This window comes from Bradyrhizobium sp. TM233, assembly GCF_036247965.1.
Lineage (GTDB): Bacteria > Pseudomonadota > Alphaproteobacteria > Rhizobiales > Xanthobacteraceae > Bradyrhizobium > Bradyrhizobium ottawaense.
Genome location: NZ_BTIG01000007.1, coordinates 399192 through 454271 on the forward strand (window position 1 = coordinate 399192; position 55080 = coordinate 454271).

57 protein-coding genes (2 of these 57 running past the window's edge) are annotated in these 55080 nt (G+C 64.9%); 24 read left to right on the forward strand and 33 right to left on the reverse strand.

Annotated features, from left to right (window positions below):
- The 5 genes from AABA86_RS16485 to AABA86_RS16505 form a co-directional block, all read left to right on the forward strand.
- On the forward strand, positions 1-867 hold the final stretch of the coding sequence (locus AABA86_RS16485) for a transglycosylase domain-containing protein (RefSeq protein WP_338307542.1). The gene continues 1422 nt to the left of window position 1, outside the view; 867 of the gene's 2289 nt are visible here — the last part of the coding sequence; the start codon falls outside the window, past its left edge; it ends in the stop codon at positions 865-867.
- Between the two features lie 9 nt (positions 868-876).
- Positions 877-1455, forward strand: coding sequence for a DUF1214 domain-containing protein (locus AABA86_RS16490; protein ID WP_212251506.1), 579 nt, complete (start codon positions 877-879; stop codon positions 1453-1455).
- Positions 1452-2036, forward strand: a complete 585-nt coding sequence (locus AABA86_RS16495; protein ID WP_338307543.1) for a DUF1254 domain-containing protein — start codon at positions 1452-1454, stop codon at positions 2034-2036. Before AABA86_RS16490 ends, AABA86_RS16495 begins: the two co-directional genes overlap by 4 nt.
- A gap of 823 nt (positions 2037-2859) precedes the next feature.
- The gene (locus tag AABA86_RS16500) at positions 2860-3936 is read left to right on the forward strand and encodes a hypothetical protein (protein WP_338307544.1); all 1077 of its coding nucleotides are present in this window, start codon (positions 2860-2862) and stop codon (positions 3934-3936) included.
- Between the two features lie 53 nt (positions 3937-3989).
- Positions 3990-4571, forward strand: coding sequence for a hypothetical protein (locus AABA86_RS16505; RefSeq protein ID WP_338307545.1), 582 nt, complete (start codon positions 3990-3992; stop codon positions 4569-4571).
- Between the two features lie 558 nt (positions 4572-5129).
- On the opposite strand, the gene AABA86_RS16510 is transcribed toward AABA86_RS16505, so the two are convergent.
- The 8 genes from AABA86_RS16510 to AABA86_RS16545 all read right to left on the reverse strand — a co-directional run bounded on the left by AABA86_RS16510 (position 5130) and on the right by AABA86_RS16545 (position 12162).
- Positions 5130-5369, reverse strand: a complete 240-nt coding sequence (locus AABA86_RS16510) for a hypothetical protein (protein WP_212251497.1) — start codon at positions 5367-5369, stop codon at positions 5130-5132.
- Positions 5370-6036: 667 nt separating this feature from the next.
- Positions 6037-6246: a cold-shock protein gene (locus AABA86_RS16515; RefSeq protein ID WP_092226167.1), complete on the reverse strand. Its 210-nt coding sequence runs from the start codon at positions 6244-6246 to the stop codon at positions 6037-6039.
- 226 nt (positions 6247-6472) lie between these two features.
- Positions 6473-7024, reverse strand: coding sequence for a hypothetical protein (locus tag AABA86_RS16520; protein ID WP_338307546.1), 552 nt, complete (start codon positions 7022-7024; stop codon positions 6473-6475).
- 349 nt (positions 7025-7373) lie between these two features.
- Entirely contained in the window at positions 7374-7799 is a 426-nt protein-coding gene (locus AABA86_RS16525; protein WP_338307547.1) for a hypothetical protein, read from the reverse strand.
- Positions 7800-8015: 216 nt separating this feature from the next.
- The gene (locus AABA86_RS16530) at positions 8016-9194 is read right to left on the reverse strand and encodes an MFS transporter (RefSeq protein ID WP_212251530.1); all 1179 of its coding nucleotides are present in this window, start codon (positions 9192-9194) and stop codon (positions 8016-8018) included.
- A gap of 55 nt (positions 9195-9249) precedes the next feature.
- Positions 9250-10437 carry an MFS transporter gene (locus tag AABA86_RS16535; protein ID WP_338307548.1) on the reverse strand — a complete coding sequence of 396 codons (1188 nt, stop codon included), beginning with the start codon at positions 10435-10437 and terminating at the stop codon, positions 9250-9252.
- Positions 10434-11795: an NAD(P)-binding domain-containing protein gene (locus AABA86_RS16540; RefSeq protein ID WP_338307549.1), complete on the reverse strand. Its 1362-nt coding sequence runs from the start codon at positions 11793-11795 to the stop codon at positions 10434-10436. The genes AABA86_RS16535 and AABA86_RS16540 overlap by 4 nt, the downstream gene beginning before the upstream one ends.
- Positions 11796-11844: 49 nt before the next feature.
- Positions 11845-12162, reverse strand: coding sequence for an ArsR/SmtB family transcription factor (locus tag AABA86_RS16545; RefSeq protein ID WP_212251489.1), 318 nt, complete (start codon positions 12160-12162; stop codon positions 11845-11847).
- Positions 12163-12286: 124 nt separating this feature from the next.
- Between AABA86_RS16545 and AABA86_RS16550 the strand changes: the two genes are divergently transcribed.
- The 6 genes from AABA86_RS16550 to AABA86_RS16575 all read left to right on the forward strand — a co-directional run bounded on the left by AABA86_RS16550 (position 12287) and on the right by AABA86_RS16575 (position 16292).
- A complete protein-coding gene (locus tag AABA86_RS16550) occupies positions 12287-12649 on the forward strand; it encodes an ArsR/SmtB family transcription factor (RefSeq protein ID WP_338307550.1) in 363 nt (120 codons plus the stop codon).
- Positions 12642-13169, forward strand: coding sequence for an arsenate reductase ArsC (locus AABA86_RS16555; RefSeq protein ID WP_212251485.1), 528 nt, complete (start codon positions 12642-12644; stop codon positions 13167-13169). The genes AABA86_RS16550 and AABA86_RS16555 overlap by 8 nt, the downstream gene beginning before the upstream one ends.
- 2 nt (positions 13170-13171) lie before the next feature.
- A complete protein-coding gene (arsB, locus tag AABA86_RS16560) occupies positions 13172-14227 on the forward strand; it encodes an ACR3 family arsenite efflux transporter (protein ID WP_338307551.1) in 1056 nt (351 codons plus the stop codon).
- 16 nt (positions 14228-14243) lie between these two features.
- Positions 14244-14645: an arsenate reductase (glutaredoxin) gene (arsC, locus tag AABA86_RS16565; protein ID WP_338307552.1), complete on the forward strand. Its 402-nt coding sequence runs from the start codon at positions 14244-14246 to the stop codon at positions 14643-14645.
- Between the two features lie 124 nt (positions 14646-14769).
- Entirely contained in the window at positions 14770-15705 is a 936-nt protein-coding gene (locus AABA86_RS16570; RefSeq protein WP_338307553.1) for an ABC transporter substrate-binding protein, read from the forward strand.
- A gap of 179 nt (positions 15706-15884) precedes the next feature.
- Positions 15885-16292 (forward strand): GFA family protein, encoded by a 408-nt coding sequence (locus AABA86_RS16575; RefSeq protein ID WP_338307554.1) that lies wholly within the window; start codon positions 15885-15887, stop codon positions 16290-16292.
- Between the two features lie 31 nt (positions 16293-16323).
- Here AABA86_RS16575 and AABA86_RS16580 read toward each other — a convergent pair whose 3' ends face one another.
- Positions 16324-17211, reverse strand: a complete 888-nt coding sequence (locus tag AABA86_RS16580; RefSeq protein WP_338307555.1) for a DUF1259 domain-containing protein — start codon at positions 17209-17211, stop codon at positions 16324-16326.
- A gap of 38 nt (positions 17212-17249) precedes the next feature.
- Positions 17250-17483: a hypothetical protein gene (locus AABA86_RS16585; RefSeq protein ID WP_038971518.1), complete on the reverse strand. Its 234-nt coding sequence runs from the start codon at positions 17481-17483 to the stop codon at positions 17250-17252.
- Between the two features lie 426 nt (positions 17484-17909).
- Here AABA86_RS16585 and AABA86_RS16590 point away from each other — a divergent pair, with 426 nt between their 5' ends.
- Entirely contained in the window at positions 17910-18980 is a 1071-nt protein-coding gene (locus AABA86_RS16590) for a Cj0069 family protein (protein ID WP_338307556.1), read from the forward strand.
- A gap of 45 nt (positions 18981-19025) precedes the next feature.
- Here AABA86_RS16590 and AABA86_RS16595 read toward each other — a convergent pair whose 3' ends face one another.
- The 7 genes from AABA86_RS16595 to AABA86_RS16625 all read right to left on the reverse strand — a co-directional run bounded on the left by AABA86_RS16595 (position 19026) and on the right by AABA86_RS16625 (position 27646).
- Positions 19026-22214: an efflux RND transporter permease subunit gene (locus AABA86_RS16595; RefSeq protein ID WP_338307557.1), complete on the reverse strand. Its 3189-nt coding sequence runs from the start codon at positions 22212-22214 to the stop codon at positions 19026-19028.
- The gene (locus tag AABA86_RS16600; RefSeq protein WP_338307558.1) at positions 22211-23632 is read right to left on the reverse strand and encodes an efflux RND transporter periplasmic adaptor subunit; all 1422 of its coding nucleotides are present in this window, start codon (positions 23630-23632) and stop codon (positions 22211-22213) included. The genes AABA86_RS16595 and AABA86_RS16600 overlap by 4 nt, the downstream gene beginning before the upstream one ends.
- Positions 23633-23711: 79 nt before the next feature.
- Positions 23712-24104: a FixH family protein gene (locus tag AABA86_RS16605; protein ID WP_338307559.1), complete on the reverse strand. Its 393-nt coding sequence runs from the start codon at positions 24102-24104 to the stop codon at positions 23712-23714.
- 99 nt (positions 24105-24203) lie between these two features.
- Positions 24204-24569, reverse strand: coding sequence for a hypothetical protein (locus tag AABA86_RS16610; protein ID WP_338307731.1), 366 nt, complete (start codon positions 24567-24569; stop codon positions 24204-24206).
- Positions 24570-24685: 116 nt separating this feature from the next.
- The gene (locus AABA86_RS16615) at positions 24686-25663 is read right to left on the reverse strand and encodes a tripartite tricarboxylate transporter substrate binding protein (RefSeq protein ID WP_338307560.1); all 978 of its coding nucleotides are present in this window, start codon (positions 25661-25663) and stop codon (positions 24686-24688) included.
- A gap of 68 nt (positions 25664-25731) precedes the next feature.
- The gene (locus AABA86_RS16620) at positions 25732-26637 is read right to left on the reverse strand and encodes a VOC family protein (RefSeq protein ID WP_338307561.1); all 906 of its coding nucleotides are present in this window, start codon (positions 26635-26637) and stop codon (positions 25732-25734) included.
- Between the two features lie 16 nt (positions 26638-26653).
- Positions 26654-27646, reverse strand: coding sequence for a zinc-dependent alcohol dehydrogenase family protein (locus tag AABA86_RS16625; protein ID WP_338307562.1), 993 nt, complete (start codon positions 27644-27646; stop codon positions 26654-26656).
- 111 nt (positions 27647-27757) lie between these two features.
- Here AABA86_RS16625 and AABA86_RS16630 point away from each other — a divergent pair, with 111 nt between their 5' ends.
- From AABA86_RS16630 to AABA86_RS16640, 3 genes are all read left to right on the forward strand, one after another.
- The gene (locus tag AABA86_RS16630) at positions 27758-28459 is read left to right on the forward strand and encodes a GntR family transcriptional regulator (protein ID WP_338307563.1); all 702 of its coding nucleotides are present in this window, start codon (positions 27758-27760) and stop codon (positions 28457-28459) included.
- 93 nt (positions 28460-28552) lie between these two features.
- The gene (locus tag AABA86_RS16635) at positions 28553-29416 is read left to right on the forward strand and encodes a fumarylacetoacetate hydrolase family protein (protein ID WP_338307564.1); all 864 of its coding nucleotides are present in this window, start codon (positions 28553-28555) and stop codon (positions 29414-29416) included.
- A gap of 7 nt (positions 29417-29423) precedes the next feature.
- A complete protein-coding gene (locus AABA86_RS16640) occupies positions 29424-30005 on the forward strand; it encodes an amino acid synthesis family protein (RefSeq protein ID WP_028142963.1) in 582 nt (193 codons plus the stop codon).
- 18 nt (positions 30006-30023) lie between these two features.
- Here AABA86_RS16640 and AABA86_RS16645 read toward each other — a convergent pair whose 3' ends face one another.
- From AABA86_RS16645 to AABA86_RS16665, 5 genes are all read right to left on the reverse strand, one after another.
- On the reverse strand, positions 30024-31916 hold the full coding sequence (locus AABA86_RS16645) for a TRAP transporter large permease (RefSeq protein WP_212251454.1): 1893 nt from the start codon (positions 31914-31916) through the stop codon (positions 30024-30026).
- Positions 31913-32938: a TRAP transporter substrate-binding protein gene (locus AABA86_RS16650; protein WP_028142961.1), complete on the reverse strand. Its 1026-nt coding sequence runs from the start codon at positions 32936-32938 to the stop codon at positions 31913-31915. Before AABA86_RS16650 ends, AABA86_RS16645 begins: the two co-directional genes overlap by 4 nt.
- 162 nt (positions 32939-33100) lie before the next feature.
- Entirely contained in the window at positions 33101-34111 is a 1011-nt protein-coding gene (locus tag AABA86_RS16655; RefSeq protein ID WP_038947835.1) for a transketolase family protein, read from the reverse strand.
- On the reverse strand, positions 34108-34953 hold the full coding sequence (locus tag AABA86_RS16660) for a transketolase (protein WP_212251452.1): 846 nt from the start codon (positions 34951-34953) through the stop codon (positions 34108-34110). The genes AABA86_RS16655 and AABA86_RS16660 overlap by 4 nt, the downstream gene beginning before the upstream one ends.
- 17 nt (positions 34954-34970) lie before the next feature.
- Positions 34971-35732, reverse strand: a complete 762-nt coding sequence (locus tag AABA86_RS16665) for an SDR family NAD(P)-dependent oxidoreductase (RefSeq protein WP_212251450.1) — start codon at positions 35730-35732, stop codon at positions 34971-34973.
- A gap of 133 nt (positions 35733-35865) precedes the next feature.
- Between AABA86_RS16665 and AABA86_RS16670 the strand changes: the two genes are divergently transcribed.
- Entirely contained in the window at positions 35866-36783 is a 918-nt protein-coding gene (locus AABA86_RS16670) for a LysR substrate-binding domain-containing protein (protein WP_212251526.1), read from the forward strand.
- A gap of 44 nt (positions 36784-36827) precedes the next feature.
- Here AABA86_RS16670 and AABA86_RS16675 read toward each other — a convergent pair whose 3' ends face one another.
- Both AABA86_RS16675 and AABA86_RS16680 read right to left on the reverse strand, forming a co-directional pair.
- Entirely contained in the window at positions 36828-37589 is a 762-nt protein-coding gene (locus AABA86_RS16675; RefSeq protein WP_212251448.1) for a hypothetical protein, read from the reverse strand.
- 15 nt (positions 37590-37604) lie between these two features.
- Positions 37605-37793: a hypothetical protein gene (locus AABA86_RS16680; RefSeq protein ID WP_018315770.1), complete on the reverse strand. Its 189-nt coding sequence runs from the start codon at positions 37791-37793 to the stop codon at positions 37605-37607.
- Positions 37794-38046: 253 nt separating this feature from the next.
- Between AABA86_RS16680 and AABA86_RS16685 the strand changes: the two genes are divergently transcribed.
- Complete coding sequence (locus AABA86_RS16685; protein ID WP_338307565.1) at positions 38047-39024, forward strand: DUF2336 domain-containing protein; 978 nt, start codon at positions 38047-38049, stop codon at positions 39022-39024.
- A gap of 220 nt (positions 39025-39244) precedes the next feature.
- Here AABA86_RS16685 and AABA86_RS16690 read toward each other — a convergent pair whose 3' ends face one another.
- The 4 genes from AABA86_RS16690 to AABA86_RS16705 form a co-directional block, all read right to left on the reverse strand.
- On the reverse strand, positions 39245-39589 hold the full coding sequence (locus AABA86_RS16690; protein WP_212251444.1) for a DUF1491 family protein: 345 nt from the start codon (positions 39587-39589) through the stop codon (positions 39245-39247).
- Positions 39590-39642: 53 nt separating this feature from the next.
- Positions 39643-39852, reverse strand: coding sequence for a hypothetical protein (locus AABA86_RS16695; protein WP_028142952.1), 210 nt, complete (start codon positions 39850-39852; stop codon positions 39643-39645).
- Positions 39853-40007: 155 nt separating this feature from the next.
- On the reverse strand, positions 40008-40718 hold the full coding sequence (locus tag AABA86_RS16700) for a peptidoglycan-binding domain-containing protein (protein WP_338307566.1): 711 nt from the start codon (positions 40716-40718) through the stop codon (positions 40008-40010).
- The gene (locus AABA86_RS16705) at positions 40711-42576 is read right to left on the reverse strand and encodes a PAS domain-containing sensor histidine kinase (protein WP_338307567.1); all 1866 of its coding nucleotides are present in this window, start codon (positions 42574-42576) and stop codon (positions 40711-40713) included. The genes AABA86_RS16700 and AABA86_RS16705 overlap by 8 nt, the downstream gene beginning before the upstream one ends.
- A gap of 411 nt (positions 42577-42987) precedes the next feature.
- Between AABA86_RS16705 and AABA86_RS16710 the strand changes: the two genes are divergently transcribed.
- Together AABA86_RS16710 and AABA86_RS16715 are read left to right on the forward strand one after the other, a co-directional pair.
- The gene (locus AABA86_RS16710; protein WP_338307568.1) at positions 42988-43431 is read left to right on the forward strand and encodes a DUF5330 domain-containing protein; all 444 of its coding nucleotides are present in this window, start codon (positions 42988-42990) and stop codon (positions 43429-43431) included.
- Positions 43432-43497: 66 nt separating this feature from the next.
- A complete protein-coding gene (locus AABA86_RS16715) occupies positions 43498-43926 on the forward strand; it encodes a SufE family protein (RefSeq protein WP_338307569.1) in 429 nt (142 codons plus the stop codon).
- Positions 43927-44045: 119 nt separating this feature from the next.
- Here AABA86_RS16715 and AABA86_RS16720 read toward each other — a convergent pair whose 3' ends face one another.
- Positions 44046-44462, reverse strand: a complete 417-nt coding sequence (locus tag AABA86_RS16720; protein WP_212251434.1) for a MucR family transcriptional regulator — start codon at positions 44460-44462, stop codon at positions 44046-44048.
- 137 nt (positions 44463-44599) lie between these two features.
- On the reverse strand, positions 44600-45481 hold the full coding sequence (locus AABA86_RS16725; RefSeq protein ID WP_338307570.1) for a DUF308 domain-containing protein: 882 nt from the start codon (positions 45479-45481) through the stop codon (positions 44600-44602).
- 312 nt (positions 45482-45793) lie between these two features.
- On the opposite strand from AABA86_RS16725, the gene AABA86_RS16730 reads away from it, so the two are divergent.
- Together AABA86_RS16730 and AABA86_RS16735 are read left to right on the forward strand one after the other, a co-directional pair.
- Positions 45794-47443, forward strand: coding sequence for a glycosyltransferase family 39 protein (locus AABA86_RS16730; protein WP_338307571.1), 1650 nt, complete (start codon positions 45794-45796; stop codon positions 47441-47443).
- Positions 47444-47612: 169 nt separating this feature from the next.
- Entirely contained in the window at positions 47613-48392 is a 780-nt protein-coding gene (locus tag AABA86_RS16735) for a class II aldolase/adducin family protein (RefSeq protein ID WP_100177703.1), read from the forward strand.
- Between the two features lie 233 nt (positions 48393-48625).
- Here AABA86_RS16735 and AABA86_RS16740 read toward each other — a convergent pair whose 3' ends face one another.
- The 3 genes from AABA86_RS16740 to AABA86_RS16750 form a co-directional block, all read right to left on the reverse strand.
- A complete protein-coding gene (locus AABA86_RS16740) occupies positions 48626-50020 on the reverse strand; it encodes a M20/M25/M40 family metallo-hydrolase (protein ID WP_338307572.1) in 1395 nt (464 codons plus the stop codon).
- Between the two features lie 24 nt (positions 50021-50044).
- Positions 50045-51373: a glycosyltransferase family 87 protein gene (locus AABA86_RS16745; protein WP_338307733.1), complete on the reverse strand. Its 1329-nt coding sequence runs from the start codon at positions 51371-51373 to the stop codon at positions 50045-50047.
- Positions 51374-51499: 126 nt separating this feature from the next.
- Complete coding sequence (locus AABA86_RS16750; protein WP_338307573.1) at positions 51500-53122, reverse strand: helicase HerA-like domain-containing protein; 1623 nt, start codon at positions 53120-53122, stop codon at positions 51500-51502.
- A gap of 349 nt (positions 53123-53471) precedes the next feature.
- On the opposite strand from AABA86_RS16750, the gene AABA86_RS16755 reads away from it, so the two are divergent.
- The 3 genes from AABA86_RS16755 to folP all read left to right on the forward strand — a co-directional run.
- Positions 53472-53837, forward strand: coding sequence for a hypothetical protein (locus tag AABA86_RS16755; RefSeq protein WP_018315753.1), 366 nt, complete (start codon positions 53472-53474; stop codon positions 53835-53837).
- A gap of 25 nt (positions 53838-53862) precedes the next feature.
- Positions 53863-54270 carry a DUF4332 domain-containing protein gene (locus tag AABA86_RS16760; protein ID WP_028142940.1) on the forward strand — a complete coding sequence of 136 codons (408 nt, stop codon included), beginning with the start codon at positions 53863-53865 and terminating at the stop codon, positions 54268-54270.
- Positions 54271-54537: 267 nt separating this feature from the next.
- Positions 54538-55080 carry the 5' portion of a dihydropteroate synthase gene (gene folP, locus AABA86_RS16765; RefSeq protein ID WP_338307574.1) on the forward strand. The gene runs 318 nt beyond the window's last position, so the window shows 543 of its 861 coding nt (coding positions 1-543); its start codon is at positions 54538-54540; the stop codon falls past the right edge of the window.

Consider the following 55080-nt stretch of genomic DNA (forward strand, 5'->3'; position numbering starts at 1 on the left):
ATCGGCCAGAAGGAGCAGCCGAAGGCGCCGAACCCGGCCAAGATCGGCCGCGCCAAGATCGTCGAGGTCGCGCGCCGCTTCGGCCTCAAGGCGCCGCTGCCCGACACGCCGTCGCTGCCGATCGGCTCGGACGAAGTCACCGTGCTCGAGCACGCGGTCGCCTACGCGACCTTCCCCAACCGCGGCAAGGCGGTGACGCCGCATTCGGTGCTCGAAGTGCGCACCGGCGCCGGCGACCTCGTCTGGCGCTGGGACCGCGACGGCCCGAAGCCGCGGCAGGCGATCCCCGCCTCCGTTGCCGCCGACATGGCCGGCATGATGAGCCACGTCGTCAGCGAAGGCACCGCGCGCCGCGCCGCGCTCGACGGCATTCCGACTGCGGGCAAGACCGGCACGACCAATGCGTATCGCGACGCCTGGTTCGTCGGCTACACCGGCAACTTCACCTGTGCGGTCTGGTACGGCAACGACGACTATTCGCCGACCAACCGCATGACCGGCGGCTCGCTGCCGGCGCAGACCTGGCACGACATCATGCTCGCGGCGCATCAGGGCGTCGAGGTCCGGGAAATCCCCGGCATCGGCATGGGCCAGAAGCTGCCGCCGCAGCATGTGAGCAACGCGCAGGCCAATGCGGCGCCGAAGGTGCTGGAGACCAAGCCGGGTCCGCCGCCGGTGCTGACCAAGCGCGGCGCCGATATCCTGGTGCGCGTCGAGAAGCTGCTGGATGACGCCGCCAGGACGGCAAAGAAATCGACGGATGCCGACACCAAGGCGGCCAGGCCGTCCTCGGCGACGAGCGCGCTCGCCTTCCCGCAGAACTATGCGGAAGAGAACGCCAACGCGTCCGCCCCACGCAAGAACTGATCGAAACAAGTGCGGCTGATCCTGATCACATTGACGGCCCTTCTGCTCGCGACGGTGGTCGGCTTGGGTGCGACCTGGATGACGACGACGCGCGGCACCGAGATCGGCGCGCTGACCATCGGCGCCTGGACCGCCCGCCCGCGCACCGGCACCGCCGACGTCGATCCCTATTCGCGCGCCACCATCGTGCGCAACGGCGAGCTGCCGATCGGCACCGGCGACGGCGTCGCCTTCACCGCGACCGCCGACGACAAGAAGAAGGCGCTCGACGGCCGCTGCGACGTGATCGTCTCCGGCGTGACGCCGCCGGCGCGGTTCTGGACGCTGACGCTGTACGACCGCAAGGGCCATCTCGTCGCCAATTCGCTGCAGCGCTACGGCTTCACCAGCCAGGAAATCGTGCGCCAGTCCGACGGTTCGTTCGAGATCCGCATCGCCTCGCGCTCGCGCGCCGGCAACTGGCTGCCGACCGGCGGCATCGAGCGCTACGCACTGATGCTGCGCCTCTACGACACCCCGGTCGGCGTTGCCACGCGCACCCAGCGTGATGCGCCGATGCCCACCATCACGACGGCGGGCTGCTCATGATCCGCCTCCTGTTCACCGTCGTTGCCGGCGTGGTGCTCGGCCTCGTGGTCCACCTCGTCAGCGTGCTGGCGCTGCCGCGGATCGCGACGCAGGACGCCTATTCGCGGCTGACGCCGATGACCAAGCTCAACGGCGTCAGCCAGCTTCCCCTCGCCGATCCGCAGACCTCGCCGATGCCGTTCATGGACCCGGCCTTTGCGCTGGCGATCTGCCGCTACGACCTCACAAGCGGGCCGATCAAGCTGACGGTGCCGGTGAGCCAGGCCTACACCTCGGTGTCGTTCTACACCCGCAACGAGATCGCCTATTACGCCATCAACGACCGCTCGGCGGGCCGCAAGGTGATCGAGCTCGACCTGATGACGGAGGCGCAGCACAACGAGCTGCCCGAGGACGAAGAGGTCACCGCGGCCGACCGCCTGATCATCGATTCCCCCAGCACAACCGGCCTGATCGTGATGAAGGCGCTCGCCCCCGAGCCCGGCCTGATGCAGCAGGCGCAGGCGACGCTTGCGGCCGCGAGCTGCGGCCCGCAGACCGAGCAGCCGGCCAAGGCCGAGGCCCCGCGCGGCCGGCGCTGAGGCGCGGGCGTCTCAGGCACCCGCAAAACAAAAGCGCGAAAACAACCCCATGCACAGTAGCGGGGGCAGCTCAATGTCCGCTCGGCTGACATTACCCGACGTTACAAGAGGGTTCGCGTGGTTCGGCTAAGGGCCAATAGGCGACACCGAAGATGAAAACAGCCGCCAATCGAGGCGGACCTAGACCGCAGTCTCTTTGCGGATAGGTGGTAAGAGGGCCAACGCAATATATGGCAAGGGATAGAACAGTCCGCCCCAGATGAACCAAGCGGCCTGAGAGCGCCCCCTCTCTGCGGCATAGTTCGCAGTATAGCGCCCGCACACCCAAATGAGGCTCAGATAAAGAATTGCGGCAACGATCAACGGAAACATGTGACGGCTCCGATCACTGCTTGCTGATAACATAAGGGATCAGAGGCACGGAGCAATGCACGCTCTCGTTAACGAATCGATTTAGGGCGGCCCAGCGAAGTCCGGTTCGGGTCACAAGCTGCCGCGGCGCACCATGCTGCGATTGGTCCGCTGAGGGCCATAAACTGCCATTGAAGATGAAGGCACGATGTTTTTACTCGATCCTGACTGGCTTTCTTCCCGATGTCCCAAAGCCTATCTTGGTTGAAAAGGCGCGAGAGGCAGCGAAATGCTACCGGGACCAATTGCTTATTGCTTCTACCGTTATCGCGGGCTCTGCCTTCACACATGGATCGTCACGACTTTCACAATCATTGTGGCCGCCGCTCAGCTACAGGCTTCAGCAGCACCAAACGCGTCAGCGTGCGGATACCTCGCTGGTCTGATTGATAAGGCACCGCCATCAGGGCCCTTGTTCCTACCCAGCTATCCGACCGTCGAATCGGGGCCTCTGCATGGCGCCGCCTACCTCTATGACAATGCGGTAGCCGCCATCGCGTTGGTCGGTTGCGGTGAGCAAGACAAAGCGTATCGGATTGGCTCGGCGCTTCTCTGGGCCATCGATAACGACCGCACCTGGCATGATGGACGGCTCCGGAACGCTTACGCCGCAGGTGTGGTGGCGAATGGCCCCGTCAAACTTCCGGGGTGGTGGGACAATGCTCAGAACAAATGGTTAGAGGATCGATATCAGGTGGGCAGCGACAATGGTAACATGGCATGGGCCATGTTGGCGTTGCTGTCGCTTGACGATGTGAACGCCGGCTCTCGGTTCCGCGATGGTGCTGCACAGCTTGGCGCCTGGGTCGCGCAATGGCCCGATACGCGCGGTACTGGCGGTTTCACGGGCGGTACGTTTGGGCACGAACCGACGCCGGAAGTGCGGGCGTGGAAATCGACTGAACATAATACTGACCTCGCTGCCGCGTTTGGCCTTCTTGCGATCCGTACGGGGGATTCGCGCTGGCGTGATAAGGCAACGGCTGCTGAGCACTTCGTAAATACGATGTGGAATCCGGCATGCGCCTGTTTCGCTGCAGGGACCGCTGAAGACGGCGTCACCCACAATCCGATTTTGGCTCTCGATGCTCAGGTCTGGCCTTTAATAGCGCTCTACGGAGCGGTCGAGAAATTTGCATCGGCAATTACGACCGCCGAGCAGCGAATGAGTGTCGACGAGGGCTTTTCTTACGGTGAAGACCGAGACGGTGTGTGGACCGAAGGGACGGGCCAAATGGCTCTCTTAATGAAATTGCTCGGCAGGACTGGGAGGGCAAACTCGTTGATCGCTGTAATCGAATCCCAGAGGTCGCCGGATGGTGGGTTCTATGCCACAACTGTCCGCGAGTTACCGACCGGGTTCGTGTTGGACACTGATCCGACCAAGCCGCGACTCTATTTCCGATTGTCACATCTTGGCGCAGCTTCGTGGGCTGCCCTCGCGGAACGTGGGTTCAATCCCTTTACGCTGACAAAAGGACTCCCGTAGTTAAGTCGCGGTGCTTCTCGTTCCGCCTCTCTTTTGGTCTTTTTGATTTCGATATGTCCGCAAAGGGTCACAAGCGTCCCTTTGACCCGGCCCCGACCACGTCGGGATTGCCCCTGTCAGCCGACGTCGAGACAAGCGCCGGAGGCGGTCGAAAAGGGCGGCAAGCGGAACGGCGGCTGGGGAATTTACCGAAGGTTAGCGCTCGTGTTGCACAACCATTGGATGTTGACCGTCCGAACGAATCTTGTCCGCGCATGAGATTGGCGCTCAAAATCGCACTCGTGGCGGTCTGTGCTGCAATCTTGACCGCGGTGCTTCTCATCATCGTCTTGGCCGGCATCTTTGGGATGCAATGGAGCAGGACGTTGCAAATTCTGAGTTCGGCGCCCGAGCTATACCTCTTGCCCACCATTATCTTCGTTGAATTTTGTTTCCTGACGAACGACTTGCTGGCTTATCTGTGCGAGAAATTCGAGGCGGACTTCGGGATAAACTTCTCCGAGATTCCGTTTAAGTTCGACCTCGACAAGCTGGAAGCACCCATTCCGCTTCGAACGAAACTCGTTCAGCTCTATCCGCTCACGATCCTTCTGACACTGCTCGGGTTCGCTGTCGCGCTAATGACACGCCAATAGGCACGATCTCTCAGGTCCGCCAGAGGCTCTCATGGGCAATCGCGCCTGCCCACAGGGCCGCAATACGGGACGGGTCTGTTCAGACAATCCAAGAGCGGCGAGCACGGCAGCGTGATCGATTGCGTTCGGAGAGGTTTGATAGCTGGCCTGAATCGGCCCGCTCGACCCGCATGCGGAACGCAGCTTCCGCTTTCAGCCGAAGCGGACGTTGTCGTGCTCACAGCCGATCGGCTTGAGACCCGAAGCGGACGTTCATCGAGTCCTGCCGGGTTTGGTTTCGATCGGAAGATCACTGAACGTACGAAAGCTGATCTTCCGTAACGACTCGCTCGATCTTCTCGGACTTGCACTTGATGCGGTATCTAACTCGTCCATCGGATTCGATGGGCATATGCTGGACGATAGTGTAGACCATTGGCGGTTCAGTTGTGGCCCGCCCCTGCGGGCCCTGGGGTTGGTGGCGAACGTCTTCGTTAAGCTTATAGGCATAGGACATGTGCTTACCCTCAACGTTTACGGCTGCTCTGGCGATGCGGACGCCTTTGGTCTTAGCGGGGATTAGTCCTCAAGAACGGATTTCGTCGCCTCGAAGACCTGCTCTGCCGTGCCCTTGATCGTGCCCGTCGCCCAGGCCTGAAACACGGTAACGTAGGCGTTCATGTACGCCTCGTCGTCTGCAGAGAAGTAGACTTCGTCAGTCACCGTATCCAAGACAAGCGCTCCTGTATCGATGCAAATTTCCTCGATCAGTACCAGGCGCTCTTCGTGTTCAGCGAGATGACGTTTTACGATACTCATTGTATCTCCTGCTTTGCGGCGACCTGAAGTCGGGGCCTGACTTGGCTTGGCGAACGCAATTCAAAGCGGGGGGCGGCTCCGTCGACACATCGTCCGCACTCTCTTCAACGATGGTAAAGGAGTTGCCGGACTGCCATGAACGGCTAATTCCGATCGCAGGCCGCCGGTTCAATCTGCTCGTTCGATCATCCTTCGGAAGGGGGACGCCGAACGGGGCCGACAATCAACTTGTAGGTGGGCACCCGAGCGGTATTCCACGATTCCAGGGTCGCGCCGCAAACCGAGCACTCGAAGCTCGCGATCTGCCGACTGGGAGCCATCGCCTCGGTTCGGCCATAGACGGCGCCGCACCGACAGGATCGATGATGAGAATCGAGCATGCCCGTTTATGCGCCTGAAAGACAGAACAAGCCACTTCGAAAGTTCAACAGGCTATCGAGGCCCAAGACAGAGACGCCCGCTGGTTTCAGCTTTTCTGTCCGGTCCTCCATCGCAGCCCGGCGACGACAGGCCGAGTGTCCAAGCGAAGCCTCGGACCAACCGACTTTTCCAGTCGCTTTCACGGGTGGAAGCGAAAACCCCGCTCCCGATGACTCGGGGGCGAGGCAGGACCACAAGCTCTGCCAGTACATCCGTGGCTGGAGCGACAGGTCTGTCGTGCTCTTAACTAAGCAGCACGGAGATTTTCGGCAGCGGACTTGCCGGTACGACGGTCAGCGACGACGTCATAAGACAACGTCTGACCTTCGCTCAGAGTGCCCATGCCGGCGCGTTCGACCGCGCTGATATGAACAAAAACGTCGTTGCTGCCGTTGGTGGGCTGGATAAAGCCGAAGCCCTTTTGGGTGTTAAACCACTTCACTGTACCTGTATTCATCAGGTGTTCCTTTCGTACGCGCGCAGGATCTGGCGCGCGGACTTGCGGCCAGTGTTCCGGTCAGTCGATGTTGGAGAATGTCTGAAACGTGCGCGCCGTCAGGAGCTGAGGCGAAAGCGGAACAGTTGTTCGGCCAGTATCGATCCCTGAAACAATACACCAGCGGTTGCGAGACTTCAAGAAGAAAGCCAACGAGTGCTTCCTGCCACGTTTATCCGTTCCATCGTTAAGAGCCTGTCGAACGCGGTGATTGATTGATCTTTTTCAGAAGCGTGTCTTTAGCCGGCCCCGCAGCAAGAAGGACCGCTTGCGCTTCGAGGCGTTCCTTTTCGGCAAGTATGTTTTGTTCGAAACTGGACGTCTGCTCAAACCCGCGACAATGGACTGCCTCTCCAAGACGTACCGACGATCCTGAAGAGGTATTCGACGAGGCGGTGTCGCGAGAACCGGCCCATCGCCTAACGCGCGTCGGACGATGGGCCGCTCCGGGTGGATGACGCAAACCTAGAGAGGTCCAAGTATCGCGCCACAGACCAATATCGTTAAGCTCACGACGAGAAAGTCGTTCCTGTCGGATACCCAGAAAGAGGCCGGGATGGAGGTCCTTTACGCGCCAGCCGTGTCGACCAATGCCACCGCATTGATTCGCCGGCGCGAACGACCGGCTTTTGCAGACGTGGGCCCCCCTTAAGGTCTGCGGAATGATCGCGCCGTCATAGCCCGTCACGAGGAGGATCGTCCCCCGCGTCGCCGGCCTCGGGCCACCGGCAAGTTCCATGTGGTTTCCTTTTCCCGCACTTTCCGGCATTGTTCGGCATGGCAAAAGTAAAAGTGAGCTTCAAACCACTCCGTAAGTCTGAGGGCGACTGGGTTATCATCGCCGAGTGCCCCGGCGCAGAACCCCGCGAAATCACGGGCTTCACGAGTAAGGCCGAAATTGACGACTGGATGAATGGAGAGCGCCGGATCGCGTGGCTCCGATCGCAGGGTTACGCCAAGTGACGTGACAACTCCTTCCCTCTGGCGCTTCGCGTCCGTCTGGGAGACTGCCTACGCGCGATTGACCCAAGCGGCGGTCGCCGCGTTGCCAGACGAGGGTTGCGTCGGCCTGCGAGCGTTTGCCGGTCCTAACGCTCCTCGGTCGGATGCACCCATTTGTAGGGCGTGATGCTTTGCGTGGCGGTCAGCTTGATCATGTGGACGGGCGGCGCGGAACGTGCCTTTCGGCATGACCGGCACTTGAGCGAGGCTTCCAGCTTCCAGATCGGCGTATCGCGCGGCCGGCGGATGGCATCGAGCGGCAGGCTTGCGCGCGCCTTGCACCGGTTGCATTCGACCTCGAGCCAGCCCATGCCGCCGTTGAGGCATTGGCCGATCGTCGGCGAGGGCTGTGAGGGCCCGCCGTAACCTTCCATGCGAACCGACCAGGCTTCGGCCTCGGCCCGGTCGGCCTCACGGACCGCCTTCTTCGCCTCCTCGCGCGCGTGCTTGGCCGAAATTTCCGCGCCCAGAATCCGGCCGCTCCAGATGACCTCGCGTGATTTGGTGCCCATGCCGTCATCAAAGCTGCGCTCGACGGCGCTGGCAAATTATCGATCGCTGGTAGGCCCGGCGCGCAATTCGATACTGCGGGTCGTGGGTGTGGACAACCGAGGCTGAAGATCCCGTGGCAAAGCCGCGGCGCCGGCGATGGCGGAGCGCCACCATCGAAAGTCGTCACGCCCGCGGGCAACAATCCGGCGTAGTCTTTTCTGCCGAGGCAAGTGGGCTCACGATGGCCGCTTGCCCGCATGATCCCGCCGCGCCCACAGCAGCGCCAGCGGCCCCAGCGCGATTCCGGCAGCCAGAACGATGAACACCAGCAGCCAGCCGTTCGCGCTCTGCGGACCGCCGGCCATGTCGAGTGCGACGCCGGTTCCCCATGCGCCGGCGGCTGACAAGCCGAAGCCGACGGTGGAATGCAGGGCCAGCGTTGCGCCGCGATGCTCGGAGATTGCCGCAGCCGACATGCCTGCGGTCAACGCACCTGAATCCGCCGGCACCGTCAGGCCGTAGATCATCAGCAGCAGCGCGAGCACCCATGCCGGTGCCGTTGCGTTGAGGCCGATCACGAGCGCGACACTGGCCGACGCGATCATCACCACCGTGATGGCGCGATGCCGTCCGAACTTCAGGGCGGCCTCGTTGCCGAGGATGCTTGCGGGCATCGAGATCACCGCGAAGCAGAAGCTCATCAGTACCGGCGTCATCCAGGACGGCCCGCCCTGATGCGCAACGACGAAGGTCCAGAACCCGACCAGCCAGGTGCGAATGCCATAGAGCTCGAAGCAGTGCGCGCCGTAACCGAGGATGTAGCCGAGCGCCTCGCGATTGCCGAAGACAGGCGCGAAATTCAGCAGCCGCCCCGTCTTCGGGACAGGCCGGCGGCCCTCGATCAGGAGGCACGCAACCACCATCGCGACGGGGCCGACGCCGGTGACGTAGAACGCGGTCCGCCATCCCCAGCGATCGGCGAGGACTTGCGCAACCAGGAACGACAGGCCGACGCCGACCGAGAAGCTCGACGTGTAGAGCGTGACCGCCCGCGAGGTGTCGCCGGCCGGCAACCGGTCCGTCAGCGCCTTCAGACCCGGCATGTAGGCGCCGGCAAAGCCCAATCCTGCGAGCGACCAGATCAGCGTGCCCGACCAGAACCCCTGGGCAAAAATGCCGAAGGCCATGGTCGCAAGTCCGCTGACGATGGAGCCGCACAGCAGCACGATCCGCGCGTCGATGCGATCGGTCAGCGTCGTCAGCACCGGCACGGCCAGCATGTAGCCGAACGCATAGCCGCTCGCCATCAGCCCGCCTTCGGCAGCGGAAAGTCCCCACGCCGGCATCAGATGCTGCGCCAAATTCGCGGACAGCGTGACGTGCGGCAGCAGATTGCCGAGCTGGCCGATACACATCACCGCAATCAGCGGCCCCCCGCTCAAGCTCCGAATGCTCGCCTCCCCTCGGTCCCTATCTCGTCTGGTCTGCACGCAGCAACAGAAGCGCAAAAAACGCGGAGATCGAGGCCAGCGCGCTGATCCATAGCGCGCTGCTGCCAAAATGCTCCACCATCAGCCCGAGTGCGAGTGGCGCGAGCGCGCCGGTGGCCCGCGACGGCAACGAGATCATGCCGACACGTCTGCCGAAGCCTGCCGGCCCGAACAACGCCAGGGGAAGCGTACCGCGGGCAATGGTGATGATGCCGTTGCCTGCGCCATACAGCACCGTGAAGGTCGATGCGAGCAAGGGGCCGCCCGCGACCAGTGCAACAACCCCGATCGGATTCATGAGCATGGCGAGGCGCGCCGACAACAGCGGATGAAACCGGCCGAGCCATCCTGCTTCCAGCAGGCGGGCAGCAACCTGCGCGGGGCCGACCAGGGCTCCCGCGAACAGGGCCTGCGCCGGCGTCGCGCCGAACGCAACCAGCATGGTCGGCAGAATGGCCGAGACACCCGAGCTGACGAAGCTTGCCGCCGCGAACATGTAAGCCAGCAGCACCATCGCGAACGTTTCGCTCTGCCGTCCGGAGCTCTGGCTCGCGCCCGGATCCGGCCGCGGCTGCTGGTCCAATGGAATTGCGCGCGGCAGCGACAGATTGAGCGGCAACGCCAGACAGATATGGATCGCCGCCCACACCTGGCAGGCGACGCGCCAGTCATACTCGGAGGCCAGCCACGTCGTGAGGGGCCAGCCGAGCGTGCTGGCGAAACCCGCGATCAGGGTGATGCCGGTGATGGTTCGCCGCGCATTGCTGCCGTAGATGCGCGCAAGCGTCGCGAAGGCCGCTTCGTAAAGCCCCATGCCCATGCCGATCCCGAGCAACACCCAGGCTGCAACCAGCACCGCAATGCCATGAGCCACGGACAGCAGGAGCAAGCCTGCCACGAAGACGAGGCTCGAGACGGCAAGCAGACCGCGCCCCCCGAACGTATCGATGGCATGCCCCACCCGCGGCCCGAGCAGGCCGGAGATGACGAGCGCTCCCGACAGCGCGCCGAACACGTAGGTCGGCGCAAGACCGAGATCGCGCGCAATCGGCGCGGCCAGGATGGCAGGGAGATAGTAGCTCGACGCCCACGCGATGGTCTGCGCGGTTCCGAGTGCGGCGACAATGGCGAGCGGACCGGCCACCCGGTCCGCCGGGACCTGCGTCATGAGCAGCCGCACCCAGCGCGACCTGCCTTCTTGGCGGTTTCATCGTCGGCACAGCAGGCTGACGGCTCCTCCTTCGCCGGCCCGCCGCAGCATCCCGCCCCCGCCGTCTCGACACCGCCGCGCGTGCAGACGCCGGTCTCCGGCAGCACGAGCTCGACCCGTGCCGCAGCCTTCTTGTCGCCGGCGATGTCGGCGGCGATGGAGCGGACCTGCTCGTATCCGGTCATCATCAGGAAGGTCGGCGCACGGCCGTAAGATTTCATGCCGGCGAGATAGAAGCCCGGCTCGTCATGCGCGAGCTCGCGCGCACCGTGCGGCCGAACCGTGCCGCAGCTATGCTCGTTGGGATCGATCAGCGGCGCGAGCGCGGCCGGAGCCTCGATCGCCGGATCGAGCCGCAGCCGCAGCTCGGACAGGAACGATAGATCGGGACGGAAGCCGGTCGAGACGATCAGTTCGTCCGCCACCACACTCTGCGCACCGCAGCAGGTGCCTGCCGAAATCCTGAGACGGCCTTCGAAGTCCGACAGATGCGTGACGCCGAAGCCTGTTTCGACCCTGATCTTTCCGGCAGCGACGAGCGCGGCGAAGGTGGAGCCCAGCTCGCCGCGCGCGGCAAGCTTGTCGTTGCTGCCGCCCCCGAACGCCTTTGCGGGATCGGTGCCACGCAACAGCCAGATCGCTTGCGTGCCTGATACCTCGCCCGCGAGCTGCACGAGATCGATCAGAGTGCCCAAAGCGGAATGGCCGGCGCCAAGCACGGCAACGGTCTTGCCGGCGTATCTGGCGCGCTCAGTGCCCTGCACGTCCGGCATGCCATAGGCGATGTGGCCGGCGCGCTCGCGTTCGCCGATCGCGGGCAAACCGTTGCTGCCGGCGGGGTTGGGAGAGAACCACGTGCCTGACGCGTCGATGACGGCATCGGCGCGAAGCACCTCGGGGCCTTTGCCGTTCTGATAGCGAATTTCGAACGGCACCTGCTCCCTGCCCTTCGTCTTCGCCTTGTCGAAGCCGGCGCGGCTGATCGCCGTGACCCGGCTCGACGTCCGGATCGCCTCACGCAGCGGCGTGCGCGTCGCGAGCGGGGTGAGATATCGGTCGATCAGCTCGCCGCCGGTCGGATAAGAATGAGGGTCCGGTGAATTCCACCCCGTCGGCGCGAGCAGCCGCGCGGCCGCCTTGTCGACATTGTATTCCCACGGCGAGAACAGCTGGACATGCTGCCACTGACGGACCGCATACGCGGCTTCAGGGCCGGCCTCGAGCACGATCGGAGACATACCGCGCTCGAGCACGTGCGCAGCCGCGGCGAGGCCAACAGGCCCGGCTCCGATGATGGCGACCGTCTTGGCGTTCATTCCGACTTCTCCCATCTTTCTAGAATCATCGAATAATTCAACAAATCAATCACGCGGCCGTTTGCGCACCTTTGCATCCGGCTTCGTCGGCGCAGCACTCCGCCGCCAGGAAATCCACCAAGCCCCGCATCGCGTCAAAGTTTGCGTGGCAGATCAGGGTCGTCGATTCCCTGACCTGGCTGACGAGCCCGACCGCAACCAGGGTCTTGATGTGATGCGACAGCGTCGAGGCCGGGATCTTCAGCTTGTCCTGCAGGCGGCCGACAGGCATGCCCGCGTGTCCGGCCCGGACCAGGGCCCGGTAGATTTGAAGCCGGGTCTGATTGCCCAGGGCCTCCAGACGTGCTGCTGCGTCGGCGATCTTCATGGTGCCAGGCTGCGCTCGTTCATGCCGGTTGTCAAACCGTATTTCTAGAATATTCGAATTATGGTCCGACCGGCATACCAGATTCAGATTGACGGCCCGTCTATATTTCCATAAATCTGGATATATGGAAAACGAAGAAGCGGTCCTCGCCCTCGCCGCACTGGCCCAACCGACCCGCCTGGAGGCATTCCGGACGCTGGTCAGGCACGAGCCCGACGGCCTTGCAGCGGGCGACCTCGCCCGTCTGCTGGAAGTTCCCCAGAACACGCTGTCCGCGCATTTGGCGATCCTGACCCGGGCGCGCCTCGTCTCCTCCGAGCGGCACAGCCGCTCGATCGTCTACCGCGCCAATCTCGGCGAATTCCGCGACGTCGCCGTTTTCCTGCTGCGCGATTGCTGCGGCGGGAGGCCGGAGGTCTGCGATCCCGTCGTCGAGACACTGCAATCCTGCTGCGCGCCAAAACGGAAGGAGCGAAGCCGTGCCTGACCAAATCTACAACGTGCTGTTTCTGTGCACCGGCAATTCGGCTCGATCCATCCTGGCCGAGTCGATCCTTTGGAAAGACGGCGCCGGCCGGTTTCGGGCCTTTTCCGCCGGCAGCGCGCCAAAGGGCGCGGTGCATCCGCTCGCGCTGCGCACGCTTGAGAGCATGGACTATCCCGTCGACGGGATGCGCTCGAAGAGCTGGCTGGAGTTCGCAAGCGCCGATGCGCCCGTGATGGATTTCGTCTTCACCGTCTGCGACAACGCCGCGGGTGAAGCCTGCCCGATCTGGCCGGGCCAGCCGATGACGGCGCATTGGGGCATTGAGGATCCTGCCGCGGCCGAAGGTTCCGAGCTGGAGAGGCAGGCGGCGTTCGTCACTGCGTTCCGCTATCTCAAGAACCGGATCGACACCTTCGTGAACCTGCCGCTGAGGAGCATCGACAAGCTCTCGCTCGGCACCAGGCTGCGCGAGATCGGCCGCTCGGACGGCGCGACATCAGGCAGAAGCGACGTGGCGTGACAATGAGCATCTTCGAACGATACCTCACTCTGTGGGTTGCGCTGTGCATCGTCGTCGGGGTGGCGCTGGGACACGTCCTGCCCGGTTTCTTCGGCGCGATCGCAGCCGCCGAGGTCGCCAAGGTCAACCTGCCGGTCGCGGTGCTGATCTGGCTGATGATCGTGCCCATGCTGCTGAAGATCGACTTCAGCGCGTTGGGCGAGGTGCGGAAGCACTGGCGCGGCGTCGGCGTCACCCTTTTCATCAATTGGGCCGTAAAACCGTTCTCGATGGCGCTGCTGGGCTCTTTCTTCATCGGCCACCTCTTCGCACCGTGGCTGCCGTCCGGCCAGATCTCGTCCTACATCGCCGGCTTGATCCTGCTGGCGGCGGCGCCTTGCACCGCGATGGTGTTCGTGTGGTCCAATTTGTGCGAGGGGGAGCCTCATTACACGCTGAGCCAGGTCGCCCTGAACGACGTGATCATGGTGTTCCTGTTCGCGCCGCTGGTGGGACTGCTGCTTGGCGTGGCCTCGATCAGTGTCCCCTGGGGCACGCTGCTGCTCTCCGTTCTGCTCTATATCGTGGTTCCCGTGATCGTCGCTCAGCTGTGGCGCAAGGTGCTGCTGCGCGGAGGCGACGACGGCTTCAACCGCGCCATGCGGATGCTGCAGCCTGTGTCGCTGGTTGCGCTCCTCGCCACATTGGTGCTGCTGTTCGGCTTCCAGGGCGAGCAGATCGTCCGGCAACCGCTCGTCATCGCCATCCTTGCCGTGCCGATTCTGGTGCAGGTTTATTTCAATGCGGGCCTCGCCTATTGGCTGAGCCGGCGGTTCGGCGTGGCCTGGTGCGTTGCCGCTCCGGCCGCTCTCATCGGCGCGAGCAACTTCTTCGAGCTGGCGGTCGCCGCCGCGATCAGCTTGTTTGGCCTCGACTCCGGCGCTGCGCTGGCGACCGTGGTCGGCGTTCTCGTCGAGGTCCCAGTGATGCTGTCCGTCGTCCGCATCGTCAAGGCGACAAGGGGCTGGTACGAAGCCGGCGCCGGCAAAGTCCCGAAGGCACTGGAAGCCCACCGGTGAGGCATGGAGACCGACCATGAGCGTCACGATCTACCACAACCCCGACTGCGGCACCTCCCGCAACACGCTGGCGATGATCCGGCAGAGCGGCGCCGAGCCCGTCGTCATCGAATATCTGAAGACGCCGCCGTCCCGCGAGAAGCTGGTCGAGCTCGTCAAGGCGATGGGCATTCCCGTCCGCGCGCTGCTGCGCGAGAAGGGCACGCCGTTTCGCGACCTCGGCCTCGATGATCCCAAATGGACCGATGACGAGCTGATCGATCAGATGCTCGCGCATCCCATCCTGATCAACCGCCCGATCGTGGTGACGGCGAAGGGCACGCGATTGTGCCGCCCCTCCGAAGCAGTCATCGATCTGCTGGATCATCCCGTCGGCCGCTTCGTGAAGGAAGACGGCGAAGTGGTCGAAGCGCGATAGGCTGGCTCCGCCGGGAAGGCTGCGGGAAGCCCCAAAAGCCGCTGGCGGGATTCCAACGGCATGTTAGCATTACGTCTCTGCAAGTTCGCGAGCAAACGTCATGCATCGCACAATCTCCCGTCGCGTGGTGCTCCTCGGCTGCTTGGGTTTGGCAACGCAAAAAGCAGCTGCGCAACGATCCCGCATCTGGCGCGTGGCCTATCTGGTGTCTGGGAGAAGCTCGGCCACGGCTCCCGTCATCAAGGATACGCTCCGCTCCCTCGGCTACGAGGAAGGCAAGAATCTCGTTTTCGATGTTCGCGAGGCGGAGGGCCGTTATTCGGCGCTCCCGGAATTGATGCGGCAGCTTCTCCAGTCGAAGCCCGACGTCATCATAGCCGAGGCCACTCCCGCGATAGCCGTCGCCCAGAAGGCCACATCGACCATCCCGATCGTCATGTCGCCGTCGACTGACCCGATTGGCTCCGGCTTCGTGAAGAGTTTCGCCAAGCCCGGCGGCAACATCACGGGCGTCGCCAACATGTTCGGCGACCTCACCGCCAAGACGCTCGACATCGTTCGGCTCGTCTTCCCGAACGTCAGGACGCTTGGAGTCCTCACGTCCAATAACCCGACACACCCCGCGCTGTTCGAGGTTGCCCGTCATGCTGCAGCGAAGATCGGGATTTCGGCGGATCGCTATATCGCACCAAACCCGGAGGACGTGAAGAAGGCCTATCAGGACATGAGCGACGCGGGCTGCGACGTCGTCTATGTGCTTGCCGACCCAATCAGACCTTCGCTTCCTTCCATCGCGCTCGAATACCAGCTGCCTTCAGTTTTTCAGGTCAACAGCTACACGGAATTGGGCGGTCTCATGAGTTACGGCCCGGACATCCTGCCGCTGTTCGTCAAGGCCGCGCACTATGTCGACCGCATTCTCAAGGGTGGAAATCCTGCCGAGATACCTGTCGAACAGCCGACCCAATTCGTGTTTGCAATCAACCTGCGAACCGCAAAGGCGCTCGGCCTTTCAATTCCGGAAAACGTATTGATCATGGCCGACAAGGTGATCGAGTAGCCTGCGCCAGATTGTAAGCTCGACAGCCGATTCCGCTTCGCCTTCACGACCGGTTCCCCGGCGCCCATGGCAGCAGCTGTCAGGCGACAGTAGGACGCAACTTCAAATCGCTTGCGTCGTTGAAGCCGCACATCTCAAGAGCTATCGATCTGCGATACCGCCTTGCATCGGAGGAACGCATGAGCACCATCACCGGCGGCTGTCACTGCGGCGCAATCCGTTATCAGGTCGAGGGCGACGCGATCGTGCATGCGCTATGCCACTGCCGCGACTGCCGGCTCCACGCCGGCGCTCCGGTCGTCGGCTGGACGATGTATCCGGAGAGCGCTCTCAAGGTGACCAGGGGCGAGCCCAAGGCCTACCACTCCTCCGAACACGGCCGGCGGCACTTTTGCGGCCATTGCGGCACCGGCCTGTTCTATATCAATGCCGACATGCTGCCCGGAATCATCGACATCCAGAGCGCGACCTACGATGATCCCGATGCCGTGCCGGCGACGATGCACATCCAGGTCGCCGAGCGGCTTCGCTGGATGGAGCATGCGCACGAACTGCCGACGTTCGAACGCTATCCGCCGCAGCCATAGCGGCGGACGGTGATGCCGGCACAGCTTCGCATCAGCTCTTCGTGCTGGCCGTCTTGTCGAGCGCGGCACGCAAGCCATTCGCCAGCTCGACCGCGTCGTCGTTGGCCCAGAAATGCATGAAGAACAGGCGCGGCTGCTCGTCCAGCATGTGGCTGTGCAGCGCTGTCACCTCGATGCCGTGCGTCCGCAGCGCCACGATGACAGGATTCACCTCGTCGCTGCTCAGCACGAAATCGCCGGTGATGGCGGCCTTGCCGCCTCCGGTCGGCTGGAAGTTGATGGCGATCGCAACGCCCATCGCGCCGACGGGGGTCAGCAACATGCCGTCCGCCGTGATCGGGTCGCGCCGTTTCACGTTGAACTGGTAGACGCCGCCGTTGGCCTGCCCCTTGACGCCGATGATCTGATCGAGCTTTGCCGTGTCGAGGTCGATGGCAGGCGGCGGGCCCGCCGGCGCCGAGACCGTCAAGGGGGTCTTGCTTTCGGCCAGCGCATCGTGGATCGCCGAAGCCAGCTTGACGAGGTCTCCGTGTCCAGCGACGTGCATGTAGAACGTCGCCGGGCTCGCGCGCAGCAGATGATTGTGCACGGCGGTGATCTCGAGACCGCTCGCGATCATCTTCGCCATCACGGGATTGATCTCGGTCTCGAGGAGCACGAGGTCGCCCATGACCATGGCACCGCCATGCGCGGGCTTGAACGCGAGCCAGCCGCCGAGCGCCAGCGCCGGCTTGATCGTCACCCCGTCCAAAGTCACGGTGAGATCGGTGCGGGGAAAGCCGTAGCGGTGGACATCGTCCGCGACGGTGGGCTTGCGGCCCAGCGTCTCGTCAACCTTATTCCAATCGAGATCCTGCGCATGAGCGCCCGCGATGAGGCAGGCACTGACGCCGATCAGCGCCGAGATGGTCTTTCGCATTGCTCTGCTCCTCGAGCTGGATTTCAGCCGTCAGCGTCTCATTTCTGTTCCTTGATCTGGCCGGCGCTGTCGACGACGAGCCGCACGTCCTTGCCGTTCTTCACGGCTTTTGCAGTCATGCCCTCGGCGGTCGACTTGATATCGCTGACCTGCGTGTAGCCGGCCGCCTGGATTTTGGCGACGACCTCCTCTTGTGTCAGAGCGCGTGCGCTCGACAGCCCGCTGGCGATCGCCAGAAAGAGGATTGTGTGAAAGATGACCTTTGTCCGCATGACATTCTCCTGGCGTCTCCTGCCCCAGGTGATGTCGTTTTCGGCGCGGCGCGGTGCGACGGGATGATGCCAACGCACATCGGCGCGGCCACCGCGCACGAATGAAAAATCACGATTTGTCTGATGAGATTGCGAAACGATGACATGCTGCGCCCTTGGTGATCAGGACGCGATTCTTGGGCATGTCGCCTCGCGGGGAGATCGCAAATCCCCGTCGCGACGAATAGAAACCCAGGTGGCCCAGCTGTCAACCCGCACATGGGCGAGGCGCGCGTCACGAAGAGTTCACTCGGAACGGAACCGCGCCAACCGGCATCTTGAAACGACCGGACGATCTCATTAGGGTTCGTCACGTGGGGACGAAGCAGACTCCCCGTGAGACCCCGGTCCAAGCTCTGCGCAGCACGCCATTCGTGGAGCTTGCGCATGGACACCGAACGACACCTTTCCCCCCGCCAAACACTGGCCATCCTCTCACGCGGCGATGCCGCCGCGCGCCGCGACACGACGGCGCAAAACAGTCGCTTCGTCCGCATCTTCGAGGCCCTCGCCGCCCTCGGCATCGACGCGCACCCCGTGATCTACGACGAAAGCTTCGCAGGTGCAGTCCGCGATCAACTGCTCGCGGCCGACGGCGTGCTCGTCTGGGTCGATCCGATCCACCAGGGCAAGACGCGCGCTGACCTCGATCCCCTGCTGCGCGACGTCGCGGCGCGAGGTCCCTGGGTGAGCGCTCATCCCGACGTGATCCTGAAGATGGGCGTCAAGGAGGTGCTCTGCCGGACCCGTCATCTCGGCTGGGGCACCGATACGCATCGCTATGACACCGCCGCGGCGTTCCGCGCCGAATTTCCCCCGCGCCTTCGGGCGAACGGCCCTCGCGTGCTCAAGCAAAATCGCGGCAATGGCGGCCAGGGGGTCTGGAAGGTCGAAGCGCTTCCGAACACGAACGAGACGGTCCGTGTACTCCATGCCCAGCGCGGGAGCCGGCCCGAGGACATCAGGTTCGACGATTTGGTGGCGCGCTGCGAGCCGTATTTCGGATGGGGCGGCTGCATCATCGACCAGGCGTTTCAACCTCGCCTGCCCGACGGGATGATCCGCTGCTACATGAGCGGCGCGAAGGTCGCGGGCTTTGGGCACCAAATGATCAAGGCCCTGATCCCGCCGGAAGGCCCCGACGCACCCGAGGCGCAACCGGGGCCGCGCATCATGCACGGGCCTTATGCTCCGCCGTTCCAGGCGCTGCGAAGGTCGATGGAGGACGAATGGACGCCGCAGATGATGGAAACGCTCGGTATCGATGCACCGTCACTACCGGTGATCTGGGATGCGGATTTCCTGTACGGGCCGCCGGATGCGGCGGGCGCCGACACCTACGTGCTGTGCGAGATCAACGCGAGTTCCTGCTTTGCGATCCCCGAGGAAGCGCCGGCGGCGATCGCACGAACGGTGAAGCACCGCCTGCTGCGGAGCCAGCGAACGCGCTCCGGCTGACAGAGACTGTCGACCAGAACAGCGTCCCGTGATGCGCACTGCGCCCTATTCGGCGGCTTGCGGAGCGTGCATTCCACTCACCGGCTCGACGGCGTGATCGGCGGCGAGCGCGTGCTGTTCGCCGCCCGGCAGCCCCCGTCCCTTCACCAGGCCGAAGATCGCCGGGATCACGATCAGCGTCAGCAATGTCGACGAGATCATCCCGCCGATCATCGGCAACGCGATGCGCTGCATGATCTCGGACCCCGCGCCGGTGCTCCACATGATCGGCAGCAGGCCCGCCATGATGGCGACGACCGTCATCATCTTCGGGCGGACGCGCTCGACCGCGCCCACCATGATGGCGTCATGGAGATCGCGCCGGGTGAAGATCCTGCCTTCGGCGTCACACCGCGCCTTCATCTCGGCCAGCGCGTGATCGAGATAGATCAGCATCACGACGCCGGTCTCGGCGGCGACGCCGGCAAGCGCGATGAAGCCGACGGCGACCGCGACGGACAGGTTGAAGCCGAACCACCACATCATCCAGATGCCGCCGACCAGCGCAAACGGCAGCGACAGCATCACGATCAGCGTCTCGGTCAGGGCCCTGAAGTTCAGATACAGCAGCAGGAAGATGATCGTGAGCGTCACGGGCACGACGATCCTCAGCCGCGCGGCGGCACGTTGCAGATATTCGTACTGGCCGCTCCAGACGACGTAGGTGCCGGCGGGAAACTGGATGCTCTCCGTCACCGCGCGTTGCGCGTCGGCGACGTAGCTGCCGATGTCGCGATCGCGGATGTCGACGTAGATGTAGGTCGCGAGCTGGCCGTTCTCGGTCCGGATCGAGGTCGGTCCGCGCGCCGGCTCGACCTTCGCCACCTCGCCGAGCGGCACGGCGCCGCCCGCCGGCATCGGCACCAGGATATCGCTAGCGATCGCCTTGGGATTGTCGCGCAGGTCGCGCGGGTAGCGCATGTTCACCGTGAAGCGCTGGCGGCCTTCCACGGTCGTCGTGACCGTCTGGCCGCCGAGCGCGGCCGCGATGGTGTCCTGAACGTCCTGGATCAAAATGCCGTAGCGGGCGAGCGCCTCGCGGTCCGGGACGATCTCGAGATAATAGCCGCCGATGCCGCGCTCGGCGTAGGCCGACGAGGTGCCCGGGACGGTTTTGATCACCCGCTCGACCTGCCGCGCCAGCCGGTCGATCTCGACGAGGTCGGTGCCCATGACCTTGACGCCGACAGGCGTGCGGATGCCGGTGGAGAGCATGTCGATGCGCGCCTTGATCGGCATGGTCCAGGCGTTCGAGACGCCTGGAAACTGCAGCGCCTTGTCCATCTCCGCGATCAGACTGTCGACGGTGACGCCGGGACGCCAAGTCTCCTTCGGCTTCAGATTGACCACCGTCTCGAACATTTCCGTCGGGGCCGGATCGGTCGCGGTCGCCGCCCTTCCAGCCTTGCCGTAGACGGAGGCGACCTCGGGGAACGACTTGATGATCCGGTCCTGCGTCTGCATCAACTCGGCCGCCTTGGTCACCGAGATGCCGGGCAGCGTCGTCGGCATGTAGAGCAGCGTCCCCTCGTTCAGCGCCGGCATGAACTCGGTGCCGAGCTGCCGCGCCGGCCAAGCCGTGACGGCCAGGACTGCGAGGCAGGCCAGGATCACAAGCGTCTTGGCGCGAAGCACGCCCTTGATCACGGGCCGGTAGATCCAGATCAGGAAACGATTGATGACATTCCGGCTCTCCGGGACGATCCGGCCGCGGACGAAGATCACCATCAGCGCCGGCACCAGCGTGACGGACAAGAGGGCTGCGGCCGCCATCGAGAACGTCTTGGTGAACGCCAGCGGGCTGAACAGCCGTCCCTCCTGCGATTCCAGCGTGAAGATCGGCATGAACGACACGGTGATGATCAGCAGGCTGAAGAACAGCGCGGGGCCGACCTCTGCGGCGGCATCGATCAGGACCTGCACGCGCGACTGATCCGGCTTGGCGCGTTCGAGATGCTTGTGGGCGTTCTCGATCATGACGATGGCGGCATCCACCATGGCGCCGATCGCAATCGCGATGCCGCCAAGACTCATGATGTTGGAGCCGAGACCGAGCAGCTTCATGGCGCCGAACGCCATCAGCACGCCGACCGGCAGCATCAGGATGGCGACCAGCGCGCTGCGGACGTGCAGCAGGAACACGATGCAGACCAGCGCGACGACGATGCTCTCCTCGAACAGCGTGTGCTTGAGCGTATCGATGGCCGCATAGATCAGGTTCGAGCGATCGTAAACGGGCACGATCTCGACCGATGCCGGCAGGCTGCTCGCGATCTCCTTGAACCGCTTCTTGACGTTCTCGATGACGTCGAGCGCGTTGACGCCGAAGCGCTGCAGCACGATGCCGCTTGCGACCTCGCCCTCGCCGTTCAGCTCGGTGATGCCCCTGCGCTCGTCCGGCCCGAGCTCGACATGGGCGACGTCGCGGAGCAGCACCGGCGTGCCATTGCTCGTCTTCAGCACGATGTTGCCGAGATCGTTGATGCTCTTGATGTAGCCCTTGCCGCGGATGACGTATTCGAATTCGGCGAGCTCGACGGTGCGTCCGCCGACATCGGCGTTGCTGGCGCGGATCGCCTCACGGATCTTCTGCATGCTGATGCCGCGGTCGCGCATCCGCTGCGGGTCGAGCACCACGTTGTACTGCTTGACGAAGCCGCCGATGCTGGCGACCTCGGCGACGCCTTCGGCCTTGGCCAGCGCGAACTTCAGATTCCAGTCCTGGATCGTGCGGGTGTCCGCCAGGTTCAATTCCTTCGACAGGACCGCATATTGGTAGACCCAGCCGACGCCGGTCGCATCAGGCCCGATGGTCGGGGTGACGCCGGCGGGAAGCCTCGATGCTGCGCCGTTCAGAAATTCCAGCACGCGCGAGCGCGCCCAATAGATGTCGGTGCCGTCCTCGAAGATCACGTAGACGAACGAGGCGCCGAAGAAGGAGAAGCCGCGCACGACCTTCGATTTCGGCACGGTCAGCATCGCCGTCGTCAAGGGATAGGTCACCTGGTCCTCGATCACCTGCGGCGCCTGGCCGGGATATTCGGTGTAGACGATGACCTGGGTGTCGGAGAGATCCGGGATCGCGTCCAGCGGCAGGTGGATCAGCGCATAGAGGCCGGCGGCGGCCGCAAAGCCGGTGCCGAACAGCACCAGCAGCAAATTGCGCGCCGACCAGGCGATGATGCGGGCGATCATTTGTGCTCTCCCGTCGCATGGTCCGCATCGGACGCCTGTGGCGCTCCTTCCGCAAAACCCTTGAGCGCGGCCTTCAGATTGCTTTCCGCATCGATCAGGAAGGTGGCGGAGGTGACCACCGCCTCGCCGTCTGCGAGCCCCTCGCGCACCTCGATATAGCCGCCGCCGCGCCGGCCAAGCTTCACCTCGCGCGGCTCGAAGCGCCCTTCCCCCTTGTCGACGAGGACGGCCTGGCGCGTGCCGGTGTCGAGCACCGCGCTATCCTGGATCGCCAGCACCGGCGCGGCATCAGCCGTGTCGATGTCGGCATCGACGTACATGTCCGGCAGCAGCACCGCATCGGGATTGGCAAGCTCGATCCGGACGCGAACCGTCCTCGTGTCGCGGTTCACCTGCGGATAGACGATTGCGATCTTGCCGCTGAAGACACGGCCGGGAAAGCTCCGCGCGCGCACCGCCACAGACTGCCCGACCGCGATATGGCCGAGATCGCGCTCGGCGACGTCGACCAGCGCCCAGACCAGCGAGGTGTCTGCAATGCGGAACAGCACGTCGCCGGGATTGGCGCGCATGCCTTCGATCGCGCTGCGCTCGAGCACGATGCCCTCGCGCGGCGCCGACCAATGGATGGTGACGGGCGCAACGCGCGTCCTTTCCATTTCGGCGATGACCTGCTCGGGGACGTCGAGATTGACCAGCCGTTGCCGCGAGCCGCGGCCATAGACCTCGACGCCGCCCACCGTCTTGGAGGTGATCGTCGCAAGATATTCCGCGGCCGCGGACGCAACCGCCGAACTGTAGATCTCCATCAGCGGCTGGCCCGCCTTCACGCGCGTGCCGGTGGTGACGTCGGCGACCTTCTGCACGAAACTTTCGGCCCGCATCGCGATCACCGAGACGCGGCGCTCGTCGAGCTGGATCGTGCCGGGTGCCTTGACCGTGACGCGGATCGCCCGTCGCACGACCGGCTCGGATTTGACGCCGGTGCGCTGGATCTTGCCCGGCGACAGCTTGACCGTGCCGTCGTCGGCCTCGTCGCCTTCGTAGACGGGGACATAGTTCATCCCCATCGGGTCCTTTTTCGGCACCGGCGAGGTGTCGGGCAGGCCCATGGGATTGCGGTAGTAGAGGATTTTTCGCGAGGAAGCCGCTTGCGCTGGCTTCGGTGCCACTGCAATCGCCTGTTCGTCATCGTAGACCGGCAGATAGTCGCGCCCGCGGTCGTCCTTCCTCGGAGCGGCGGACCAGAGCGGCGCGCCGCTGGGATCACGGTAATAGAGCGGAGTTCGCTCCGTCCGGGCCGCAGCCGGGGTCACCTCGGCATGAGCGGACCAGCGGCTGTCATTCGAGAACCGGTACGCCCCCAGGGCGAGGCCACCGCCGAGAGCGAGAATCGTCAGGAGACGCAGCGTCTTCATGGTGTGTCTTCGCGCGCGATGCGCGCGTCCATGTGAATGGGAAAGAGAAGGTCGGACGCCGCGCGCGGCGTCCGCATGCTCACTTGGTCGCCGTGACGACCACCTTGCCGGTGACGGTCTCCGCCTCGCCCTGCACCTTGGCCGACAGCGTGACCTGGTAGCGGCCGGCCATCGGCAGGTCCGTCCGGAAGGCGTAGACGCCCGGCTCCTGCGACGGCAGCGGCGCCACCGCCGATTCCATCTCGGCCATGCCGTCCGGGGCCATGTCGACGCGAGTCTTGAAGATGACGGCGTCCGCGACCGGCTTGCCGGTCTGCTTGTTGGTCAGGCGAACCGAGAGCGTGACGTCGTCGCCCTTCTTCATTTGCACAGTGACGGGCTCGAAAGCGTAATCGCCGGCGCCCGCCACCGCGGCGGAAGCGGCAAGCGAAAGGGTGGCGGCGAGCGCCGCGGTGCTGAATTTGGAAAGCATTGTCCTGTCCTCATGATCTGATCTTTCGCCGTGGCGCATGGCGCACACGTCAGTCGTCGTCGCGCGCAGGCGTGCCGCACGCGTTCGGCTGTTGCGAGATCAGATTCGAGGAGGTCGGAAGGGAGGGCTGCTGCCGCGGACGGAGACGACCTGATCCTCGGGGATGGCGATCGTGCTCACCGCTACGGCGAAATGCCCGAAGACGACGGGCCTGATGGCATCGAGCGCGATGGTGCCGCCGACGCAGCAGAAGCCCATCCCGCATTTGTAGCCGCCGGGCTGGGAGGGCGCCCCCTTCATGTCGGGGCAACAATCGTCCATCGACATCCCGGCGTCGCTGCCCATCTGCATGGTCGCCTGCATGTCGTCCGACGACATGGCAAGGCTGGATGCGGACGCGCCAACGGGCAGCATCGCCAAGGATATGGCGATCGCGAATGCCAGGATGGTACGGACGAGGCGCATCAATATCGACTTACCTTCGGACTGGAATGTTCTCCCTAGTAACATACTCCGAGGCCGGAGGCATTCGTTGATCCCGGTCAAGCATTCGTGAGCGAGGGCCGCCTGCGGGCTTCAGCTCAGATCTTGGGGATCTTCGCCCGCTCCACCACGCCGGTCCATTTGGCGATCTCGGTCTCGATCAGCGTCTTCATCTCCTCCGGCGAGCTGCCGCGGACCTCACCGCCGACGGCCGTCTCCAGCCGCTGCCTGAGCTCGGGGTCGGCGAGCGCGTCCAGCGTCGCGGCATTGAGCGCGGCGATGATGGCGGGCGGCGTGCCCTTGGGCGCCAGCAGGCCGGCCCAGGTGCGCACGTCGTAGCCCTTGATGCCAGCCTCCTGCACCGTCGGGACGTCCGGCAGCAGCGTTGTGCGCATCGGCGACGTCACCGCCAAGCCGCGGATCGCGCCGCTCTGGATCTGCGGGGCGAGCAGGACGGGCGTGCCGACGACGACCGGGACGTCGCCACTGAGCAGCGCGGTGGTGGACTGCGAATCGCCGCGATACGGCACGTGCACGATCTCGATGCCGGCTGTGGCGTTGAGCAATTCGCCCGCAAGATGATGCGTGCTGCCGAAGCCGACCGATCCGAAGCTGAGCGAACCCGGCTTTGCCTTGGCCATGGCAACGAGCTCGCCGAGCGATTTTGCGGGGTAGTCGTTGCGCACGGCGATGACGAGCGCGTAGTAGACCAGCGTCGAGACCATCTCGAAGCTTTCGGCCGGCTGATAGGCGAGGCTCTTGTAGGTCGCCGCGGAAATCGCGTGCGCTCCGGTGACGAGGCCGAGCGTGGAACCGTCGGGCGCCGCCTTGGCGACCGCATCCGCCGCGATGTTGCCTCCGGCACCCGGCTTGGCCTCGACGATGATCGGCTGCCCGAGCTTCTTCGACAGTCCGTCGGCGATGATGCGCGACAGCGTGTCGGCGGCGCCGCCGGCGGCAAAGCCATGCAGCAGGCGGATCGGACGCGACGGATAATTGTCCGCCCATGCCGGGCCGGTCACCAGACAACCGCCGAACAGAAAAATGGCCGCAGCAAGCCGCTTCATCCCTCGCATGGATGCTTCTCCCTCAATTGTTATGTCGTTGGCCGCAGCGCGTGCGGCGTCTTCAAGTCATGATCGCGCTAACGCGCGAACTCCGTGCATTCAGGCGACGGCGGCATGCCCCAGACGTCGCGCGGCAGCCCAACCCAGACTTTTGGCCGCTGCGGGCGATCGCGATGCCAGGGACGCGGCTCGAAATAGCCGAGCTCCTCGTCCACCATCCGGTCGAGATCGCAAAACAGCTCGACCAGATGTCCATCGGGGTTGCGGTGGTAGATCGCGGTGTTGTGGCCGGGGCCATGACGCACCGGTCCCCAGAGCACCGGCAGCTTGTGCCGCGCGAGATGGTCGCAGGCCTGGTGCATGTGGGCGGGGCCGCGCAACTCGAAGGCGAAGTGATGAAGACTGCGGACCGGGGCGCGGGCGAAGTTGAGCGTGTGATGCTCGAAGCCGCTGCGCATGAAGACGAAGCGGTCCTCGATCCAGTCGGAGACGCGTAGGCCCATGAATTTGGCATAGAACTCCGAGGCCGCGCGCGGATCGGGCGTGCGCAGCGCGACATGGCCGAGCTTGGCGACCGCGAGCGCGCCGATCCGCTCCTGCGCGGGCGTCGGCGTCCAGCCCTGGATCAGCTCGAACCGGGTGCCTTCGGGATCGGTGAAGGAGAGCAGCCTGGACACGCCGGGCAGAAAATCGCTGTGGATCTCGGGCCGCAGATCCGCCTGCTTCAGTGTGGCGCCCAGCGCCTCCAGCTGGACATCAGGCGATATTTCGAACGCGATGCTCTTCAGCGCGGCGTCGCCGGGCTCGATCACCAGCGAGAGCTGCTCGGAATCACTGGCGAGGAACAGGCGGTCTCCGTCTCGGGCAACAAGGCCAAGTCCGATCACGGCGCGGTAGTAATCGAGCAGCCGCTCCGGATCGGGTGAGGTGAAGGTCGCGTGCCGCAGCCGGGTGAAGCGTGCAATGGGTGCTTGTGTGCTCATCGTGCGGTCCACCCCCTCATGGAATCATGATGATCTTGCCGAGCGCGGAGCCCTGCTCCAGCAGCGTATGCGCCTTGCTGACCTCGTCGAGCTTGAGCACTGCCGAGATCGCCGGCTTGATCGCATTGCGGCTCAAGGCCTCGATCACGCTGCGCATCAGGGCACGTCGGCCGTCGCGATCGTGATCGTAGATGTGGAAGGAGAAGCAGCGTATCGCCGGACAGATGTCGAGATGATCGCGCATCGCCGCCATCAAATTCTCCTCCGGCAATCCGGCGAAGGCGTTGTACGACAGCAGCGTGCCCCATTTGCCGAGCGCGCCGAGATAAGAGGTGAACTCGGGCCCGCAGACGTGATCGAGCACGAGGCCGACGCCCTCGCCCTTCGTCAGCTCTCGGGTGCGCGCCACCACATCCTCGCTTCGGTAGAAGATGATGTGATCGGCGCCGTTCGCCCTGGCGAATGCGGCCTTCTCCTCGGTGGAGACCGTGCCGATGACGGTCATCCCGGCAAGCTTGGCCAGTTGCACCAGCGCCGTGCCGACGCCGCCGGCAGCTCCAATCACCAGCGCGCTTGCGGGCGCGCGCGGATGGCGGCACTCGTGCAGCAGTGCGTAAGCGACCTGGTAGTTCGACAAGCACACGGCCGCTTGCAGATCGACATTGTCCGGCAGCGCGTGAACGGCATCCGCGGGCGCGACCACGTAATCGGCATAGCAGCCGCCGCGCTGGGACAGATCGCGCGCGCTCAGCAGCACCTTCTGGCCGATGGCAAAGCCCTCGACGCCGGACCCGAGCGCGGAAATGCGCCCCGCGACGTCGTTGCCGGGATTGGCCGGCAGCGGCGGCATCCATTTGTAGACGCCGCGCCGGATCAGCACGTCGGGTTGACCGACCCCGAACGCCTCGGCCCGGATTTGCACCTGGCCGGCTCCGGGCAGAGGCACCGGACGCTCGACCACCTCAAGTGCATCCGGCCCACCCGGCTGACGCACCAGCACCGCCCTCATGACTTCACGCGCTCCCTGGACTATATTTTCGAAAATCATACCGTTTACGAAAATTATTGCAAGATGGTCGTTAGCGCGGCATGTTGAGGCATCGATTCAGCGACAGGTCCCATGCCCGAGAGCGCCGTCCGCCCCCGCAAGGAATTCGGCAAGACCATCGCCGCCGACATCACGCATCGGCTGCGCGAGGAGATCATTGCCTGCGCCCTTCCGCCCGGCGAGCCGCTGCGCTTCGACGTGCTGCGCGAACGCTTCGGCGTGAGTTTTACCACGCTGCGCGAGGCGCTGACCGCGCTTGCAGCCGAAGGACTGGTCGACGCCCAGGAGCAGCGCGGCTTTTGCGTGGCGCCGGTCAGCCGCCAGGATCTGGTGGAGGTCACCGATGCAAGGGTGCTGATCGAGGTGGAATTGATCCGCCGCTCGATCGAGCGGGGCGATGACGATTGGGAAATCGCCGTGATCTCCACACTGCACCGATTGAAGCGGATCGAGCAGCGCGATCCCGAGCATCCCCTGCGCGATCCCGAGTGGAAGATCGCGCATCGCCAGTTCCACCAGGCGCTGGTCTCCGCCTGCGGCTCGGCGACGCTGCTCGCCATTCGCGCCGAGCTGTTCGACCGTGCCGAACGCTACCGGCATCTCTCCGCCAATTTCAGGCCGCGCCCGCGCGACAAGGCCGGCGAGCACCAGGCGATCATGCAGGCCGCCATCTCACGCAACGCGGATCTCGCCGTGCAGTTGATCGAGACCCATATCCGCTCGACCTCCGACAACGTCGCCAAATACGCCGGCCATCTGCTCGACGCCGAATAGGAGACCTGCATCTTCACGCGGGCGGGCTTGCGCCCGGCCTAATTTTCGAAAATAATACATCAGATCGAAAATCGAAACCGTTAGGGCGAAATCATGAAGCTGCTGTCGTTCTTGGATGGAAATCGGGAAAGCTGGGGCGCCGTTGTCGAAAACCGCGTGGTGGATCTGGGCCGCGCCCTGCCCCAGTACCCCACGCTCGCGGACTTTCTCGGCAGCGATGACTACGCCAAGCGCGAGGCGATCGTCGCCGGGCACAAGCCCACGCTGGCGCTGAGCGACGTCAAATACCTGCCGGTGATCCCGCGGCCCGAGAAGATCGTCTGCGCCGTGCGCAATTATCTCGACCACCACAACGAAGCCGTGGCGTTCGGCATGAAGCGCGAGATCACGGAATTTCCGCCGATCTTCCTGCGGGTCTGGCGTTCCCAGGTTGCGCACAACGCGCCGGTGATCCGGCCGAAGGTCTCGGACAATTTCGATTGGGAGGGCGAGCTCGCCGTCGTCATCGGCAAGGGCGGCCGTCATATCAGCCAGACCGATGCATGGAATCATGTCGCGGGCTATTCGATCTACAACGACGTCAGCGTGCGCGACTGGCAGCGCCACGCCCAGCAGATCGCCTCCGGCAAGAACTTCGTCGGCACCGGCCCGTTCGGACCGTGGCTGGTCACGCCGGACGAGATCGGCGATCCCACGAAGCTCAAGCTGGAGACGCGCGTCAACGGCGCGACCGTGCAGTCCTCCGACACCTCGATGCTGATCTTCTCGATTCCGCGGCTGATCGAATATTGCTCGACGATCTTCGATCTCGTGCCCGGCGACGTCATCGCCACCGGCACGCCGGCCGGCGTCGGCTTCACCCGCAAGCCGCCGATCTTCCTCAAGCCCGGCGATTTGGTCGAGGTCGAGATCGAGAACATCGGCGTGCTCAGCAATCCCGTCGTGGACGAGGCCTAGCTTCAGCATGTCGTCCTACGATATTCGCAAGACCGCGCTCAGCGTCGAGACCATCTGGCATGAGCGCGGCCCACGGCTGGAGAAGCCGCTGCTGGTCGGAACCGCCGTCGCGGTGATCCGCAATCCTTTCGCCGGCCGCTATGAGCCCGATCTGATGCCGTTCCAGGCGGCCTTGCGTGAGCTCGGGCGCGAGCTCGCTGGCGCGCTGATCGCACAGCTCGGCGGTGCGCCGCGGATCGAAGCCTATGGCAAGGGCATCATCGTCGGCGAAGACGGCGAGCTCGAGCATGGCGCCGTCTGGCATGAAGCCGGCGGCCACGGCATGCGCGAGGTGCTGGGTCAACCCAAAGCAATCGTGCCGGCGGCGAAGACCATCGGCGGTCCGGGCACGCGCCTGATGGTGCCGCTCGGCCACATCCATGCCGCCTATGTCCGCAGCCATTTCGGCACCGCGGAGATGACGCTGTGGGACGCGCCACGGCGCGACGAGATCGCCTTCGGCCTCGTGATGGCGACCGGCGGCCGCCCCCACGCCCGCATCGGCGGCCTCAAGGCGTCGGAGATCTCCGTGCATGACGGGCAGCGGTGAGCGCCGCCCGGCTCCGCGTCACAGGAAGCCGGTCGAGATCCACGGGATCGCCGCGACGATCAGCGTGCCGATCAGCAGGGCCACGATATAGCCGACGATCGGCTTGATACCCTCGTCGGGACTGATGCGGCTGATGGCGCAGGCCGCGTAATAGCCGACGCCGAATGGCGGGGCGAACAGGCCGATACCCATCGCGAGCACGACGACCATCGCGTAGTGCACTTCGTGCACGCCGACCTGGCGGGCGATCGGAAACAATAGCGGCCCGAACAGGACGATGGCGGGGATGCCTTCCAGCACGCTGCCCAGAATGACGAAGGCGAGGATCGTCACGCCGAGAAAGACAGGCGTTCCGCCCGGCAGCGCCGTCATGAACTTTGCAAGCGAGGCCGAGAAACCCGATTGCGTCAGAGCCCACGCCATCCCTGTCGCAGCGCCGATGATCAGCAGGATCGCGCCGGACAATGACGCGGTCTCCACCAGCATTGGGTAGAGGCGGCGCCAGGAGAACTGACGATAAATCAGGAGCCCGGTGAGCACCGAGTAGACGATGCCGATGGTCGAAACTTCGGTCGCGGTGGCGACGCCCTCGACCACCGCGGCGCGGATGACGAAGGGCAGCGCCATTGCCGGGATGGCAATGACGAAGGCGCGGCCGATCTCCCTCCCCGTGGCCCGCTTCACATGCGACAGGTCCTCGCCCCGGTATCGCCACCAGACCACGGCGCAGAGACCGATGGCGAGCACGATGCCGGGCAGCAGCCCCCCGGTGAACAACGCCGCGATCGACACGCCCGTCACCGAGCCGATGGTGATCAAGACGAGCGACGGCGGAATGGTCTCGGTCTGGGCCCCGGTCGCCGCGAGCAGCGCCACGAGATCACCGGGCCTGGCGCCGCGCTTGGTCATCTCCGGAAACAGCACCGGCGCCACGGCGGCCATGTCCGCCGCCTTCGAGCCGGAGATGCCCGACACCAGGTACATTGCGCCGACCAGCACATAATGCAGGCCGCCGCGCACGTGGCCGAGCAGGCTGGCGAGAAAGCCGACCATGGCCCGCGCCATGCCGGTCATCTCGATCAGCAGGCCGAGGAACACGAAGAGCGGCACGGCCAGCAGGATCAGATGGCTCATGCCTTCGTCCATGCGACCAATGATGACCGCATCGGGCGTGTTCGTCGTCAGCGCCAGATATCCGACGGTGGCAAGACCGAAGGCAAAGGCGATCGGCACCGCCGCCAGCACCATGGCGCCGACGATGACCACGAAGAAGATCAGCAGGTTGAGATTGCCGAGCGGTTTCAATACCGGCGCGATGAGGACGAGCGCGGCGATGATGCCGGCGACGAGCGCCCCAGCCGCGAGCAGGCTGCGCAGGCTCGAGATGCGGGCGAGCCGCAGGACCGCCGCGACCAGCATCAATCCGATGCCAACGGGTAACGCGGCAGCCCGCCAGCTGTTGACGATTTCGAGCGCCGGGGTCGTGACGAACACCTCGTCGGCCGCGAACTCGTAGGCAGGGTGGACCACCAGCAGCAGGAATGCCAGCGATGCCGCGGCGGCAACGACGTCCAGGAAGGCACGTGCGTCGGGACGGAGCATGCCGATGATGGCCGTCATCCGCATGTGCTCACCGCGCTGGAACGCGATCACCGATCCCAGCATGGCGAGCCACAGGAACAGGATGCCGGCAAGCTCATCCGCCCAGATGATCGGAGCGTGAAAGACATATCGTCCGACGATGCCGGCCGACAAAACGACGATCTCGGCGAGCACCAGGAGCGCCGCCGGGATCGCAACCACATGACCAAGCACCTTGTTGGCCGCGACGGCCCAGCGGTGCACACGGGATTGAGGCGCCGCACCCGCGGCGCCCTGATCGATCCCAGGCATATGGTTGATCGCGGTCATGACAGCTTGCCCGCCGCTTTCTCGAGCTGAGTCCAGGCCTCATCGCCGAACTTGGCCCTCCAGTCGGCGTAAAAGCTGGTCTTCGCCAGGGCCTGGCGGAATGCGCCGCGGTCGACGTCGATGAACTGCATGCCCTTGGCGGTCAGGTCGGCGCGCAAGGACTCGCTGAGCTTGGCGACGTCCGCACGCTCGTCCTTGGCCGAGCGATCCAGCTCGCGTGTGACGATCTGCTGCACATCCTTCGGCAGCTTTTCGAAGGCGCGCTTGTTGCCGAGGATCCAGTAATTGTCCCAGACATGCCCGGTCAGGGAACAGGTCTTCTGCACCTCGTACAGCCGGGCCGTCGCGATGATCGGCAGCGGATTTTCCTGACCGTCGACCACCTTGGTCTGGAGCGCGGAGTAAACCTCGTTGAAATTGATCGGCGCGGGGCCTGCCCCGAGCGCCTGGAACAACGACGTCAGATTGGGAGCGGCCGGCACGCGCAGCTTGAAGTTCTTGAGATCGTCCGGCGTCCTGATCTCGCGGCCGGACGACGTGACGTGGCGGAAGCCGTTATCCCAGGGGCTCGACACCGCCATGATCGGCGTCCGCGCGATCTGCGCGCGGATATAGGCGCCGAGCTCGCCATCCATCGCCTTCCAGACCGCGTCATAGTTCGTGAAGAGAAAGCCGAGGTTGACGATGCCTGCGGCCGGCACCAGCGTCGCGAGGATCAGCGAGGACAGGTTGAAGAACTCGACGCCGCCGTTGCGGACCTGCGTCAACAGGTCGGTATCCGATCCGAGCTGGTTCGCCGGGAACAGATTGATCTCGAGCCGTCCGCTCGTCGCCTCGCGAATGCGGTCGGCAGCTTCCTTGGCGCGGATGTTGACGGGGTGCGTCGGATCCTGCCCCGTCGCAAGCTTGTAGGTGAATTCCGCGGCCGAGGCCGGGCGGGTGAGAATGGCACATAGCGGCACGGCGGCGCCGGCCATGAGCAACTTGCGGCGGCTGAGAGTTATCGGCTTGCGCAAGGTCATCGTTTCCTCCTGTCGAGCATGGATTGGTTGATCTAAAGGCGGCTCTTCACCGCCCGTGTTGCTGCTGGCCGGCTCTCGATGCGCCGGCATTGGACAGCAGCCGTCGTGCTTCGCAGCGGCGCTGCGAAGCATGTCGGTCGATTCGATCGTGAAGGCGGGCCGCTAGCGCAGCCACTCCTTGATCTGCCGCTTCACTTCCGCGGTCGAGATGCCGTAGCGGTCGTGCAGCGTCGGCAGCGCGCCGGCGGCGAGAAACTCGTCGGGAAGTCCGATCTGCCGGAACGCGGGATGAACGCCCGCGCGCATCAGCAGCGTCGCCACGGCCTCGCCGAGCCCGCCGATCACGGTGTGGTTCTCGGCGACGACGACGAGGCGGCCGGGCTTGCCCGCTTCGCGCAGGATCGCTTCGGTGTCGAGCGGCTTGATGGTCGGAACGTGCAGGACAGCCGCATCAATGCGGTCGTCCGACAAGGCCTGGGCCGCCTCCAGCGCGCGCATGGTCATGATGCCCGAGGAGATGATCAGGACGTCGCCACCGTCACGAAGCAACGCAGCCTTGCCGAGCTCGAACCGGTAATTGTACTCGTCGAGCACCAGCGGCACCTGTCCGCGCAGCAGGCGCATATAGACCGGTCCGCGATGCGCGGCGATCGCCGGCACGACCTGCTCGATCTCGTGCGCATCGCAGGGATCGATCACCGTCATGTTCGGCATCGCGCGGAACAGGGCGAGATCCTCGGCCGCCTGGTGGCTGGGTCCATAGCCCGAGGTCAGGCCGGGCAGCGCGCAGGCGATCTTCACGTTGCGGTCTTCTTCCGCAATGGTCTGGTGGATGAAGTCGTAAGCCCGGCGCGAGGCGAACACCGCGTAGGTCGTCGCGAACGGCATGAAGCCTTCGGCGGCGAGCCCCGAGGCTGCGGCGAACAGCAGCTGCTCGGCCATGCCCATCTGGTAGTAACGATTGGGAAAAGCCTGCGCGAAGATGTGCAGGTCGGTGTATTTGCCGAGATCGGCGGTCATGCCGACCACGTCCTCGCGGCTGCGGGCGAGCTCGACGAGCGCGTGGCCGAAGGGCGCGGGCTTGGTGCGCTGGCCCTCCGCTGCGATCGAGGCGATCATGGCCGACGTGGTCAGGCGCGGCTTTGCCGAGGGGGTCGATCCGGCGGACTTCATGGCTGGTCTCCCGCGTTCAGTGCAGACAGCGCGAGCTGCCATTCATGCGGCTCGACGCGAATGAAATGGTTCTTCTCACGCTGCTCCAGGAAGGGAACGCCCCTGCCCATCAACGTGTCGGCGACGATCATGCGAGGCTTCGGCTCGGCATGCGCCGTCGCGGCATCGAAAGCCCCCACCACTGCGTCGAGATCGTTGCCATCGACGCGCTGCACGAACCAGCCGAAGGCCTCGAGCTTATCGACCAGCGGCTCGAAGCCGAGCATCTGCTTGGAGGGACCGTCGGCCTGCTGATTGTTGACGTCGACGATTGCGATGATGTTGTCGAGCTTGTGATGGGCAGCAGACATGATGGCTTCCCATTTCGAGCCCTCGTCGAGCTCGCCGTCGGAGAACAGCGTGAAAATGCGCGCCGCCGATTTCTTGCGCTTCAGCCCGAGCGCCATGCCGACGGCAATGCCAAGGCCAAGGCCGAGCGAGCCGCCGGACATCTCCATGCCCGGGGTGTAGGAGGCCATGCCCGACATCGGCAGACGGCTCTCGTCGAAGCCATAGGTCGCGAGTTCCGCTTCCGGAATGACCCCGGCCTCGATCAGCGCCGCATAAAGTGCGATCGCATAGTGTCCGTTCGACAGCAGAAAGCGGTCGCGGCCTTCCCAGACCGGATCTTCAGCGCGAAAGCGCATCGCGTGGAAATAGGCCACCGCCAGCACGTCGGCGATGTCGAGCGCCTGGGCGATATAGCCCTGGCCCTGGACCTCGCCCATCAGCAAGGCGTTGCGGCGGATATTGCGGGCGCGTTGTGCCAGCGTCGGCGCGTTCGGGAGTGTCGGTTTTGCCATGTATATCTCCTCCTCGCTCAGTGGATCAGCATGCCGCCGTTCACGTCGATGACCGCACCGGTGACATAGGCCGACAGGTCCGAGGCGAGGAAAGTGTAGATGCCCGCGACGTCGGCGGCCTCGCCGAGGCGGCCGAGCGGTATGCCTTCGAGAATCTTCGTCCGCATCTCGTCGGTGAGCTTGCCCGCGGTGATATCGGTGCCGATCAGGCCCGGCGTCACGCAGTTGACGCGGATACCGTCGGGCCCGAATTCGCGGGCCATCGCCTTGGCGAGGCCGAGCACGCCGGCCTTGGCTGCCGAGTAATGCGGTCCGCCGAAGATGCCGCCGCCGCGCTGGGCGGAGACCGACGACATGCACGCGATCGACCCGCTCCTGCGCTTGCGCATATGCGGGATCACCGCCTGCGACAGGAACAGGATGCCCTTCAAATTGACGCCCTGGATGCGGTCCCAATCTTCAGGGGTGATGTCGAGAAGCTTCACCGGCTGCGTCACGCCCGCATTGTTGATGAGGATGTCGATCTGGCCGAATTTCGCGATGACCGCTTCAACGGTCTTGATGCAGGCCTGCTTGTCGGTGACGTCCAAGGCGAGGCCAAGATGCGGCGCGCCAGTGCCGGGTTCGAGCCCGCGCGCGGCGGCTTCCGCGGCCGAACCGTCGATGTCGAGAATGGCGACCCGGGCGCCTTCGGCCGCAAAGCGGCGGGCCGTTGCAAGGCCGATGCCCCGCGGCGAGGCCGCTCCGGTGATGATGGCTGTCTTGCCGCGTAGCAGCATTGTGATCCTCCCTGAATGGCTGTTGCCGGCACCGACGGCGCCACTGTTCTTGACCCGTTGATTATGCCCCTGCCTCGTTTCTGACAAACGCGCTGTTGTCTTGCATAGGTGAATTTGGTTCACTCGTCGGATGCTGCTGTCCAGTATTCCGATATCGTCCATCCGCGCGTTCGAGGCGGCCGCACGCACCGGCTCGTTCCGGGATGCGGCGAACGAACTTCATTTGACGCCGAGCGCGGTGAGCCACGCCATCCGCAAGCTCGAAAGCGCGATGGGCACGATATTGTTCGAGCGGAGCGCCCGCGCCGTCCGTCTGACGCCGGCGGGCGAGAACCTGATGCGTCATGCCGGCGCCGCCTTCGACAATCTGCGCCGCGGGATCGAAGAGGTCGCGGGCCGCGGCCCGCAATTGCTGAGAGTGCACTGCGCGCCGAGCTTTGCCGCGCAGTGGCTCGCCCCGCGCCTTGCCCGCTTCATGGCCGCAGAGCCCCAGCTCGAGGTCCGGCTCGCCGCCAGCACGGAATATGCCCGGTTCAGCAACGACGATTTCGACATCGACATCGTCTACGGGCAGCCGAGAGCCGAGGGAGTCGAGGTCATTCCGCTCGGCGAAGAGACCGTGACGCCGCTCTGCACGCCCGAGATCGCGAAGAAAATCCGCAAGCCGAAGGACCTGCTCGATCAGGTGCTGATCCGCTCGGAAGTGAAGCAGGTGCAGTGGCACCAATGGTTCACCGCCAACGGGCTCGAGGCGCCTGCCATTCATGGCATGCGCTTCGATCGCAGCTTCCTGGCGATCGCGATGGCGTCGAGCGGCCTCGGCGTGACGCTGGAGTCAACCCGGCTTGCCGAACGCGAGATCGCCACAAGGCGGCTGGTTGCCCCCCTCGCCGGACGCTCCGTCGACATCCGCTATATCGGCCACCATCTGGTGTTCCCGCGCGCGAGCCAGCAGCGGCGACCGATCCGCGTCTTCGCCGAGTGGATCACGCGGGAGGTCGCGGTTGCCGGCCCGGCTTCAAGCCGATCGAGAGTCAAGTCGACGGGCTGACGGCTCCGACCGCTCAATACGTGCCGCCGAAGCGTCTTTTCTGCTCAGCCCTTCGAAACCACCGCGCGCCCATAGGGCGGTTGTGCCTGGACCGGCGGATTGGCGGTCTGGGCGGCGAGCTCGCCGATCAGGCGGTCGGCATCGGCGGCCATGCCGTCGGGGGCCTGGATCACCAGGCGCTCCAGTGCCCAGCGATAGGACGAGATGCGCTGCTCCAGGCATTGCTGCACCCACTGCACGATCAGCGAGTTCTCCTGCATGCGCGCCACCGCGTCGTCCCTCTCTCTCGGCGAGAGCGCGGAGACGCGCGCCATGCTGGCGTTGCGCTTCCTGTCGAGGTCGATGACGCGGATCGCGGATGCGAAGAACGGCTCGAAGCGGGTGATGTCGTTGCGGACGTCCTCGATCAGCTGCGCATAGCGCGAGGAATGCGAGCGGTGCGGCTCGTCGATCAGCGTGCGGCCGTACATGGTGCGGTCGAACACGATCTTCTGCCGCCAGGGTGACGGCATCGCCTTGTAGTCGCCGAACACGCTCTTCCAGGCGGGGCGCGACAGCGGCGGCTCGATCATGGGATAGGCGAGGTCGCGCAGCTGGCGCTCCTCGTCGGTGAGCTGGAATTGCGAAGGCCTCAGGCCGACGCTGGAGGTGACTTCCGCGCCGAGCCAGCGATGCATGTCGTCGCTGCGCATGTCGGCGCGGGTGCGGCCGAAATCGCCGCCGCTACAGGCACCGAGCGCAGCGCCAAGCAGCGTCAACAGGACGGCCGATCGGACAGACCGGATCTGGCGGATGGTGTCCGGCATTGCAAAGGCCCGGAATCAGCGACGGCGACGACGGCGCCCCGGCGCTGTGCCCTGCTCCGGCCCGTGATCGCCGCTGGTTTCGTCTGCCTCGCGCTCGATACGGATGACGGGAAGGATCAGGATCGTTCCCATGTCCGCGCGCGGAGCGACATCCCCCGACGAGCCCACCCGGCGACCGGCCGGAAATTCAATGATGGTCCCCATGTCAGCTCTCTTCAATTGCCGCGCGACCGAGCGCGCTCATGCAACATGCATTCATTAAGATCAGTTCATGGTTAACGGGGTGTAAACGTCGCGGTCGGACCGTAACCGCACGGGCCGGCCGCGACGTCCCCTTGCGGCACGAGATCGCTTCAAATCGAGCGTTCGGCTTCACGCCTCGTTTTCCTTAACGAGCCTTTAAAGGAGCCTGCGATAGGCTGGCGACGAGTATCTCTTCCAGGTCGCGTATCTCTCCATGACCAAGTCGCTGTTTCCCGGATTCGACGGGCTGATGTCGCTGTCCCGTCGCGAAGGCGTCGATGTTCGGCCGACGCTGTTGCGCGTGCTGACCGACCTCTATGTGCAGACGCGCGTCCACAGCGACGACGAGCAGCGCCAGTTCACCGAGCTTGCAACGCGGCTGATCGACCAGGTCGACGATGCCACGCGCGCGGCCATCAAGGCCAAGCTCGCGATCTATCCGGCGACGCCTGTCCCGGTCTTGCAGAAGCTCGGCCTGGTCGCAGCCCAGGAAGGCCGCAGGGTTCCGCTCACCCGCGAGATCCCCATGCCCGCACCCGCCCCCGCGCCGGCCCGCACGCCGACCGACGCCGAGCTGCGCATGGCCGCGAACATGGCGATGCAGCCGAAAGACGCCGCCGAGATCCACGACATGTTCTTCCGCGCCGGCTCCTCCGAGCGCGCGCTGATCCTGCACAATCTGGCGCAGACCCCGCTGAAGGCCGCGCCCCGCATTCCGACCGTGCGCGCCAAGCGCGCGATTCAGATCCTGGAGATGGCGGCGATCGCGGGCGATGTCGAGAACTTCACCCTCGAGCTCGGCGACAGCCTGATCCTGCCCTCGCGCGTCGCGGCCCAGATCGTCGACGATGCCGGCGGCGAAGCGCTCGCGGTCGCCGCGCGCGCGCTCGACATGCCGAGCCCGAACTTCCAGCGCATCCTGCTGTTCTTCAAGCCGGAGATCGGCACGTCCGTGAACGAGGTGTACCGGTTGTCGCGGCTCTACGACCGCCTCAGCGACCGCTCGGCGCTGGTGATGCTGGCGGCCTGGCGCGGCTCGACGCTCGCCGTCACCCGCGCAAAGTACCAGTCGTCACTTCATGACGGCGAACGCCAGCGCGCCCGCGCGGGCGCAAGCCAGACCCGGCCGGGCGTGCAGCCCGGCGCAATGCCGCCGCGCCGCACCGGCACCGACGGATCATCGGAGCGCTGAAACCCGCTGACGCTGAGCGTGAGGCGCGCGGCATCTCCCCAAGCTCGTCATTGCGAGCGCAGCGCGCAGTCGTGCCCCGGACGCAGCGCAGCGCCCCTCGACGATGCGCTGCTGAGCCGGGGCCCATCTCTCCGCCTTCGTTGATGCCGCCTTCTGGGGCCCGGCTCTGCACGGCAACGCTGACGCGTCGCCGCTTGTCCGGGACACGGTGGAGCCGCAGCTACGTCTTCGCCAGCTCAAGGAAATGCCGTCCGGCACGATCCTCGGTCTCGACGATCCAGGCGTCCGGATCGAAGCGGATTTCCTTCGTCAGCCGTTCCTCGATCGTGTGCTCCGGCAGGGCTTGCGGCGCCACCGGCACGAAGAAGCGATCGACGGGGCGGCCGTCGTCGTAAGAGGTCTGCGGCGCCGGCGCGTAGAGCATCGCATGGCCGTCGAGCAGCGACACTTTCACGAACACCGCGCCCGCCTCCTCGGCACCGCGACGGCGTACCGCGCCGAACACGCCTTCGGTCTGGCAACGGCGCAGGTAAGCCGCCACCCATATGTTGGATTTCAAACGCATGAGTCGAACGATAGGCCAGCGTGACGCGCGCCGCCAGTCTCAGCGTCCGATTGTCACGCCTTGCTTACACCTTGCCCGCCGTTGATCTGGCGCGCAACGAGGTATGACAGCGGCATTGCAAGTGCGAATCCCACGGCGACCGCATAGGGGATGTTCCTGATGGCGTCGGCGGCGAAGCTCGGCACCATCAGCACGACGATCAGACTGACGCCCGCCAGCACCGTACCCAGCATGATCCAGACCAGAACCGAGACCTTGAACATGACAACCTCTCTTCTTCGTTGAAGATGAGCGATCATGTTCCCCGAAGCCGTCGGCCGTCATTGATCCCAAGCAAATCGCGCCTGCTGGACGCGGCCAGGCTTGCCGGCGCGCGATGCCCGGAATTGATCGGCGTCAATGACAGGGGGCGGTGAGGCTACTCGACAGGATGGCCGATCGCAGCGCCGAGCTCGCGCAGCAGCCGGTCGGACAGCTGGCCGGTGACCTGCATCTTGTGCTCGCGCTCGAACTTCTGGATCGCGGACTGGGTCTCGCCGCTCATCGTGCCCGTGATCTTCAAATTCCCGTAGCCATATTCGGACAGCGCGCGCTGCACGCCGGCGATACGCCGTGCGGCCGGGCTCTGCGGCACGGGAATCGGCGCCGGCGGACGCATGGCCGACGGCGGCGTCGAGGTCGTCGCCTTGACCAGATTGGTCATGGGATCACTGCCCGCGCGCGGCGTCGATGCGGTCGCCTCGACGGGTTTCTCCGGCGGCTTCTCGGCGGCTCGCTCGGCAGGTTTGGGCTCGGCGCGGAACTCGGTCGCGCGCGGCTCCAGCGGCGACGTATCGGCACCGACGGGGCGCGGACGCGGCAAGGGATTCGACAGCGCCACGGAGGACGGTGCGGGAAGATTGATCACGGTGCCGAACATCGGCGCCGGATGCCGGCCGGTCTGCAGGAACAGCGCATTGGCAACGATCGCGCCGATCGCGGCGACGGCGACGAGACCGGCCAGCGTGTCCTTGGGGCTGTGCAGCAGCACGCGGATCACGAGGTTACGCTCGGTCTCGACATCGACAACCGCGGCCTTGGCGCCACGGCGGCGCGGAGCGGCTTCGTCCTTGGTAGACTTCCTAGGCACTTTTCTTCACCAGAGCGGGTTGGTCCTGAGACTGGTCGTGAGTTTGGTCTTGAAGATCCTGGCGCAGCACCGGCGTCAGCGTCGCGACCTTGCTCTCGGCCGGCTTGACTTGCGGCGGCGTGTAGACGAGCGGCAGCCTGACGGTGACGGCGGTGCCCTCTCCCAACCTGCTTTGTACCGTCAATTCGCCGAGATGCAACGCCACGAGACTCTTCACGATCGAAAGTCCGAGACCGGTTCCCTCGTGACGGCGCTGATAGGTCTTGCCCGCCTGGAAGAACGGCGCGCCGATGCGCTTGAGATCGTCGGGCGCAATGCCGACGCCGGTGTCGCTGATGCGCAGCGTCAGCTGCGAATCCGACACCGAAGCGGTCACCGAGACCTGACCGCCGCGCTCGGTGAACTTGATGGCGTTGGCGACGAGATTGAGCACGATCTGCTTGAACGCCCTGGGATCACCGGTCATGACGGGCAGATCCTGCGGCGCATCGGTGATGAGATCGATGCCGTTCTCCCGCGCCTTCAGCGCCAAGAGATTGCAGCAATGCAGCAGCGAGGCGCGCGGCGCGAACGGCTCGGACGCGATCTCGAAATTGCCCGACTCCATCTTCGACATGTCCAGGATGCCGTTGACGACCGACAACAGGTGCTGGCCGGAATCGTTGATGAGCTGCGCGTATTCCTGGCGCTGGGCCGCACCCAGCATCAGGGTCTGCTCCTGCGCGATCATCTCGGAGAAGCCGATGATGGCGTTCAGCGGCGTGCGCAGCTCGTGGCTCATGGTAGCGAGGAAGCGCGTCTTGGCGGCATCGGCAGCTTCCGCGGCGCTGCGCGCCTGATCCAGCGCCTGCTCGGACAGCTTGTGGTCGGTGACGTCGCGCATCACGGCGACGACCTCGGCCTCGCGCGTGACGTCGCTATGGGGATTCTGGCCGATATCCCGGTCGAGCGGGCGGCAGCGCATCTCGACCCAGAGGAAATCGACCTGGCCGCGCTCCGAACCGTCGGGCTCACGCCGCAGCCGGAACTCGATGCTGCGCACGTCGCCGCGCGCGGCATCGGAGAGCGCGGTGAGATAGGCCGGGCGATCGGCGACATGGACGCGGTCGAACAGGCCATGCCCCAGCAGTTGAGCCACCGGCATCCCGAGCATGGCTTCCGCCGCCGGCGAGATGAACTGCACCGCACCGTTGCGCTGATGCCGCGAGACGACGTCGCTCATGTTGCGGGCCAGCAGGCGATAGCGCTCCTCCTCGCGCGACAGCAGCGCAACGCTGGTGCGCGCGAGCGATTCCGCGCCGAAGGCAAGGCCGGCGGCATAGAGTGTTGCCGAGACGACGCCGCACGCCATCAGCACGCCGCGTTCCGCGGCGCTGGTGTCTGCAACCGGTGGCCAGCCGAGCTGGCCGACGAGGATCAGGAGTCCCGCACAGGCCAGCGCGAGCAAGGATGCAAAGGCCGCGACGCGGCGCGAGGCCGACAGCGCGGCTTCGAGGGGAACCACGACCAGCCAGACCGCGGCGAATGATTCGATGCCGCCCGTGGTGCCCGCGATCGCCATGATCAGGCCGGCGAGCGCCAGCGACGACAGCACATGCGCGCCTTCATAGCGGCCGGTGCGCGACAGGAACCAGGACAGCAGGATCGGCGCGATCAGCCAGGCGAACGCGGCGACCTCGACCGCGCTCGGCGCGCCACGCATGGCGAGATAGACCGGGAATGCGGCAAAGGCGGCCAGGCTGCCGAGCAGCCGCGGCGCCATGAAGGCACGATGACGCGCCCGCATCAGCGCATCGTAACGCGCGGAGGGATGCAGCAGTGCATCGAGACAATCGCGGATGATACTCAAAACTGTCACGGGTCTCGCGCTTCGGCTCAATCGTCTCTGGAAGACGCGCCGGAACGCCTCCTTGTCGTTGAGCCACCGTGTCAGAGCGACCTTAAACGAGTGCTAAGGCGGCTCGGTGTGCGGCCGAACGCCGGGACATCGCGAGGCTTTTTAGACGATTTGGCGACGTCTTCAGCGAGGATGGTGAACACAGGGTTTCACGCATCCCAGCATGGTTTCGAATTGGTGGATATGCGTGCCTCCAAAATCACGGGCGGCGGCGTCAATCGAAAATTTACGACACCGTCGATCTCGAAGAATTTTGCGTAAATTTTCCGCGAATTAAGCTCAAGGCAATCACTTGCGATTTATCGAGAGTTGCTAGGTCGAAACGCGCGCGGACCATCGCCGCGGACGGGATCTAACGAACAGGTCGATAAGATGCGCTTTCTGCTCCGCATCACATTCTGGCTCGGGTTGGTGCTGGTGCTCCTGCCCAGGGACAAGACGCCCGAATCGGAGAAGCTGCCGCAGATCGGTGCCGCCGACGCGGTGCAGGCTGCGACTGCGGCTGTCTCCGACATGACCCAGTTCTGCAAGCGCCAGCCGGCGGCCTGCGAGGTCGGCGGACAGGCCGCGACCATCATCGGCCAGCGCGCCCAGGACGGCGCCCGCAAGATCTACCAGATCATCAACGACAAGAAAGAGCATATCTCCAACGACAAGAACGAGAAGAACGACAAGAACGAGAAGAAGGCGCCCGACCATACCGGCTCGATCGCGATGGCCGGCGAAGGCGATGCCGCATCGACCGAGGCGCCGCGCGATACCCTGAGCCAGGACGACCTCGCGCTGGAATGGCGCGGCCCGGCGGCGGCGAATTAGCGCCAAACCCTATCGATTTCGGCTCCTCGCATCCTTATATTGGCGGAAAGCGGGAACACGGGCCAGATGACGACGATCGACGAAATCAGGGACAATTTCGAGCTCCTGGACGAGTGGGACGACCGCTACCGGTACGTCATCGAGCTTGGCCGCACCCTGGAACCGATGCCCGAGGGCGAGCATTCCGCCGAGAACAAGGTGAATGGCTGCGTCAGCCAGGTCTGGCTGCAGAAGCTGGTCGATCGCGGCAATGGCGCGCCGATCCTGAAATATCGCGGCGACAGCGACGCGCATATCGTGCGCGGGCTGGTCGCGATCGTGCTCTCGCTCTATTCGGGCCGCACGCCGCAGGAGATTCTCGATACCGACGCGATCGCGGTGTTCAACGAGTTCGGCTTTCGCGATCATCTGACACCGCAGCGCTCCAACGGCCTGCGCTCGATGGTCGAGCGCATCAAGACCGACGCGAAAGAGGCGCTCGCGGAGGCGTCGTAAGAAGCTCTCGTAGGGTGGGCAAAAGGCGCCCTTGCGCCGTGCCCACCATCTCTCGTCAATCGCGGTCAAAGTGGTGGGCACGCTTCGCTTTGCCCACCCTACGAGATCCGAAGTCTGGTTTACTTCCGCTTCCGCTGCTGCTGTCCGAGGCCCATCTGCTTGGCCAATTGCGAGCGCGCCACCGCATAGTTCGGCGCGACCATGGGGTAGTCGGCCGGCAGGCCCCATTTCTCGCGGTATTGCTCCGGCGTCATGTTGTACTGCGTGCGCAGATGGCGCTTCAGCGATTTGAAGCGCTTGCCGTCTTCCAGGCAGACCAGATAGTCGGGCGCGATCGACTTCTTCAGCGAGACCGCCGGCTTGGCCGCCTCGAGCGGCGCGGTCTCGGTGCGGCCTGACGACACCCGCACCAATGCGCCATGCACCTGGCTGATCAGGTTCGGAATCTCCGCCGCAGGCGTCGGATTGTTGCCGAGATAGGCCGACACGATGCTCGCCGTCAGCTCGATGAAATTCTTAGCCCCGGCATCCGACATGGGCCCGCCCTCTCTGCACCTTGCACTTCACGGGATAGACGACGCCGAACTCTTCCGTGTCAACAATTCGTTCGGCTGAAACAAGACGAGTGACGAGGCGACGACGATTGCGGCGCTTGACCGCTGCGCGGCAGAGCTTAGGACCGCTGGTCGAGATGGGCGCGCAACTCGTCGATCGAGGCAAAGCGCATCATGCCCTCCGGCATCTGCGCTTCGATCGAGCCGTCGGAATAGAGCGAATAGGCCATGCCGTCGACGATGCCGGATTTGAGCACGGTGACGGGTGGCTGCTCGACAGATGGCGGCGGCGGTTCGGGTGCAGGCGGGGCGGTCTCGGCAAAGGTCGACGGCGAGCGCGGCGGAGGCCGGCGCGCGGCGGCCGGCGGCTCCGGCGGGCGCATGCGGTCCGGCTTCGGCCAGGCATCGTCAAAGCTTGCCGGCGGAATGTCCGCGGCCTCACCGGGCTCCGCATGTGGCGGCGGCGCCCCCTCGGTGGTCTTCGCCTCCGCGCGCTCGCGCTCCTTGCGTGAGGTCGAGGCGAACATCAGGTTGCGCCGGCGCGGCGCTTCCGGAGCCGCGGGCGGCGTCGGCGCTTCCGGCTCCGGCGGCACCTCGACGCGCGGACGCTCGCGCGCGGCAGCTTCGCTCTGCCACGGCGGCGGGCCTGCGACGGGTGGTGGTGGCGGTGGCGGCTCGATCCTTCCTTCGCCCCTCCCCTCGATCCTGGCCGCCGCGGCAGGCGTCGGCTCGGGCACAGCGGCGCCTGATGCGGCGAGGCCCGGCAGCACGGGCCTGACCCGAACCTCGGGCGGCGCACCGGCCAGCCGGCGCGCGAGGCCCCTCAGCTCAAGCAGCACGAGATGCAGGCCGACCAGTAACATTCCGGAGCAGACGCCGATGGTGCCGGAGATTATGAGGGTACCGCCGAAGCTGAACTCCCTAATCGTCAGACCGAAAATGACCGCGAAGAGACCCGCCACGACGGCGAAAATCCCCGCGATCAACAATGCCAAATTCATCGAACTCACCCCCGGTCGCCATCCACACGCGACAACCGCTACGCCACGATACCGTCATCCGGTGTTCCACGCCAACGACGAATCGTCGGCAGCGTTCCTAAAGGGAAGGAAATCAGGGACTTATTCACATTCCCTTCAGCTACGGCTCGCTACTGCTTAGGCTGCTCTCACGTAACCGGAATTGCTGCGTCGCATCAGGAATTTAGCCATAATGCCCAATTACTTGGTAATGGAACTGCGCTATAGGGATTCCGGGGAACAGGCCCGCGCGCACCAGCAGGGCCAAGAGGGTATTCCGGGGCACCGATAGCCATGACATCCATCACGACTTCGGCGATCGACACGCCTCTGCGGCGCTCGGTCGAACGGACTTGCGACGATCTCGCCATGCTGGTGCTAGCCGCGGTGGCCGTCATTGCGGGCCTTACGTTCCGCGACTACGGCCTCGGCTGGGACGACTACACCCACGCCGAATATGCCGATTTGCTGCTGCGCATGTTCGGTTCCGGCTTCAAGGACACGGCAGCGCTCTCCTTCGCCAATCTCTACATGTATGGCGGCGGCTTCGACATGGTCGCGGCCCTCCTGCACAAGGTCATTCCGCTCGAACTGTTCGAGACGCGACGCTTGCTCGGCGCGATCGTCGGCGTGGTCGGACTTGCGGTGACGTGGCGGCTCGGCCGCCGCATCGGCGGGCCCCTTGCCGGTCTTGCCGCACTGCTGCTGCTCGCGCTGTGCCCGATCTTCTACGGCCACATGTTCATGAACCCGAAGGACGCGCCCTTCGCGGTGGCCATGATCATCCTGATGCTCGGCCTGGTCCGGCTCGCCGAGGAATATCCCAAGCCGTCTCCGCGCACGATCCTGATCGTCGGCCTGGGTGCCGGCCTTTCGATCGGCTGCCGCATTCTCGGCGGGCTCGCGCTGGTCTACGCCATGCTCGGCTTCGTCCCGCTGTTCCTGGAGGAACTGCGCAGCGAGGGCCTGCGCGAGTCGGTCCGCCGCTTCGCCCATGTCGTCTACGTGCTGCTGCCGGGCCTCGCGTTCGGCTATCTCGTGATGGGCCTGATCTGGCCGTGGTCGATCATGGAGCCCGGCAATCCCTTCGAGGCGCTGACCTACTTCTCGCACTTCTTCGAGAAGCCGTGGAAGGAGATGTTCGACGGTGCGATCGTGTCCGTGCCCGACATGCCCTGGTCCTATCTGCCGACGCTGTTCGCGCTGCAGCTGCCCGAGGTGATGCTGGTGCTGATGGGCGGCGCCGTGGTCAGCACCTTCGCCATGCTGCCGCGAGGCGAGGTGCCGGCGCGGCGCAAGACCATCATGCTGATGCTGACGCTCGCCGCAACCCTGCCGCTCGCGATCGCGATGGTGAAACGGCCGGCGCTGTACAACGGCATCCGCCATTTCGTCTTCGTGATCCCGCCGATGGCGGTGCTCGGCGGCGTCGCCTTCGCGTGGGCCATGGAGCGCCTGCGCGCCAATCACCGCACCTGGCAGCCGGTCGTGCTCGCCACGTTCTGCTTTGGCCTCGCGCTCTCGCTCGCCGAGATGATCCGGCTGCATCCCTATCAGTACACCCACTTCAACCACATCGCCGGCACCGTGCGCGGCGCCGACGACCGCTTCATGCTGGACTATTGGGGTCTCGCGCTGAAGCAGGCCTCCGATGAGCTGCGCGAACAGATCGTCGAGCGCCAGGAAGTGCCGCCGACCAATCGCAAATGGAAGGTCGCGGTCTGCGGTCCGCAGCGCCCGGCCCAGGTCGCGCTCGGACCCGACTTCACCATCGGCTGGGATTCCAACGCGGCCGATTTCGCGATGACGCTCGGCGAGTTCTACTGCAAGGGCCTCACCGCGCCCGTGATGGTCGAGATCAAGCGCGACGACGTGGTGTTCGCCCGCGTCTACGACATCCGCGGCCGCAGCATTTCCAGCCTGCTGTCGATCCCGGCGCCGTAATAATTTTCTCCGAAGCCGTAGCCCGGATGAGCGAAGCGACATCCGGGAAGGCCCCGCATTCGCTCCATGCGGGCTACGCGCGACTGCCGCGCTCCCGACGCGCCTTGCCGCCAGCTTCCACCACGTCTACGCTCCCGCCCCGCAACAACGATGTTCGGAGAGATCAGCCATGTCGCCAGCGGAAGCGCGTCTGAAGGAAGTGCCGTCTGACATGACGGAGGCCGAGTGGCAGCAACGGGTCAATCTCGCCGCCTGCTATCGCCTGGTCGCGCTGTACGGCTGGGACGATCTGGTCGACACCCACATCTCCGCGCGCGTGCCCGGCCCCGAGCATCATTTTCTCATCAACCCCTACGGGCTGATGTTCGACGAGATCACCGCCTCGAGCCTCGTCAAGGTCGATTTGCACGGCAACCAGCTCTCCGAGAGCGAATACAGCATCAACCCTGCGGGCTTCACCATCCATTCGGCGATCCACGAGGTGCGCGAGGACGCGATCTGCGTGCTGCACCTCCACACGCTCGACGGCACCGCGGTGTCGAGCAGCGCCGAAGGCCTGCTGCCGCTGAACCAGACCGCCCAGCTCGTCACCCACGATCTCGCCTATCACGACTATGAAGGCATCGCGCTCGACCACGACGAACGGCCGCGGCTGCAGAAGGATCTCGGCGACCACAACCACATGCTGCTGCGCAATCACGGCACGCTCACGGTCGGCCGCTCGGTCGCCTCCGCCTTCGAGCGCATGTATCACCTGGAGCGCGCCTGCTCGATGCAGGTGCGCACGCGCGCGCTCGGCACGCCGGTCTATCCGGTCGAGGAGACCGCGATCGACAAGAACACCGAGCTGCTCGCCAACCGCGACCGCGCCGAGCTGCGCGCCACCAACCTCGTGTGGCCGCCGCTGCTCCGCAAGCTCGACCGCGAGCTTCCGGGCTACCGGTCTTGAGATTTTCCGGATTTGGTGTAGGGTAGCGTCCAACGAACCTCTACGCCTTTTGGAATGAAACGCCGCCCAATTCCGGGCGGCGTTTTTATTTTGGCCAGCGGCCGCCACGACAACAGAGCCGTAGGGTGGGCAAAGCGGAGCGTGCCCACGTTCTTTCATAATCACTGAGAGATGGTGGGCACAGCGCTGCGCGCCTTTGCCCGCCCTACGGCAGCTCGCTACGGCACCGTGCCCTACTTCACCTCCGCCAACGCGGCGAGAATTCTCGCCCACGAACGAATGCCCTTCTGGAAGCTGCGCAAATCGTACTTCTCGTTCGGCGAGTGGATGTTGTCGTCGTCGAGGCCGAAGCCGACCAGCAGCGAGTCGAGGCCGAGCGTGCGCTTGAAGTCGGCCACGATCGGGATCGAGGCGCCGGAGCCCATCAGCACGGTCTCCTTGCCCCATTCCTCCGTCAGCGCCTTGCTGGCAGCGGCAAGCGGCTTCATGTTCCAGTCGAGCGCGACGGCTGGCGCGGCGGAATGGTCGCCGAACTCGACCTTGCAGTCGCCGGGAATACGCGCCGTCACGTAGTCGCGGAAGGCCTTGCGGATCTTTTGCGGGTCCTGCCCTTCGACCAGGCGGAACGAGACCTTGGCCGAAGCATGCGACGGGATCACCGTCTTGGAGCCCTCGCCGATATAGCCGCCCCAGATGCCGTTGACGTCGCAGGTCGGGCGCGATGATGCCTGCTCGATCAGGAGGCGCCCCTTCTCGCCGGCCGGGATCGACAGGCCGATCGGCTTGAGGAACATCTCCGGCGTCAGATTGAGCTTCTTCCACTGCTCCAGGATATCAGGCGGCAGATCCTTCACGCCGTCGTAGAAGCCGGGAATGGTGATGCGGTTGTCGTCGTCGAACAGGCCGCCGAGAATTTTCGTGAGCACCCGGATCGGGTTCATCGCGCTGCCGCCGAACACGCCGGAATGCAAATCGCGATTGGCGGCGGTGATCTTCAGCTCTTCGTAGAGCAGGCCGCGCAGCGAGGTCGTGATCGCCGGCGTGTTGCGGTCCCACATGCCGGTGTCGCAGACCAAAACGTAGTCGGCCTTGAACTCGTCCTTGTTGGCCTCGATGAAGGGCACGAAGTTCTTCGAGCCGACCTCCTCCTCGCCTTCGATCAGGAAGGTGATGTCGACCGGCAGCGAGCCCGTCACCTTCTTCCAGGCGCGGCAGGCCTCGACGAACGTCATCACCTGGCCCTTGTCGTCCTCGGCACCGCGCGCCACGATGATCTTGCGGCCGTCGGCATGATCGGTGACGACGGGCTCGAACGGCGGACGGTGCCAGAGATCGAGCGGGTCGACCGGCTGCACGTCGTAATGGCCGTAAAAGATCACGTGCGGCCGTCCGCCGGCACCGGTCTTGCCGACGATGGCGGGATGCCCGGCCGTCGGCCTCACTTCGGCGGCGACGCCGAGGCTCGCGATGTCCTTGGCGAGATGCTCGGCCGCCGCCTTGCAATCCCCGGCGAAGGCCGGATCGGCGGAGATCGACTTGATCCGCAACAGCGCGAACAGGCGCTCCAGGCTGTTGTCGAAATCCTTGTCGATGTGGTCGAGCACGGATTGAAGCTGCGCATTGGCCATGGTCGGATTCCTGACTTTCGAGTCTCAAGAGGTACCGGGTTTTAGCGCCGTCGCAGGCTCGGAGCCAGCGGCAACGGGCGGATGGCGGATGTGCCATACGAGGCAACCGACAAGAACGGCGGTCGCCAGGAGATTGTTGCCCCAGGCCTGGAGGACAGTTGGAAACCACGGCAGCGCCAGCAGCATGAGAAGGCCGGCGGCCCCGAGGGCGAGCCAGGTTCCGAGGCGCACCTTCGCCCGTTCGTCGAAAGCGGCGCGATGCATCAGCACCGTCATCGGGAAGAACAGCCACATGAAGTAGTATTGCCGCGCCAAAGGCGAGGCCACCGTGATCAGGCAGAACAGGATGGCGAGCTCCTCGGCATCCGAGCGCGCCGTTCGCCGCGCTTGCTGCGGCATGATCGCGACGAAGCCGAGTCCGAGCAAGGCCGACAGCGCCAGCACGATCCAGTTCGCCGTCCTGTAATCGACGTCGATGATGTTCATCGTGCGCGGCGGCTTGCCGGGATCCTCCTGATTGAAGTTGATCGGACGGACCAGGCGATGCGTGACGGCGATGAGGGACTGGTTGACCCACGACCAGTTCTGCTCGTCACGCTGGCCAAAGCCCTTTTCCGAGCTCGTTCCGACCATGCCCTGATACCAGGTCGCAAGCTCGGCCGCGTTGCGCTCGAAGCCGCGGATCGGCGCCGGCACGACATAGAGAAGGATGCCGGTGAAGGCGACCGTAGCGGCGGCCGCCGCCCATTTCCGCCGCCAGACCAGATACGGCAGAACCGCGACGGGAAACACCTTGATGGCAGCGGCGAGCGCGAACATGAAGCCCGCAAGCCAGGGACGTTGATGCCGCAAGCTCCAGAAACCGTAGAGCATCATGGCCAGCAGGACGAGGTTCGGCTGGCCGAGGTCGAACATGTCGAACACGAAGGGCACAGTGATGACGGCGGGCAGCGCCTCCAGCCAGCGGCCGGGGCTGCGCCCCGAGCCGGCCATGACCTGGGAGAACGTGCCGGTGTACCACCACGCCACGGCATTCAGGATCGACAGAACGACATAGAGCGGGATGCTGCCGAACCAGCTCGGGATCGCCAGCAGGATCGCCGGCAGCGGCGGATAGATGAACTCGAAATACTCGATGGCCGTGGCGGGATAGAGTGGCTCACCCTGCAAGACCTGCTGCCCGGCCCAGAACCACAGCGGATAATCCTTGGTCTTGCCACTGCCGAAGATCTCGGGAACGAGCACGTCCGCGGTGAGCAGGACGCAGCAGAACAGAAACAGCAGGTCGAGCGGCGCGCGCAGCGACAGGTGTCTGGGTGCGTCAGGCTTGGCTAACGGGGCGGGCGGGGTCACGGAGTGGTCCTGTGCGGCGGCGAACAGGACGTAGCAGACCGGCGCAGGCTTGGAGAGCCCCTCACCTGAAATTGTACCGGTGGTGGCCTCGGGCAACGGCACGCGGAATTGCCCAAAGCGGCCTGCCTACCGCCGCAGCAATCCGCCGAGCGCGCCGCGGACCAGCGTGCGGCCGATCGAGCCACCGAGCTGGCCGCCGACCGACTTGCCGATATTGGCGGCCATTCCGCCGATCACCTGGTTGGTGACCGATCGCGTCACGTCCCGCGCAATGACCTGGCCGGCCGACAGGCGGCCGCGCTTGACGTTGGTGCCGAAGATGGTGCCGACGATCGAGCCGATCTGGCCGAGAAGGCCGCCGCCGCTTCCGCTCGCTGAGCCGTCGGCCGTCGCCGCCGTGCCGGCGATGCGCTTCTGGATCATCTCGTAAGCGGACTCCTCATCGACCGCGGTGTCGTATTTGCCCTTCACCGGGCTTGCAGCCATGATCGTCTTGCGCTCGTCCGGCGTGATCGGCCCGATGCGCGCCGACGGCGGCCGGATCAGCACTCGCTCGACCATGGCCGGCGTGCCGTTGCCCTCGAGAAAGGACACCAGCGCCTCGCCCTTGCCGAGCTCCATGATCACCTTGGCGGTGTCGAGCTTCGGGTTGGGTCGGAAGGTCTGGGCCGCAGCGGCAACCGCCTTCTGGTCGCGCGGAGTGAAGGCGCGCAGCGCGTGTTGCACCCGGTTACCGAGCTGTCCGAGCACGCGGTCGGGGACGTCGACCGGGTTTTGCGTCACGAAGTAGACGCCGACGCCCTTGGAGCGGATCAGGCGGACCACCTGCTCGATCTTGTCCAATAGCGCCTTGGGCGCATCGTTGAACAGCAGATGCGCCTCGTCGAAGAAGAACACGAGCTTTGGCTTGGGCAGATCGCCGGCCTCGGGCAGCTCTTCGAACAGCTCCGACAACATCCACAGCAGGAATGTCGCGTAAAGCCTGGGGTTCTGGAGCAGCTTGTCGGCGACCAGGATGTTGACCATGCCGCGGCCGTCGCGGTCGGTCTTCATGAAGTCCTTCAGCGTCAGCGCCGGCTCGCCGAAGAATTTGGTGCCGCCCTGGTTCTCCAGCACCAGGAGCTGGCGCTGGATGGTGCCGACGGTGGCCTTGGTGACGTTGCCGAACCCCTGCGCGGCCTTGCGGATGGCTGCGAGCGGATCCTCCTCCGCGTCCGCCCCCTTCTTCCCGCTATCGGGCACGATGGCATCGAGCAGCGCGCGCAGATCCTTCATGTCGATCAGGGTCAGCCCGGCGTCATCGGCGACGCGGAAGGCGACGTTGAGCACGCCTTCCTGCACGTCGTTGAGGTCGAGCATGCGTGCGAGCAGAAGCGGCCCCATTTCCGTGACGGTCGCGCGCACCGGATGGCCCTGCTCGCCGAACACGTCCCAGAACACCGTCGAGAACTGATCGGGCTGGAAATTCAGCCCCATTCCGGAGGCGCGCTTCACGATGAAGTCTTTGGCTTCGCCGACCTCGGAGATGCCGGAGAGGTCGCCCTTGATGTCGGCGGCGAAGACCGGAACACCGGCGCGCGCAAATCCTTCCGCCATCACCTGCAGCGTCACGGTCTTACCGGTTCCGGTTGCACCTGTGACGAGGCCGTGGCGATTGGCGAGCGCCAGCGTCAGCCATGCCTGCTCGTCTCCCTTGCCGACGAAGATCTTGTCGTCGGTATCGCCGAGCTTGCTGTCCTGTGCGGTCATTATTCTCTCTGATCTCTCTGCCGGGTTTCGCGTATTGAAACTCAAATGCACCAGTTCCGTAGTTTAACGCATCTTGCGCGCCGATTGAAACGGTTCAACGCGGCCGAACATGCGACATTGTCGGAAACAGACGGAGCGACATCAGCCGAAAGTAGGAACGAGGTGTTCGCAACGCGGCAATTTTTCGCCGATTCCATCTCCGCTCTTGCATCGCTGCAACACTCTCCGCGCGTTCGAAGGTGAATCGCGACGACGCGTGCGTTCATCGCTTGAATTTCACATCACACCGGCTCAAGATCATTTTCGAAAGAAATACTCCGGCAAGCAAACCGGCTGAGGGGCGGGCCTTATGGACGAGCTGATCGGGCGGCTGGCGACAAACGCCAGCATAGATAGTGCTGTGGCTGAAAAGAGCGTCGGCATTATCCTGGGCTTCCTCCGCAACGAGGGTCCTTCCGACAGCGTACAGGCCCTGATCGATCAGATCCCCGGAGCGGAAGCCGCGATCGAGGCATCCAGGAGCGGCGGCGGACTGTCCCGGCTGATGGGCGGCGGCTTGATGGCGGTCGGCACCCGCCTGATGGGCCTGGGGCTCGGCATGTCCGAAATTCAAAACGTCGCCCGTGAACTTTTCCGCTTCGGCCGAGACAAAATCGGAGCAGATCAGATGGGCAAGATCGTTGCGGGGACGCCGGGCCTCAGCCAGTTCGCCTGAAGCCACGTATTTCATATCGAGTATCATGACATATCCGATCTCCGAGATTGAGGGCCTGTCGGTCTTTGCCGCCAACAAGTTGAAGGCGCAGGGTATCCGCACCACTGACGGGCTGCTCGAGGCGGCCGGTACGGTGAAGGGCCGCAAAGCGCTTTCCGCCAAGACCGGCATCAGCGAGCAGCTGCTGCTGGAATGGGCCAACGTCTCCGACTACATGCGCATCCCCGGCATGGGCCGGGCCAAGGTCGGCCTGGTCCGCGCCGCCGGTGTCACCACCGTGCGCGAGCTCGCCTATCGGAATCCGGCAAGGCTCGCCCAGAGCATGCGGGACGCCAACGAGAAGAAGAAGCTGCTGCGCATCCTGCCTTCCGAGAAGTCGGTCGGCGACATCATCGCCAAGGCGAAGAAGCTGCCGCCGAAGATCACGTATTAGGGCGGTCTTTCGAGAACGGATTCCCGCGCCACCTTTTCGGTGTCGTCCTGGCGAACGCCGGGACCCACACCGCGGAATCTATCGGTCACAGACGGTGGCAGTACCGGACTACGAGTCTTCGCCAAACTTTACCCTGGGGGTACGGGTCCCGGCATTCGCCGGGACGACAGCTGGGGTGATGCGCGAGAGTGCCACAATATCGATGCCGCCCGCCGACACCGCCATCCCGCCTTGACTCCCCCTCCCCGACCGCGCAAAGCCACCCACATGAATGCCTCGTCCTTCCCATCCGTCCCGCCGGCCGGCTCGGCCGGGGCTGACGCGCTGCGGATCCTGCTGGAACGACCCATCCCGGCGGTGATGGGCGTGCTCAACATCACCCCGGATTCCTTCTCCGACGGCGGCGAATTCATCGGGCCCGAGCAGGCGCTCGCGCGGGCGCGGGCGATGATCGGGGCCGGCGTCGACATCATCGATATCGGGGCCGAATCCACCCGGCCCTACAAGGGCGCGAAGGCCGTCACGGCAGAAAGCGAACTGGCCCGGCTCAAGCCGGTGCTGGCGGGCGTGGTCGCGCTCGGCGTGCCCGTGTCGATCGACAGCATGAAGGCGGGGGTGGTGGCCTACGCTCTCGACCAGGGCGCGGCGATCGCCAACGACGTCTGGGGCCTGCAACGCGACACCGCGATGGCACCGCTGGTGGCCGCAAGAGGCGTCCCCGTCATCGTCATGCACAACCGCGACGATGCCGATCCCGCCATCGACATCATCACGGACATGAAGACGTTCTTCCTGCGCTCGCTGGACATC

Bases quoted from the DNA above. Each gene is read 5' to 3' on its own strand.
- AABA86_RS16495 (WP_338307543.1), top strand. From the start codon at position 1,452: ATGATCCGCCTCCTGTTCACCGTCGTTGCCGGCGTGGTGCTCGGCCTC.
- AABA86_RS16505 (WP_338307545.1), top strand. From the start codon at position 3,990: ATGTCCGCAAAGGGTCACAAGCGTCCCTTTGACCCGGCCCCGACCACG.
- AABA86_RS16510 (WP_212251497.1), bottom strand. From the start codon at position 5,369: ATGAGTATCGTAAAACGTCATCTCGCTGAACACGAAGAGCGCCTGGTA.
- AABA86_RS16515 (WP_092226167.1), bottom strand. From the start codon at position 6,246: ATGAATACAGGTACAGTGAAGTGGTTTAACACCCAAAAGGGCTTCGGC.
- AABA86_RS16520 (WP_338307546.1), bottom strand. From the start codon at position 7,024: ATGGAACTTGCCGGTGGCCCGAGGCCGGCGACGCGGGGGACGATCCTC.
- AABA86_RS16525 (WP_338307547.1), bottom strand. From the start codon at position 7,799: ATGGGCACCAAATCACGCGAGGTCATCTGGAGCGGCCGGATTCTGGGC.
- AABA86_RS16530 (WP_212251530.1), bottom strand. From the start codon at position 9,194: ATGTGTATCGGCCAGCTCGGCAATCTGCTGCCGCACGTCACGCTGTCC.
- AABA86_RS16535 (WP_338307548.1), bottom strand. From the start codon at position 10,437: ATGACGCAGGTCCCGGCGGACCGGGTGGCCGGTCCGCTCGCCATTGTC.
- AABA86_RS16540 (WP_338307549.1), bottom strand. From the start codon at position 11,795: ATGAACGCCAAGACGGTCGCCATCATCGGAGCCGGGCCTGTTGGCCTC.
- AABA86_RS16545 (WP_212251489.1), bottom strand. From the start codon at position 12,162: ATGAAGATCGCCGACGCAGCAGCACGTCTGGAGGCCCTGGGCAATCAG.
- AABA86_RS16550 (WP_338307550.1), top strand. From the start codon at position 12,287: ATGGAAAACGAAGAAGCGGTCCTCGCCCTCGCCGCACTGGCCCAACCG.
- arsB (WP_338307551.1), top strand. From the start codon at position 13,172: ATGAGCATCTTCGAACGATACCTCACTCTGTGGGTTGCGCTGTGCATC.
- arsC (WP_338307552.1), top strand. From the start codon at position 14,244: ATGAGCGTCACGATCTACCACAACCCCGACTGCGGCACCTCCCGCAAC.
- AABA86_RS16575 (WP_338307554.1), top strand. From the start codon at position 15,885: ATGAGCACCATCACCGGCGGCTGTCACTGCGGCGCAATCCGTTATCAG.
- AABA86_RS16580 (WP_338307555.1), bottom strand. From the start codon at position 17,211: ATGCGAAAGACCATCTCGGCGCTGATCGGCGTCAGTGCCTGCCTCATC.
- AABA86_RS16585 (WP_038971518.1), bottom strand. From the start codon at position 17,483: ATGCGGACAAAGGTCATCTTTCACACAATCCTCTTTCTGGCGATCGCC.
- AABA86_RS16590 (WP_338307556.1), top strand. From the start codon at position 17,910: ATGGACACCGAACGACACCTTTCCCCCCGCCAAACACTGGCCATCCTC.
- AABA86_RS16595 (WP_338307557.1), bottom strand. From the start codon at position 22,214: ATGATCGCCCGCATCATCGCCTGGTCGGCGCGCAATTTGCTGCTGGTG.
- AABA86_RS16600 (WP_338307558.1), bottom strand. From the start codon at position 23,632: ATGAAGACGCTGCGTCTCCTGACGATTCTCGCTCTCGGCGGTGGCCTC.
- AABA86_RS16605 (WP_338307559.1), bottom strand. From the start codon at position 24,104: ATGCTTTCCAAATTCAGCACCGCGGCGCTCGCCGCCACCCTTTCGCTT.
- AABA86_RS16610 (WP_338307731.1), bottom strand. From the start codon at position 24,569: ATGCGCCTCGTCCGTACCATCCTGGCATTCGCGATCGCCATATCCTTG.
- AABA86_RS16615 (WP_338307560.1), bottom strand. From the start codon at position 25,663: ATGCGAGGGATGAAGCGGCTTGCTGCGGCCATTTTTCTGTTCGGCGGT.
- AABA86_RS16620 (WP_338307561.1), bottom strand. From the start codon at position 26,637: ATGAGCACACAAGCACCCATTGCACGCTTCACCCGGCTGCGGCACGCG.
- AABA86_RS16625 (WP_338307562.1), bottom strand. From the start codon at position 27,646: ATGAGGGCGGTGCTGGTGCGTCAGCCGGGTGGGCCGGATGCACTTGAG.
- AABA86_RS16630 (WP_338307563.1), top strand. From the start codon at position 27,758: ATGCCCGAGAGCGCCGTCCGCCCCCGCAAGGAATTCGGCAAGACCATC.
- AABA86_RS16635 (WP_338307564.1), top strand. From the start codon at position 28,553: ATGAAGCTGCTGTCGTTCTTGGATGGAAATCGGGAAAGCTGGGGCGCC.
- AABA86_RS16640 (WP_028142963.1), top strand. From the start codon at position 29,424: ATGTCGTCCTACGATATTCGCAAGACCGCGCTCAGCGTCGAGACCATC.
- AABA86_RS16645 (WP_212251454.1), bottom strand. From the start codon at position 31,916: ATGACCGCGATCAACCATATGCCTGGGATCGATCAGGGCGCCGCGGGT.
- AABA86_RS16650 (WP_028142961.1), bottom strand. From the start codon at position 32,938: ATGACCTTGCGCAAGCCGATAACTCTCAGCCGCCGCAAGTTGCTCATG.
- AABA86_RS16655 (WP_038947835.1), bottom strand. From the start codon at position 34,111: ATGAAGTCCGCCGGATCGACCCCCTCGGCAAAGCCGCGCCTGACCACG.
- AABA86_RS16660 (WP_212251452.1), bottom strand. From the start codon at position 34,953: ATGGCAAAACCGACACTCCCGAACGCGCCGACGCTGGCACAACGCGCC.
- AABA86_RS16665 (WP_212251450.1), bottom strand. From the start codon at position 35,732: ATGCTGCTACGCGGCAAGACAGCCATCATCACCGGAGCGGCCTCGCCG.
- AABA86_RS16675 (WP_212251448.1), bottom strand. From the start codon at position 37,589: ATGCCGGACACCATCCGCCAGATCCGGTCTGTCCGATCGGCCGTCCTG.
- AABA86_RS16680 (WP_018315770.1), bottom strand. From the start codon at position 37,793: ATGGGGACCATCATTGAATTTCCGGCCGGTCGCCGGGTGGGCTCGTCG.
- AABA86_RS16685 (WP_338307565.1), top strand. From the start codon at position 38,047: ATGACCAAGTCGCTGTTTCCCGGATTCGACGGGCTGATGTCGCTGTCC.
- AABA86_RS16690 (WP_212251444.1), bottom strand. From the start codon at position 39,589: ATGCGTTTGAAATCCAACATATGGGTGGCGGCTTACCTGCGCCGTTGC.
- AABA86_RS16695 (WP_028142952.1), bottom strand. From the start codon at position 39,852: ATGTTCAAGGTCTCGGTTCTGGTCTGGATCATGCTGGGTACGGTGCTG.
- AABA86_RS16710 (WP_338307568.1), top strand. From the start codon at position 42,988: ATGCGCTTTCTGCTCCGCATCACATTCTGGCTCGGGTTGGTGCTGGTG.
- AABA86_RS16715 (WP_338307569.1), top strand. From the start codon at position 43,498: ATGACGACGATCGACGAAATCAGGGACAATTTCGAGCTCCTGGACGAG.
- AABA86_RS16720 (WP_212251434.1), bottom strand. From the start codon at position 44,462: ATGTCGGATGCCGGGGCTAAGAATTTCATCGAGCTGACGGCGAGCATC.
- AABA86_RS16725 (WP_338307570.1), bottom strand. From the start codon at position 45,481: ATGAATTTGGCATTGTTGATCGCGGGGATTTTCGCCGTCGTGGCGGGT.
- AABA86_RS16730 (WP_338307571.1), top strand. From the start codon at position 45,794: ATGACATCCATCACGACTTCGGCGATCGACACGCCTCTGCGGCGCTCG.
- AABA86_RS16735 (WP_100177703.1), top strand. From the start codon at position 47,613: ATGTCGCCAGCGGAAGCGCGTCTGAAGGAAGTGCCGTCTGACATGACG.
- AABA86_RS16740 (WP_338307572.1), bottom strand. From the start codon at position 50,020: ATGGCCAATGCGCAGCTTCAATCCGTGCTCGACCACATCGACAAGGAT.
- AABA86_RS16750 (WP_338307573.1), bottom strand. From the start codon at position 53,122: ATGACCGCACAGGACAGCAAGCTCGGCGATACCGACGACAAGATCTTC.
- AABA86_RS16755 (WP_018315753.1), top strand. From the start codon at position 53,472: ATGGACGAGCTGATCGGGCGGCTGGCGACAAACGCCAGCATAGATAGT.
- AABA86_RS16760 (WP_028142940.1), top strand. From the start codon at position 53,863: ATGACATATCCGATCTCCGAGATTGAGGGCCTGTCGGTCTTTGCCGCC.